The organism is Streptomyces sp. NPDC006551 (genome assembly GCF_040611675.1).
Lineage (GTDB): Bacteria > Actinomycetota > Actinomycetes > Streptomycetales > Streptomycetaceae > Streptomyces.
On record NZ_JBEXOT010000022.1, the window covers coordinates 55,522 to 108,259 of the forward strand.

A 52,738-nucleotide genomic window follows, 5' to 3' on the forward strand; every position below is an offset into this window, starting at 1 on the left:
CGTCCATGAGTTGGTGCCACCTTCTTCACAAGATCACCCGACTCGGCCCTCCCTGCTGCCGCGGTCCTCATGACCGGTAATGAGACATTCCCCCACAGACGGGCCGAGGGCAGGCTCGCGCCCCCTCGTCCCCTTGGAGGGTGATCGGGAGAGCGTGTGTTCCCTGCGCATTCGGTGTGCAGATCAGGCGACCATCGCAGGACGTCGCTTTTCTCCCCGGAGTTCCGAAGTTCCGGGGAATCGGCGAAAGAATCTCTCTGTCCGAAGAGAGAGAAAGGGCCGCACACCGTCGTTGTGCGGCCCCGGGGCGAAACGCTGCCTTCTTTCAGAGAGGATGCGGGTGCGACGGATATGTCCGTACGTCGTCGTTGTACTCACGGGCCCGCTCCCGCACCAGCTCCGGCAGGGTCCCCGACGCGAGGTCCGCCAGGGTCGTCCCTTCCAGGACATGGCGGAGGCTGGCGCGGACCGCGCGCCACACATCCGGCATGGGCGCCGCCGCGCCCTGGTACTCGAGACCCGTCAGTTTCAGGTCGCGCACGCTGACCAGGGGGCCGTCCATCGCGCGGATCACGTCCGCGAGGGTGATCTCCGCCGGCGGCCTGGCCAGCGCGTAGCCGCCCTCGGGCCCGCGCACGCTCCGTACCAGCCGTGCCTGACGCAACTCGCTGAGGACGACGAAGAGAAAGCGGACGGGGATGTCCTGGCGGCCGGCGATGTCCTCCGCCTTCAGAGGGTGCTCCGTCGAGCAGGCCAGCTCCGCCATGGCGCGGACCGCGTAGTCCGTTCTTGCTGAGATCCTCACCGACTCAATGTCTCACGTCTGGCGCGAAATCGATCCGGCACGGCCGCCGGCGCCGGGCGGAACGCCGGGCGGGCTTGTCACTGCACATTGTTCATCGACATAGTGAACTTCACGGTGGACACCCGACCGCCGTGAACCGCCCCGTGCGAGGCCCGCCTTGGAGCCGGAGGTATCCGTGGTGTCCGCTCAACCGCGATCAACCGTGGCAGTCGTCGGAGCAGGTGCGGCCGGGGCGCTCGTCGCCGTCCAGCTGTGCGAGACGGCGGCACGACGGCGCATCCCGCTCGACCTGGTCCTGATCGATCCGGCGCCGGAGGCGGGCCGCGGCACGGCCTATGCCACCGAGGTCCCCGAGCACCGGCTCAACGTCCCTGTCGGCGGGATGAGTTGCTACCCGGACGACCCCGGCCACTTCCAGCGCTGGCTCTGCCGCCACGGCGAACCGACCGTCACGGCCGGCGACTTCGCCTCCCGCTACCGCTACGGCTCGTACCTTGCCGACACCCTCGGACGCGCGGTCATCACGGCGCACGGCACGGTCGCCGTGCGCCGTCTGCGGGCGAGGGCGACACACTGCGCGGACACGGCCGAAGGGCGCCTCGAACTCCGCCTCTCCGACGGCGGTACGGTGACGGCCGACAGCGTGGTCCTGGCGACGGGACCCGCGGCCGGCACGGCCGGCTGGGCGCCGGCGGAGCTGCGCGGCTCCGACCGCTTCATCGGACGCCCCTGGGCACCGGGCGCGCTCGACGCGGTGGGGGAGGCCGACGACGTCCTCCTGGTCGGCACCGGCCTGACCGCCGTCGACCTCGCGCTCGTCCTCGACCGCCCCGGCCGCACCGTGCACGCCGTGTCGCGCGGCGGGCTGCTGCCCCGGCCGCACGCCGTCTCCCCGCTGCCGCCCGTACCGCCGCCCCCGGGGCTCACCGACCTTCCGCTCCACCGGATCCGCGCGGTCCTACGCCGCCATCTGGCCACCACACTCCGCGACCACGGCGACTGGCGGCCCGCCCTCGACGGGCTGCGCCCGCACATCGCCACTCTCTGGCAGGCCCTCGGCGACGACGATCGGGCCGAGTTCCTCGGCCGCGACGCCACCCGGTGGAACGTCCACCGGCACCGGATGGCGCCCACCACCGCCGAGACCGTCGACCGCGCCCGCGCCGCCCGCCGACTCCGCGTCCACACCGGCCGTATCGCGTCCGCCGAGCCGTGCGACGACGGCCGGCTCGCCGTGTCCCTGGCCGACGGCCGGGTGCTGACCGTGGCGTGGGTGGTGGACTGCACCGGCCCCGGACTGCGGCTCGACACGGCGGCCGACCCGCTGTGGGGCGGACTGCTCGCCGCCGGGCTCGCGGTGCCCGGACCGCTGGGCATCGGCGTCGCGACCGACGACGGCCGCCTCCTCGACGCGCAAGGGCACACCAGGCGGGCCCTGTTCACTCTGGGCGCGCCCCGCCGCGGTGAGCTGTGGGAGACCACCGCGATCCCGGAGATCCGGACACAGGCCAGGGACCTCGCCGAGGTACTCCTCGCCCCGCTCGCTCCCGCCCCGCGGGCGGCACGCCGCCGCCCCACCGACCAGTTCGGGTTACCGCTCTCCACCCATGCCGCCGCGGCCGCGTCCTTCCGCACCGGACTCGCCCGGGTGATCACCGTACGGGCCAAGGCCCCCGACGCGTTCGTACGCGCCACCGAACTCGACCCCGGCTTCGCCCTCGGTCACGCCGCCCTCGCCCTGCTCGGACACGAGTGCGGCGCGGAGGTCGACGCTGCCCGGCGCCTCGCCGACGCCCAGCGTGCCGTACGAGAACGCGGCGACGAGCGGGAACGCTCCTTCGTCGACGTCGTCACCCGCAGGATCCGGTCGCACCAGAGTGGCGGGACCGCGACGTCGGACCGGGGCCGGGGAGCGTCCGACGGCGACACAGCGCTCGTCGACCACCTCGACCGCTTTCCCGGCGACGCCCTCGCGCTCAGTGCCGCCGTCCCCACCATCGCCTTCTCCGGCGTCGGCGACCTCGACGGCACCCTGGCGCAGCGGCTGGTGGCGCACACCGCGCCCGCCTACGACGGCCACTGGTTCCACACCTCGCTCCTCGCCTTCCTCCGCCAGGAGGAGGGACACGTCGAGGAGGCGGGCGCCCTCGCCCGCGTGGCGCTGGCCGCCGAACCCGCCTCCGGCCACGCGGTGCACGCCCTCGCCCACGTCCACTACGAGTCCGGCGAGCACCGGACCGGCCGTGACTGGCTCGACGACTGGATCGGCGGCCAGGGACGCGGCGCCGTCCACCGGGCGCACTTCTCCTGGCACGTGGCTCTCCACGAACTCGCCCTCGACGACTCCGCCGCGGTGCGCCGCCGCTGGTTCGCGCAGCTCGCCCCGTGCCGGGTGAACGGCGTACGAGCCCTCGTCGACTCCGGATCGCTCCTGTGGCGGGCCCGGATGACCCGGAACTGGACGGGCCACATGCCCGTCGACGGCGTACTCGACGCGGTCGCCGTCGACCTGGTCGAACGCCCGGCGACGGCGTTCACGGCGCTGCACAGCGCCGTCGCCCTCACCGCGGCCGGAGACCTGCCCGCGCTCCGGCGCCTGCGCACCCACGCGGCCCAGGCCGACCCCGTACAGCGCGAGGTCGTCGAGCCGCTGTGCCGGGCGCTCGAGGCCGTACTGGAGGAGCGGTGGACGACGGCGGTGCGGGGGCTGCGCGCGCTGCTGCCCTCCCTGCGCCGCGTGGGCGGCAGCGCCGCGCAGCGCGAGGTCGTCGAGGAGACCCTGCTGTACGCCCTGATGGAGGCGGGTCACAGCGACGCCGCCCGCCATCTCCTCGAGGAACGCCTGGACCGCCGGTCCTCCCCGTTGGACCGCCGGCGCCTGGCCGACCTGCGGGGGTGAGCGGGCCGGCCCGAGGGGGCCGGTCGACAGGGGGCTGCCGGACGGCCGTCGCTCGACCACCCGGCTGCCCGGTCAGGCGGTCGACGCGGCGACCATCCGGTGCAGCAGATCCGCCGCGGCGTGGGCGAACGACGGCTCGTTGATGTGGGCGTCGATCTCGACCACGTCGACCGAGCTGCCCCGCAGGCCGTCCTTCAGCGCGTCGAAGAGGACTCCGTCCGTGACCGGATCGTGGTACGGCTGGCCCGGCGCACCCAGCGTCGACAGCCCGCGCAGCGGAAGGCACACCGCGGTGGGCCCCGTGGCCTCCCGCAGTTTCGCCGCGACGCGCCTGCCGAGTTCGGCGCACTCCCGCGACGTCGTACGGACGACACTGATGGACGGGTTGTGCACGCGTACGTCGCGGTCACGCACGCGCGCGGGGACGGTGTCGAGAGGGCCGAACTTCACCATGTCCAGCGCGCCGGGACTCACCACCTGGGGAACACCGCGGCGCCCGGCGGCGAGAAGCCGGTCCGGGCCCGCCGTCAGGATGCCTCCGCAGAGATCGTCGGCCAGCTCGCAGAGCGTCAGATCCAGAACACCCGCGAACAGACGCTGATCGGCGAGCGATTCGAGGGTGCGCCCACCCGTGCCGCTGGCGTGGAAGACCAGCACCTCATAGCCGCGCTCGGTCAGCCACCCACGGGCGGCGTCGACGCCGGGGGTGGTCACCCCCGCCATGCTCGCCGCTATCAGCGGCCGGGCAGCGTCGCCATCCCCGAAAGCCCCGCCGTCGCCGCCGTTCGAGCCGCGGCGGCCGAGGTCGGCAGGCCGCACCGCCCGGGCCCCGGAGGTGGCGGCGAAACCACGCGCCATGGCGGCGACCGCGTCGACGGCGTTCGCCAGGATCGGAGCCGACAGGCGGTTGACCCCGGCGATGTCGACCACGCTGTACATCATCGTGATGTCGGCGGAACCGATGTACGGGGAGACGTCGCCCGACGCCATCGAGGAGACCATCACCTTCGGCACCCCGAGCGGCAGCCCTCGCATCGCCCGAGTCGCGAGAGACGTACCGCCGCTGCCGCCGATGGCCAGCACTCCGTGCAGCCGGCCCTCCGCGTACAGCCGCAGCACGATCTCGGCGGCGCCCCGAGCCATCGTCGTCACGGCCGCGCCCCGGTCGCCGTCGGCGCGCAACCGCTCCAGATCCGCTCCCGCCGCCCGGGCCACATCGGCGCGCGGGACGTCCGCGTGGCTCCGCGGGGCGCCGATCACTCCGGCGTCCACCACCACGACCTCGACGCCCTGCTCCAGCAGCCGCTCGCGCAGCCAGCCGTACTCCAGCCCTTTGGTGTCCAGGGTTCCCACCAGCACAACGACCGCCATTCACCGTACTCTCCGGGGAACGTGGCGCGAACACAAGAGCGGGGCCGAGAACCGCCAGGACCGCGCCCTCCCGAGGCGCACGCGAACGCCGTACGAGCGGGTCCCGCCCCCTCGTACGGCGTTCGCGTTCCCGACGGGACGCGACCTAGGAGCCGAAGCCTCCGATGACCGCGCCCATGTCGTAGCTGTACAGCTCCCGCTTGCACGCGCCGCACTCGCTGGGAGCGTGCTCGCTCAGGGACCACAACTGCGGGGCGAGTCCGTCGCCGCGCCCGTGTGCCACGTACAGGTCCTCCGGCCCGAAGGAGGACCGCAGCACCTTCGGGTTCGGGACGAGCTGACTCGTACCGTCGACCGTGCCCGGGGTCGCCTGGAGCAGACGGCCGTTGTCGTAACCGTTGCTGCGGTGGAAGTACCACTTGCCCTGGTAGCGCGTGACGCCCTGGATCTTGTGCCACAACGCCTCGTCGCCGAACGTCGGGCCCGCCGGCAGACCGTACGCGAGATCCGCGCTCGCGACCGTACCGGCCGCGCCCTCGACCGCGGCGGTCAGCGCCGTCATCGGGTACGTGCCGACGCGACCGGGGCTGGTGCCGCCCTTGTTGGTGTTGCAGTACTCGCCGAGGATCAGGTGGTCGGTGCCGGTGCGGTCGAGGGAGATGTACGACGCCTTCGGGCGGGCGGTGGCGTGGCACTGGTGCTCCGACGTGTCCCCGGTGGGCTTCGGCGCGGTGAAGCGCAGCGTGGCCACCTGGGGCATGACGTACCGGTAGCCGTAGCCGTACCAGACGTTGTTCTGCCGGCCGATCCGCTTCTTGTCCAGGACGTCGCTGACCAGACCGTCCGGCGTCGGGTCGTTGACGGCCGCGTTGTCGTCGGGGTTGAGGTCCATGATCCTGCGGAGGTCGAAGACCCGCATGCCGTTGGCGGTGTCGGCGACGTAGAGGTAGTTGCCGTACCAGACCATCCCGCCGGCGTGGATGCCCTCCTGCGCCGCGCAGCTCGTCGTCACGGTGGTGGTGCACGTCCCCTCGCGCGCGTGGAGCGCGTCGAAGGAGATGCGGTCGTTCGAGTTCATGTACGGCCACACCAGCAGGACGTGGCGGTACTTCTCGGTGGCCTGGTTGAAGAAGCTGACCCGGACGCCCTTCTCGTTGCAGGCGTCGGACGCGGTCTCCTGGAGGCAGTTGTCGCGGTCCGAGGCCATGTCGCTACGGCCCGGGTTCAGCGCGTCGTAGGAGCCCACGGCGATGGGGTCGGCGGGGGAGGTGCCCCAGTCCTCGTTCTCCACGGCGTCGGAGACGCCGGTGATGGCCTGGGGGATCCACTCGGAGGAGGTCGCGTCGTCGGTCTCCCAGCAGACACGCCGGTGGGGGGTGAGGTCGGGGCCGTAGATACCGGCGGTGCCGCAGGCGGCGTCCCAGTCCGCCTCCCGGTTCGCCTGCTCCATCAGCTTGGTCAGGCCCTGCTCGGGCAGCGCCGCGTCCAGCTGGTTCACCAGACCGGTGAGGGAGGGACCCGCCTCCAGCTGGAAGTCCCCGGCTCGGCCGGGGAGCGCTGCCGCCTGCGTCTCCGCCGGAGCCTGCGTACCGGTCTCGGACGCGCCGGTCGACCCCGTACCCGCCACGTCCTCCTGCTCGGCGTCCGGTTCGTCGGCGAAGCCGTCGTCCGGCATCGTCTCCACGGGGTCGTCGGCCGAGACCGCCGACGTCGCCGTGCGCGGGGAGGCGACCGCGCCGGAGGGGACGATCCCCGAGAGCATCGCGCCGGCCAGTACCGCTCCGACGGCCAGGCGCGTGGGGCGCGACCGTAGTCTCATGTGAAAGCCTTTCGCTGGAGAACGAGCTGTACAGCGGGTAACTGACTGTTCATCAGTCACACAGGCCACTCACGCTAACAATCTGACGAGAGGTCATCGCAGGTGTGTGAGGACGGTCACCGCGAAACGTGCCCGCCCGGGGACGGGCCGGGGCCGGCCGCCAGGTGTCGGAGGCCGCCCTCTGTACCGGAGCGCCGTGCCATGGACCACCGTGGCCGGCTGGTTCGCCGTCGCGGACTCGTCCTGGTCCTGGTTGCCCCGGTCCCCCGGCCCGCCCGCGAGAGCCTCCCGCCGGCGCTTCCTCTATGTCATCGCGCGCACACGCGCGCGTGGATGGATCCTGGGAGGAGGAAGGGGCGCGCGGGCCGTCCTGCGCGGCCCGACGTCGCAAGGAGGCAGACCATGACACGGACCCTTGAGTGGACGGTCGGCCTGGAGCTGGTCGAGGAGGACGGCAGGACCAGGGCCGAGGCGCATCTGGACACCGGCACGTCGCATCTCACGGGCCACGGCAGCGCACGGTGCAACCCGGCCGACGTGGACGTACCGGCGATCGGCGACGAGCTCGCCGCGAGCCGGGCCATGAAGGATCTGGCCGGACAGCTGATGCGGGAGGCCAACCGCGAGATGGAGGCGGCGGGCGCGGGCACCGTCCCCCAGCACACCGGCCCCGGATACGGCTGGCCCGAGGCGGTCTCCTGACCTGACGGGATCGCCCGGGCACGCGTCGCCGGACCTGCCTTCCTGGACCGGCCCGGCGACCGGGCCCGGGCGCGCGTCAGGCGAGGCCGTCCACGGACCGGCCCGGCGACCGGGCCCGGGCGCGCGTCAGGCGAGGCCGTCCACGGACCGGCCCGGCGACCGGCGCAGACGTACGTCAGGCGAGGCCGTCCACGGACCGGCTCGACGACCGGACCCGTCGGCCACGCGCCGGCGGGTTCGGCCGTGATCCGGCTGCCATGGTGCGGCTGCTGTGACCGGCGGACCCTGTCGTCACGCCTCCGGGGCCGCCGCAGGTGGGCCCCCCGTCACACCTCCGGGGCCGCCGCGTCCTCGGCCGGTCGCGGACCGTAATCCCCCGCCTTCGCCCCGGTCCCGGACCCGGGCACGGCCCCTGATCCGGCCCCGGCCTCGGCCTCGTCGTCGTACGTGAGGCGGTCGGCGACCTCCACGACCCCGTCCACGTCCTCGCAGAGCCGCACGAAGACCGGCGCGAGGTTCTTGCTCGGCAGGGTGCCGCTGAGCGTCACCCTGCCCTCTTCGACGTCGATGTGGAGAGCGGCGGGGGAGAGCCGGAGGATGCGGGTGACCACGTCCTCGACGATCTCCTCCTGGATCGCCCGATCGCGCCTCAGGAACAGCTGCAGCAGATCGCTGCGGCTGAGGACCCCGATGAGCTGCCCGTCCGAGTCCACCACGGGCAGCCGCTTGACCCGGTGCCGTTCCATGACCCGGGCCGCCTCGACCGCCGTCCACGAGGGCCGCGCCACCACGACCGGGCTGGACATCATGGCCTCGGCGGTGCTGGGGCCGTCCTTCGCGGTGTGCCGCCGCAGCAGGTCCGCCTCGGACACGACACCGATCGGACGGTGCGCCTCGTCGACGACCGGGACCGCGGTGATGCCGTACTCGTCGAGCAGGCGCGCGATCTCCTTGAACGGAGTCCCGGGCTGCACCGCCACCGCGGTCGGCGTCATCAGATCGGCCACACTGCGGTGCCTCATGGTCGGTCCCGTCCCTTTCTCCGCTCCTGTGTCCATGATCCCTCACATGGACACAGGAGCCCGGGTACGGCCGGGCCGGACCCTTCCTAGTCGAACGGGTCGAGCGTGACGTACGCCTGCTGGGGGTTGCCGTCGTGCACCAGCGATTCGTGCGCGCCCACGTCGTCGAAGGCGAAGCCGTACGCCTTGCCGTCCACCATCTGGGCGTGGATCTTGCGGGAGTAGTGGTTGGTCACCACGTCCTTGTAGAACCCGGCCGACGAGGTGTCCGGCTGATTCGGGTTGGTGAGGAGGGTGGAGCGGTTGTAACCGGCGCACAGCGTACGGGAGATGGGGCCGCGGACCTGGTCGTTCGGGGCGTCGAGCATCTTGTAGCAGCCGAAGACGCTGTCGGAGTCGGGCTTCTGGAACGACGTGACGAGCGCCCCGGAGCCGTTGGTGAAGTTCATGACGTTGCCGGAGACCCGGCCGTAGTACTTCACCGACGGCTGGTTCGCGAAGGGGGTCACCGTCAGGGTGGACGTGGCGTACTTCGTCCAGACGCGGTTGATGTAGTCGTTCATGACGTTCGCGGGAAGCGCCCCCGCCTCGATGCCGTGTCCCGGTGCCAGCGCGCGCAGCACGGTGCCGTCGGCGCGGGTCTGGACGAGGTTCGCCCAGCCGCCGGGCTGGCCCCGCAGCGCGTCGAAGAAGCCCCGGTAGCCGCCCGGCTTGAGCCGGCCCGTGCTCGCGACGCTCCCGTCCGGGCGCTTGACGCCGACGGCGTACGGCGCGGAGACCATGTCGACCTGGGTGCTGTTGATCCACAGGCCAGAGTCGTTGAGCGTGTACTCGGACCAGTTGAACAGGATGTTCCGGTTGGGGTCGCTCGGATTCTGGACCGCCGGCTGGACGAGACCGCCCGTCGCGAGCTTGAAGACGAGCTTCTGGCCGTAACTGAAGTAGATCCGGCCCGAGAACTTCGGCAGCCGGATCGTCATGGACCGGCCGGCGGCCGGTCCCGTGATCGAGGCGTCGGGCGCGGGTACGGGTGTCGAGCCGCCGGCGGGCCACGGGTGGAAGGTGCCGTTCGCGTCGGCCCAGCCCTGTCGGCCGGTGGAGAGCTCGGTGCCGAGGTTGTAGACGTAGACCTGCTCGCCGCGGCCCGAGTTGTTCGTGAAGGTGAGCGGAATGGTGGTGGGGACGGCGGCGGCCTGGACGGTGGGGGAGGGGCCGGCCACGCCGACGGCGGTGCCGATCAGCGCGGCGACGGCGAGCGGGGCGAGCAGGCGCAACCTGCGTCGACGACGGGAGGGCATGGGGGGCTCCTCGGGGGTGGGGGGATCGTGGGGGTGGTGACGAGAGGCGCGAACTGCGCTTTGAGAGCGCTCTCAGAATGGTGAGAATGTTGTGAGCCTGTCAATGGTTGTGACGTCTCCGCGAGGTTCCGGGGCTACCGAGCCGCCCCTGTCCCGAGGAGACCCCTGGGGATCGGGGCGCAGGGGCGGCGCTTTGGTTTCGCGGAACCTAGCGGCGGACGTAGGGCCGGGTCATGATCTCCATGTTGTGGCCGTCGGGATCGTCGAAGTACGCGCCGCGACCGCCGAACAGACCGTTGATCTTGCCCGGTTCGGTGTGGCTCGGGTCGGCGTAGTAGGTGACGCCGACGGCCTCCAGGCGGGCGATCATGGTGTCGAACCGCGCTTCGGGCACGAGGAACGCGTAGTGCTGCGACTGGATCGGCTCGTCGGCCAGCTCGTAATAGTCGAGGGTCACGCCGTTGCCGAGGTCGACCGGCAGGAACGGTCCGAACGGAGCGCCGACCTCCAGCCCGAGGATGGCGGCGAGGAACTCGGCCGACAGCCGGCGGTCGCGGGCGTAGACGACGGTGTGGTTCAGCTGGACGGTCGTGACCGGCAGCTCGGACGCGTGCGGGGACTTCCGCTCATCAGACATGTGGGTGGTTTCTCCGGGTCTCGGATCTGCTGGGTCGGGGCGCCGCGAAGGCGGGCACCGGGGCGAAGACGCGGAGAAAGGGGGCGGGCCTCTGGCCCGCCTCGAGCTCATGCCGAGGCCGGGAGCCCCACTCGTGCATGGCCCATGGCCGACCCGGCAGTCACCTGATCGACCCTAGTGTCGGTCGCCGACCGGGGCAACGCGGTTTCCCGGCCGACCGCCGGATCTCACCCTCGGCGGGTCCGGTTTCCCCGCCGACGGGTCCGGCCGCGCGGCGGGGCGTGGCGTGACCGACGCACTTGGCGTGAACGACGTGCCCGGCGTGATCGGCGGGCCCCGTGAGCCCGGGCCGATGCGGGATCACTCCAGGTCGAGGATGTCGCGGAGTGCCGCGACCGCGTGGGCGCGGTGTTCGTGGAGCCATTGGAGGGCGGCGTCCGTGTCGCCGTGACGGATCGCCGAAATGACCGCCCGGTGCTCGCGCACGGCGCGCTCGCGGTGGGGGACCTCGGTGTAGTACAGCGAGCGGTACGCGTCGGTGGCGTCCCACAGGGTCGCGATCAGCCGGACCAGCCGGGGCATCCCGGACGCCTCGACGAGCGTGAAGTGGAAACGGCGGTTGGCCGCGGCCATCGCCGTCACGTCACCGGCGTCGGCGGCGCGTTCCACCTCACGCTGGATCCTCTCGAGCGCGGCGGTCAGCCCGTCCTCGGCCCGGGCCATGGCGAGACGGACGGCCTCGGTCTCCAGGAGGTCGCGGATGCGGTAGATCTCCTCCAGGTCGGCCAGCGACAGCTCGGCGACGAAGTAGCCCCGGTGGACGTGGTGCACCACGAGCCCCTCGGCCTCCAGGGTCTTCAGGGCCTCCCGCAGCGGCACCCGGCTCACGTCGAGCCGGGCCGCGAGCGCGTCCTGCCGGATCTGCCCGCCCGGCCTGAGCTCCCCACTGGTGATGGCGCGCCGCAGCTCCTCCAGGACGAACTGCTGGGCGGTCGGCGGCCGCCGCTTCTGTACCGCGCTGCTCATCGCCTGTGACCTTCCTTCGCATCGCTTACCGGCCGGACACGCGCTGCCGGTGCCGTACATCTTCCTATGGCGTACGAGGTGGCAGCCCCAGCTCACCGAGCAGGGCCTCCGTGTGCTCCCCGAGGCGCGGGGGAGGGCGGTGGTACACGGGCGGAGTGCCGTCGAGTGCGATCGGGTGGGCGACCTGACCGGGCCCGGCCAGGTCGGCGGGGATCCGGGGGTCGAGGCCGAGCCGGCCGGCGAGCTCGAAGGCGGCCGCCAGGTCGTTGATGGGCCCGCACGGCACCCCGGCCGCCGTCAGTTCCTCGAACCAGCCGTCGGCGGTCCGCCGGGAGAGCGGACCCGCGAGCGCCTCGGCCAGCTCCTCGCGGTGCGCGACCCGGGCGGTGTTGGTCGCGAACCGGGGGTCGTCGGCGAGGCCGGGGAGGGCGAGCCGTTCACAGAGCGTACGGAACTGCCGGTCGTTGCCCACCGCGAGCACCAGCGGCCGGTCCTTCGCCTCGAAGACCTCGTACGGGGCGATGCTCGGATGCCGGTTGCCCATGGCCCGCGGTACGACCCCGGCACCGAGATAGGCCGCCGACTGGTTGGTGAGCGCGGAGAGGAGGGAGGTGAGCAGGGAGACCTCGATCCGCTGTCCCTCGCCGGTACGTTCCCGGTGGCGCAGGGCCGCGAGGATGCCGATGCCCGCGTGCAGCCCGGTGATGACGTCGACGAGCGCGACGCCCGCCTTCGTACCCTGGCCGCCGGGTTCCCCGGTGACGCTCATCAGCCCGCCCATGGCCTGCACGAGGAGGTCGTAGCCCGGCAGCCGGGCGCCCTCGGCGGAGCCGAACCCGGTCACCGAGCAGTAGATGAGCCCCGGGTTGGAGGCCCGTACCTCCTCGTGGCCGAGGCCCAGCTTCTCCATGGTCCCGGGCCGGAAGTTCTCGACCAGGACGTCGGCGCGGTCGACGACGGCCCGGGCCGTCTCCCGGTCCGACGGGTCCGTCAGATCGAGGGCGATGGACCGCTTGTTGCGGTTCACTCCGAGGAAGTACGTCGCCTCCCCTTCGGCGAAGGGCGGGCCCCACGCCCGGGTGTCGTCGCCGGAGCCGGGCCGCTCAATCTTGATCACATCGGCACCGAGGTCGGCGAGGAGCATCGTCATGTACGGTCCGGCGAGCACCCGGCCGAAGTCGGCGACGACGATTCCGGACAGGGCGCCCCGGCTCGGCGTTCCCGGCGTCCCCGGTCGATCTGCGCGCATCCCGCTTCCCCTCCGCCGGCGATCGGATCCACGGCGAACGTACGCACCGCAGAACGGATATTCAATACTGGATCCAAAATCCGATCTCCGGCTAGGCTTCGTAACGCCGTGTTGCCGCAGCCGCTTGGAGGCCGTCCGTGAAGTCGCCCGCCGCGTCGAAGTCGTCACCCGTCCACCCCTTCGATCTGCTCGCCGTCGACGGCCTGCTGACCGACGAGGAGCGCGAGATCCGCCGGACCGTCCGGGCCATGGCGGACCGCGAACTGCGCCCGCACGTCGCCGACTGGTTCGAGCACGGCGCCATTCCGGCCCGCGAACTCGCCCGTGAACTCGGCGGCATCGGCGTGCTCGGCATGCACCTGGAGGGCTACGGCTGCGCGGGCACCAACGCCGTCGCGTACGGCCTCGCCTGCCTGGAGCTGGAGGCCGTCGACTCCGGTCTGCGCAGCCTGGTCTCCGTGCAGGGCTCGCTCGCCATGTACGCGATCTGGAAGTACGGCTCCGAGGAGCAGAAGCGGCGGTGGCTGCCCGGTATGGCGGCCGGCGAGTACATCGGCTGCTTCGGGCTCACCGAGCCGGACGCCGGATCGGACCCCGGAGCCATGCGCACCCACGCCAAGCGGGACGGCGGGGACTGGGTGCTCAACGGCACGAAGATGTGGATCACCAACGGATCGGTCGCCGACGTCGCCGTCGTCTGGGCCAGGACCGACGACGGCGTCCGAGGCTTCCTGGTGCCTGCCGGCACCCCGGGCTTCACCGCCCCGGAGATCAAGCAGAAGCTGTCCCTGCGGGCCAGCGTCACCAGCGAGCTGGTCCTGCAGGACGTACGGCTGCCGGCCGACGCGATGCTTCCGGCGGCCCGCGGTCTGTCCGGCCCGCTCGGCTGCCTCAACGAGGCCCGTTTCGGCATCGTCTTCGGCGCCCTCGGAGCGGCCCGCGACTGCCTGGAGACGGCGATCTCCTACGCCGGCGACCGCATCGTCTTCGAGCGGTCCCTGGCCTCCTACCAGCTCACCCAGCAGAAGCTCGCCGACATGGCCTTGGAGCTCGGCAAGGGCATGCTCCTCGCCCTCCACCTCGGCCGGCTCAAGGACGCCGGGCAGCTCACGCCCGAGCAGGTCAGCGTCGGCAAGCTGAACAACGTGCGCGAGGCGATCGCGATCGCCCGCGAGTGCCGCACGATTCTGGGAGCCAACGGCATCACCCTGGAGTACCCGGTGATGCGCCACGCCAACAACCTCGAGTCGGTGCTCACCTACGAGGGCACCAGCGAGGTGCACTCCCTGGTCGTCGGCAAGGCCCTCACGGGCGAGGCGGCCTTCCGCTGACACCGCCCGGCCCCGCTGGGGATCCCTTGCGGGGTGCCCGCCGATCCTGCCGGGTCCGCTGATCCGGCAGGATCGGCGAGACACCTGCTAGCCGGCCGTCACCTTGGCGAGGAACGCGTTCAGGTTGGTCATCATCCGGTCGATCCGCTCCTCCGGCGCGAGGGACTCCTCGTGGCGGCCCGCCCGCAGCTTGGGCTGGCGCTTGCCGCGGACGTACAGGGAACAGGCCAGGTCGGCACAGACGTAGATCCCGACCGTGTTCCCCTCACGTCCGCGGCTGCCGGCGAGCGGCGCCGCGAGCAGGGTGACACCGGAGGATGCGTGACCCGTCAGGCAGACCTGGCAGAGACTGGACTTGACCGCGCTGGTGCGGCTCGTGCCCGGCACCCGCAGCGTGATGCCGAGCGGCCCGTCCTCGCGTGGGACGACCAGATGGGCGCGCAGCGGCGCGCCGGGGTCGACCCAGCCGAGGAAGTCGAGGTCCTGCCAGGGGAGTTCGGCGAAGTCCAGCGGCAGTCGGAGCCGGCTTGCCTCACCCTTCGTACAGTTCACGAAGGACGAACGGATCTGTCGGTCGGTAAGAGGTTCCACTCGTTGGACCGTACACGCACTCCTCGGCCCGGGCATCCGATTTTCGCCCCGGGCATGGGGTGCGACGGGCAGGGCGCCGTTATGTTGAATCCATGGAACAGCGCATCAGTCTCGTCACCCTCGGCGTCGCCGACCTGGCCCGCGCCCGCGCCTTCTACGAGAGCCTCGGCTGGAGGGGCCAGGAGGTCGAGGAGACCGTCTTCTTCCAGGCGGGCGGCCTCGGCCTGGTCCTGTGGGGCCACGGCAAGCTCGCCGCGGACTGCGGTGTCGCCGCCACGCCCACCGATGGTTTCGGCGGCATCGCCCTGGCCCACAACGTCCGCTCGCCCGCCGAGGTCGACGCGCTCCTGTCGGCGGCGCACGAGGCGGGCGCCACCGTCACGCGCCCGGCCGCCCCTACCTCGTACGGCGGCTACGCCGGTGTCTTCCTCGACCCCGACGGCCACGCCTGGGAGATCGCCCACAACCCCGGCTTCCCCCTCGCGGCCGACGGCACCCTGACCTTGCCCGACTTCGGTACGCGGTAGGGAGCCTCCGGAGCGCGGGCCCGCGCCAAGCGAGCCTCCGGTCCGCGCTCGGGAGGCTCCCTCGCCTCCCGCCTAGGACTTGTCCGGTCGAGCAGGTTCCACATGCCGGCTCCGCGGGTCAGCCTGCCGACGAGCCCGGAGTGACCGGATTCCCTTCACCGCGATGACCGAGCCCATGACGGTCAAGCCGCAAAGCACGACCATGGTGTTGCCGAGCACGATGCCGGTGAGGAGTGCCACGCTGCCGGCGGCGTCGAGGAGGTCCAGCCGCGCCTCGGCCCGGAGCCCGGCGTCGGGTTGGCGCATCCGGCGCAGGATGGAGATGAGGGAGAGAAGCTGGAGAACAGCCAGAGCCAGGAGCACCCAGCGGACCGCGACAGGTATGTCCACGCCCGAAATGTAATGCCGCGGTGAATCGTCTCAAGTGGCGGGGAGGTGAACTGACACCCCACTCCAGTGAGCTTCTTCGAGTTGGCCACCGATCGGGTGATTGCGACTGAGCGCTTCAGCGTCGAGTGGGCGGCTGCAGCGTCCGGTGCCAGCAGCTTGGTGAGCCGGGACAAGGGGCCGCTCGAAGCTTGCCGGCCTGAACGCCAACCCGGCGGCAAGGCCGGTGAGCGACGATCAAGCTGTTGTCAGCCGCTGGTTCTAAGGTCGGCCCTATGACATCAGACCTGGTCCAGGACTCATGGACTCGCATCGACGCGTGGCTGCGCGAGCACGCGCCCCGCACGTTTGCCACGCTTCGGCCGCCTGCAGGCGGCGAGGAGATCGCAGCAGCGCAACAGGAACTGGGTGTCACCTTTCCTCCGGACCTGGTCGCTTCACTCCTCCGGCACAACGGGGCGCTGGAGGGACCTGAGGCTTTCCGCTTCAGCACGGGCGACCGGCTGCTCGGAGTGAGCGGAATCCTCGGGGGTACCGGGTTCATGCGCGGCATCGACCAGGGCCTCGACGGGGAGACCGAGGGCTACTGGCTTCACGATTACGTGAAGTTCGGTTCTTACGACGTGACGTCGGACGGCCTCCTGATGGATTGCCGTAGTGGGCGGGACTCCTTCGGTGTGATCGGACGGTTCTTCGACGAGACCGGCACCAGTTTCGGGGAGGCCGACTCGCTGGGTGAGTATCTGGCCGAATTGGCCGACCGGCTTGAGCGCGGCCATGACGCCGGTGTCGTCACGTTCAACGGCCGGCTGTTCTGGGAGGCGCGTCCGCCTGCCAGGCCGGAGTGCAGTGCCGACGAGCCCCTTCCCGGACCGGATGAGCATCTTCCAGAGCTGGACCTGTCCTACAGTCCCACCGACCTCCTCCACGTGAGCTACCTGGACGGGCATGAGGAACTCGGTGCGCTGATCGCAGTCCTGCCGTATGAGCAGGTGGTTGAGGCCGCGCGGAAGCAACTGCGCAGACTGGCGGTCGGAACAGGCCTGAACAACTACCCGGAGGTCAAGGCAGCCCTCGACGCGTGGGAGCGCGGTGCGGCCCCGCCACGGCCGGACCAGACCGATCCGCTCGCCCTGCGCCTCCGCGCGGTGCTCGCGCAGGCCGATGCCAGCCGAGACAACATTCGCAGGTGGGCCGCGGAGAAGATAGCCCTTGGGATCTGGGGGTCCCCCTACAGGTCCGTGTGCGAGAGCGCGGAGCTCCGGAGTCACTTCACTCTCGACTGGCGTGCGGATCTGCATGCGGACCTGGGCAATCAGCCCCTGCCACCGATACCTGACGACCGATTCTGGGGGGTGCTGCGCAACCCCGCCATCGACTCCAGTTGGTACGCGGCCCAGTACAGCCAAGATCAGGACTGACCCCAGGGGTTTCGGTTCCGCGTGAGCGCTTCATGTGGCGGTTATCGCCAGACGAAGCGCTCACTAAGGATCTTCAGCGCTGCCGCTCCAGCGTGAGGATGGCCTTGACGATTGACGTCATGCGGTTGGGGCTGCACCGGGACCTGCGGAAGATCCGCCAGGACTTCAGGCTCGCGACACCGCGTTCAACGGGCGCTCGTGCTGCGGCCAGCGCCCGGTCTTTTCGGTGGGAGTGAGTTCCTGGAGTGGCTTGCGTTTGATGCCGGTCGTCAGCCACGGTCCTGCGCCTTGGTAGGCGAGATCGGCCAGGATGGGAACGCCCTGGCGCTCGCAGATCCGGATGATCCGGTGGGTGCGGGCGGCGGTCAGGTCGTGTGTGCGGCCCGGCAGGGCGGGCGAGAGCCACAGCAGCCGGCCGCCCGGGTCGGTGACGACCTGCACGTTCACTCCGTGGCGCCGGTGTCTGTGGGAGTAGTCGGCCCGGCCGTCGCCGACCCGGTCGCACTCGGCGAGGGTTCCGTCGAGCAGGATGAAGTCGGGATCGTGCTCGCGCAGCGTCTTGAGTAGACCCGGTGCTCGTTCGGCGAGCAGGTCGACGACCGCGCGGGTGTAGGCGTGGGCGGTGGACTCGCTGATCCCGAACCCGGCGGCGATCTTCGCCAGAGTGGTGTGCTCTCGCAGGTACACCAGTGCCACCATCGCCCGCTGGGACGACGGAGCTTGCAGCGCCGGTCGCCCTCACGAGTGACAACCAGCATGGCGACCCACTCCACGAGCGCATGCGGCAGGTCAAGTGCGGCAGGATGGATGACCAACGAGGCCCCCCGAGCAACGTGATTGAGACGTCAGACATCTCGATCAACAGCTCGGGGCCTCGTTCGTTGCGCTTCACGACCATCACCCGATCGGTGGCCAACTCGAAGAAGCTCAGTCACAGCGTCTCGGTGACCAGGTCGGAGCGGAGGCCGATTCGGTCGACGGACAGCCCGTCCACGGCCCGCCCACGAGCTGCGAGTGCGCCTCCTTGCCCCGCGCGACTCCCCGTCTGCACGATGGTCGCCATGCAGGGAGAGACCGCTCGGCGCGTCATCGCTGATCAGGAATCCGTGGTCCGGGAGTACTTGTGGACCGAGTTACGTAGCGTGCCACGCGGGCGGATGAGCTCGCAGACACTGTGGCTGGGTGGCAGACCAGAGGGGCAGGAACGCTCCTCCGTCGCGCAAAAACACGGGCACTCCGAGATTTTGACGCCGCCTATGACTGGTTGAAAACCAGTAACGTGCTCCCAAGAGGTTTGCGATATCGGATCGAGGGCCGCGATCCGGGGAGCCGAGTGGCGGCAGATTTCATCACAGACCTGGATCTCGATGGTCCGTGCAGATCGGCACCCTGGCGAGGGGATCGACTGGACTACTACCGGGACTGTTGCATAAGGACGGGTGACGCTCGGGATTACTCGGGAGACTTTCTCGCTCACCTCAGGTTCTTGGCGGAAATGGCTCGGCAAGTGGTCAGATGTTCGGACCCCCTGTTTTCTCCACCCGACGAAGTGCATCCGCCTCGCTACGCACGCCTCGACGAAGGCGTGTCGGCCCGACTTGTCGCTGAGGACTCACCCGGCAGATCGCCGCAGGACGGACCCTGGACGAGTCCCTGGCGGCCGGAGCGTCCGGAGGGCCGACCATCGAGGCATGGTGCGAGGAGACCGAGAAGGCGCTCGCCGCGTTCACGGGCGGCGATGGTGCTCCGCCACCGGATTTCAGTGGTGGGACTTTCTACGGCAGTCGGTTCGCCGCCCAGATCGCCAACATCGACTCCACTGTCGCCGGCGTCGCACAACAGAGCGGCTCGGAAGTGGCAGACGCGCTGAAAGGGATCCAGCAAGCTGTCCTGAGCCAGGACGGCTTGGAAGACTCGCAGCGCCAAGATCTGCTCGACAACGTCGAATACCTGGCCACCGCCGCGAACACCCCTCCCGACCAACGAAATCGTGGGATCATCACGTCCGTCCTCCTCGCGCTGTCGACGGCGGCAGCCACGGGAGACCAATTGCAGCGGGCGCTGGATACATGGGGCGCCGTGCTGCGAAGTCTTCTCCCCTGAGAGAGGCCGGGTGCGGTCCCGCAGGCGGAGCATGCCGTAGAGCCGGCCCCCCGGCCGCACCCGGTCTGTGCGCCCACTACCGCAGGCAGGTGCGAAGACTCGGCGACGCGTGCCGTCGCCGGTGGACTACCAGGTGCTTGGACGGTGCGCGGCGGTCCGCTCGGTGACGTGCCGCGGCCTGTCGGACCGAGGATGGCCCGCGGTCCCTCGGTGTTAGCGTCGTGCCATGTCCAAGACCGAGATAGACCTGCTGACCGCCGAATTCTTCGATGCCTTCGACAACCGGGGCGGCAAGACTCCCGATGTGGATCGGATCCGCCGACTGGTCGTTCCGGGTGGCGTGATCGTCATGACCGGTCCGGACTTCACCGTGTACACCGTGGACGAGTTCATCGAGCCGCGTCGGCGGGTGTTGACCGAGGGGCGGCTGGTCGAGTTCTCCGAATGGGAGACCTCCGAACGGACTGAGATCGTGGGCGATATCGCGTCGCGGTTCGGCGAGTACCGCAAGTCCGGGATCTTGGACGGTGAGCCGTTCGAAGGGGGCGGGACCAAGACGATCCAGTTCGTCCGCACTCCCGAGGGCTGGCGGATCGCGGCGTTCGCCTGGTACGACCAGCCCTGACCGCAGGCGGTCGTCGCTCAGGCCACCCAGTCCGGCAGAGCGGGGTCCGAGAAGCGGGGCGGAGCGCCCTCCAGGGCGGCGGCCAGACGCTCGGCGGCCGTCTCGTACCGGTCCGCCGGCAGGGCGAAGGGGATCCGCAGCCGGTGCTCGTGAGTGCCCGGATCGACACCGAAACGGGCGCCGCCCTCCACCCGTACGCCATGGCGCAGCGCCCGTGCGGCGAGCGACGAGGCGATCGGGCGGCCGAGGTCGATCCAGAGGCAGAGACCTCCGGGCGGCTGGGTCCAGTGCCAGTCCGGGAGGTGGCGGGCGAGGGCCGTCGTCAGGGCATCGCGGCGGAGCCGCAACTCCTCGGCCCGTCGCGGCAGGATGGTGTCGAGTCGGTCGATCAGCTCGACGGCGACCAGCTGGTCGAGCACCGAGCCCGCCAGATCGGCGGTGACGCGGACCCGCGCCAGCTCGGTGACCACGCGGGACGTGGCGCGTATCCAGCCGACGCGCAGTCCGCCCCAGCAGCTCTTGCTCAACGAGCCGACGCTGATGATCTGGTCGGAGACGCCCGCCCTTGCCGACGCCACGAACGGCCGCGGGGCCGGCACGTCCAGGGCGATGTCCGTGAGCGTCTCGTCGACCACGAGCCAGGTACCGGTGGCATGCGCCGAGCGCGCCACCTCGCCGCGCTGCGCGTCCGGCATCAGCTGCCCGGTCGGATTGTGGAAGTCCGGTATCAGGTACGCCAGTCGGGGAGCCGTCTGTCGAAGCGCCGCGTCGACGAGCCCGCTGTCCCAGCCCGCCTCCATCACCGGGACGGGAGTGACGCGCAGCCGTCGGCCGCGCATCGCGTCCAGGGCGTTGGGGTACGAGGGGTTCTCGGCCAGCGCCCGGTCGCCGGGTCCGCCGAGCAGCGCCAGGGCGAGGGAGACCGCCTGCTGGGCGCCCGTCGTGACGAGAATCTGCTCCGGGAGCGTCGGCAGACCACGGCGCGTGTAGCGGTCGGCGATCGCCGAGCGGAGCTCCGGCAGACCGTACGGGTGATAACCCTGCGACCTCGCCAGGCGGGGGAGTTCGGCGGAAGCGGCCGCGAGCGCCTCGGTCAGTTCCTCGGTGGGCGCCTCCAGGGCGGCGAGGGCGAGGTCGACCGTGGCGTCGGCGTCGCCGAGGAACGCGGCCAGGCTGCTCGGGGCCTGGCCGTCCGGCAGCGCCGTCCAGGTGCCGGCGCCCCGCCGGCTGTGTGCGTAACCGCTCTCCCGCAGCAGGTCGTAGGCGCCGGTCACCGTCGTGCGGCTCACCGCGAGCACGGCCGCGAGCTCCCGCTCGGCGGGCAGCCGCAGGCGTAGCGCGACGCGCCCGTCGAGCAGCGCCTCGCGGACGGCGCGGGCCAGCTCGCGATAGCCGAACCTGCCCTCCGGCGGCCTGGTGAGCAGCGCCGCCAGTTGGCGGCCCGTCAGCGTGCGGTCCGCCGTGTGGACCACGGTGCGGGCAACTCGAGCCTCTGCCACGCCAATCACTCCTCATTGGCCCTGCTGTCCAGTCCAATAAGCCTACAGACTCCTCTCAGTGGCCTGGTGGCCATACCCGCATCAGCGGACAAGGAGACGAGACATGTCAGGACACTTCACCGACCGCGACGAGCGGACGTGGCAGCGGCGGGCCGAGGAGCGCGGGACGCGGCCGCTGCCGGTCGCCGCCTGGATCGCTCGGCTGCGCGGGGCGGCGCTCCGCAGCCGCGAGGCCGGTCGCCGGACGGCCCCGAGCCCCGCCGCCCGGCCCCGACCCCGGCCGCACGAAACGGTCCCAACAGCCGAAACGGTCCGGAGGGTCGGAACGGCGTGAGCGGCCCTCGCGCCCGTCCCTCCGGGCGCAGGGTCGTCGTCGGTGTGAGCGGCTCGCTCGCCTCACCGGCCGCCCTCCGTCACGCGGCTGTCCTGGCGCGGCGCGAGGACGCGGAGGTGCTCGCGGTGTTGGCCTGGGAGCCCCCGGAGGGGGAGGCCCTCTTCGCTTGCCGACCGGACAGGTCGTGGGCGCGGATGTGGGGCGAGGCGGCACGCACGCGCCTGGACCGGGCGGTCTTGGACGGCCTCGGGCCCCTCCTCTCCGGTGGTCCGCACCCTCCAGCGGTCGCGCGACGAGTCGTCAGAGAGTCCCCGGCGGCGGCTCTGTGCGCCATGGCGGATCGGCCCGACGATCTGCTCGTCCTCGGTGCCAGGCCCGCCCGCGGCCGGCTCGGTCGGCTGCGCCCGCGACCCGTGCTGCGCGCGGTCCTGGGCCGGGCGGGCCGCCCGGTACTCACCGTGCCGGGGCCCGCGCTGCTTCCCGGCGAGGCACGTGTCCTGCGCCGGAGCGCCGATGCGCACGCACCGTACGGCGTCCGTGGCGTCCGGATCTGAGCCGTTCGCGTGGACCCTGGGCCGCGGAGGCGTCCGGGTCTGAGCCGTTCGCGTGGACCCTGGGCCGCGGAGGCGTCCGGGTCTGAACCCCGTACGCGCGGACCCTGGGCCGCGATCGTCGCCGTGTCGTCGGTCCCATCAGCTCTTCGGTCCGCTCCCCGGTGCTCAGAAGACCGGCTCGGAAACCCGCTGGTGGTCCGGGCCGGGAAGGCGTGCGGCGGTCACGGCCCCGGAGCGGTGTCCGGTGGTGACTGTGGCGAGGCCGGCGGGGACTCGGTCCCGGGCTCGTCGGTCGGCGGGCTCTCCTGCGAGGCCGACCGGTCCAGCGACGACTGGTCGGTGACCTTGCTCTCCGACGCCGGCGACGTCGGCGTCTCGGGCGACTCGTGGGCGGGGGACGACGAGGTGGCGGAGTCCGAGGTGACCGGCGCGGGCGGGGACTCCGGGGACTTCGGGGGCTTCGACGGCGAACCGGTGACCAGGTCCGAGACGGAAGGGGACGGGGGTCTCGGCGGTGGAGAGGTCGGCCTGTCCTGCCGCCCGGTGTCTCCCGGCTCCCGGGCGAACCAGCCGTCGTCCTCGGGGTCGTAGACGACGAAGACGTTCACGACCGTCGCGGCGGGCGCGATGACGACCACCTGGGACGGCTGATAGCCCGGCCAGGCGGCCCCGGTCGTCCTCGGCGCCCTCTGGGCGACGGGCTCCTTCAGCGGGTTCCCGCACGCGCACCGGACCCGGGGCACCCCGCGCTCGTCGACGAGGACCGCCGTACCGGCCTGGAGGACCGCCTGGTACGAAGTGGAAGCGCCGCCCTTGAAGCCGTGGTTGGTGACCCGCGTGTCGACACGGAGCTGCAGCGGCGTCAGGGAGCGCAGATAGCCGGGGACTTCGTTGGCCGTGATGCCGAGGACCGAGGCGAAGGCCGCGTTCTTGGCGGGCTCTTCGGCCAGATAGCGGACCTGCTGCTCGACGTCGCAGCTCGCCACCCGCCGCGTACCGCCGTACAGGCCCGGGGCTGAACCGGCGATGCTGCGCGTGGCGGTGGCATCGGCCGGCCGTGACGGGCTGGGCAGCGGGGCGGGGGACTGCCCGGTGTCCGTGGCGCGGGCCGTCGACCGGGTGAACGGATCGGGGCCCGTGGCGGAGGCGTTCTGCAGGAACACCTCGCCGCCGCCGGTAGCCGTACCGCCGCCGCCGTCGCCGTTGCCGTCCGAACGGGTGAGGACGACGATCAGCGCGACGGCCGCGACCAGGACGGCGGTCGCCGACGCGATCTTGGGAACCGAACGCCACCACGGGCCGCCCGCACCTCCGCCTCCACCCGCGCCGGGCCTGCCACCGCCGGCACCGCCGCGGTCGTCACCCGCGCCACCGCCGGTCGGCCCGCCACCGGAACCACCGCCCGGACCGCCCGGACCTCCCGCACCGCCCCCGGAGCCGCCGTAGGGCGGCCCGGTGGGTGGCGGGGGGCCCGGCGGCCCGGGGCGGGCGCCCGGGCCGGAGAGAGGGCCCGAAGGCGGGCCTGTGGGGGGAACCGAGGGGCGGCCGGACGGCGGGTGGGAAGTCACGTTTTTCCCTTTCTTCCGTTCCGCGCCCATTGTGTGCGCGGAACGGGCGCCGCCCGCAAGCGGACATCCTCCACCGGTACTAGCGTGGGCCGGGTGAGCAGTCACCCCGCCCGAGCCTGGGCTGAGGCGCTGGCCGCGGTCCTGGCCGGGTTCCTCGCGATGGCCGTCACGGCCGCGCTCGGCCTCTGGGCCGCCGGAGCCGCCGACCTGCCCGGCGGATTCCTCTCCGTCGTCGCCGCGGTCGTCGTCATGGCCGTCGGCGGACAGGTCGACCTCTCCGGCGACGCCGGAGCTCTCGCCGGTACGGACGCCGAACTGACCGCCATGCCCCTCACCGTCACCCTGGTGGGCGCACTGGTCACCGGCTTCTGCTTCCTGCGTCCCCTGCGCCACCACGCGGTCGCCCGCCCCAGCGAACTGCCGGCCCGGGCCGGCCGCACTGTCCTGCTCTGGCTCGCCGCCCTCGCCGGGCTCTCCGCCCTCGCGCGGCACGACTTCCGCATCACGATCGGCGGCGGCGAGGAACAGGACACCCTGGGCGACCTCTTCGGTGAACTCCTCGAAGCGGCGAACCCCACCGTCGGGTTCCGTACCGACCTGGGCCCCACCCTCTTCTTCGGGCTCCTCTGGATCCTCGGCGTGCTCCTCGTCGCGCTGCTGGTCTCGCGGCGCACCCCGCTGCCGCCCCGGCTCGTCCGCTACCAGGAACCGGTCCGCCCGGCCGCCTTCGCGATGCTCCTCCTGCTCCTCGCGTACGTCCTGATCGGCCTGGTCGTCGGCGTGGTCGTCGCCACCACCAGGGGGCACCCGGCCGAGACCCTCGCCGTCCTCCTGCTCGGCCTGCCCAACGTCACCTGGCTCGCCCTCGGTGTCGGCATCGGAGGCTCCTGGGAAGGCAGGGCGGAGGGGCCGTTCGGGTTGCCCATGCCGCAGATCCTCGACTCGGTGCTGCGCGGACCGGACGGCGCCGACCTCTCCACGGTGGACCTCTCCTCGCTGGCCGCCCACGACGGGCGAGCCTGGTGGCTCCTGCCCATCGCCGCCGTCCTGCTGCTCGGTGCCGCCTTCGTCGCGGCTGTCCGCTCACCGGCCCGGATCCGCCTCTGGCAGCACGCCCTGCACGGAGGAATCGCCTTCGCGCTGACCATCCTCGTCGTCGCCCCGGTCACGCTCGTCGAGGCCCGATTCGGTCTCTCCATCCTCGGCATCGGCGACCTCGGGTCCCTCGGCGGCGAGGTCCTGCTGCGCCCGCACGTCTGGAAGACGGCCGGGCTCGCCCTGCTCTGGGGCCTCGTCGCCGGCTTCCTCGGCGCCCTGCTCGCCCGCCCGGTCCGGCGCCGCGGCGAGATCGACGCCGAGGACGCCGAGGACGCCAAGACCGGCCCCGGCACGGACGCGCCCCGCTGGAAGCGCTCCTAGAAGCACCCTCACCAGTCGCCGTGAGCCACAAGCCACAAGCCACAAGCCACAAGCCCACAAGCCACAAGCCACAAGACCGCTAGAAGCGCTCCCTGAACACCGGAAGCGCCCACTTCGGCGGCTCCGGTGGAGTCTCGGGCGGGCGCGGACCCCGCCCTTCCTCCTGGCGTACGGGCCCGGGACCGCCGGCCCGCTCCAGGGACGCCCGTAGCTCGGCCACGAACTCCAGGCACGTCCCGTACCGCTCCTCCGGCGTCTTCGCCAGCGCCTTCGCGAGCACCGCGTCGGCCTCCTCCGGAAGCCCGGGCCGCTCCGCGGACAGCGGCGGGGGCGGATCGTACTGATGGGCCCAGAGCAGCGCCATGTCGTCGTCCCTGCGGAACGGCGGCACGCCCGTCAGGGTCTCGAACACCACACACGCCAGGCTGTACACGTCGCACCGGCCGTCCACCGGCTTCCCCGAGATCTGCTCGGGTGCCACGTAGTCGAGCGTGCCCACGAACTGCCCGACCGTCGTCAGGCCGGTCAACGACAGCGACTTCTTCGTCAGACCGAAGTCGGTGAGGTACACATGCTCCGGATGGTCCCGGTCGGTCCCCTCCGCGACCAGGATGTTCCCCGGTTTCACATCGCGGTGCACCAGGTCGTGCGCGTGCGCCGCGTCCAGCGCCGAAGCCACCTGGACGGCGATCCGCCCCGCCTTCGCCGACGGCAGCGCGCCCTCGCGGTCCAGGAGCGCCCGCAGGTCCTGTCCGGCGACGTACCGCATCGCGATGTAGAGCACCCCCTCCGTCTCGCCCGCCTCGAAGACGGGCACGATGTGCGGATGGTCGATCGCGGCGGCCACCCGCGACTCGTGCGCGAACCTCTTGCGGAAGGTGTCGTTGCGGGCCAGCTCGGGCGCCAGAAGCTTCAGCGCCACCGTCCGGTCCAGTCTCACGTCGAGCGCCCGGTACACGACCGCCATCCCGCCGCGCCCGATCTCGCCCTGCACCACGTAGCCGGCGATCCGCTTGCCGACCAGCCCCGACTCGCGGCCGACGGGCAGGTCCGTGTCGCGGGCGGCCCCGGCCATCAGCCCTCGTCCTCACCCGGTATCGGGAACCGGTCCACCACCTGCGTCGGCGGCGGACCGGCGGGCTCCGACGCCCGTGGCCCGCCCTCCTGCTCGATCCGCGGCACCACCTGTGTCGGTTCGTGCCCGACGGCCGCGGGGCGCCCCTCCTCGGCAGGGACGGACGAGGCCAGCGACGGCGCGGCCGAGGCCGCGTACGTACCGAGAACGGTCCCGTCGCAGTACACCCACCGCTCGTGCTCGGCGTCGTACAGCCAGAGCGACTCGCCGTCGACCACCATCCCCACGCGTAGTCCGCGCGTACGGCGCCGGAACGCCTCGCCGTCGACGCGGCCGGCCGCGAGTTCCTCCGCCGCCCGCCGGTAGCGGCCGAGCGACTCCTCGACGCGGGCGATCAGCGGCCGGGGATCCGCCGTCCTGGCGAGCGGCCGGCGGGTCGCCGGGGGATCCACGGGTACGGAGACCAGCAGTCGGGCGTCGACCCAGGCGGACCAGCCGTTGGAGCACACGATCCGCCCCCAGTCGCCGAGCCGCTCCGCCAGCTCCACGGGCAGGAACGCGTCGAGCGGCTCCGTCGGCAGCCCCGGATCGGGCGCCTCCCAGGCGGGCAGCCCGTCGCGGGGCACGACATGCGTCGGCCGGAAGTCCGAGACGTACTCCGGTACCGGGGGAGTGACCGTGAAGCCCATGGGCCACCTGCCTTTCAGAAGCCTTTCAAGCTCAAGCCTTTCAAGCCTTTCCGAAGTCTTTGGCGAGGGCTACTTCCGCATGATCACCGGCTCGCGGCGGCGCAGCAGCCGCGCGACGACGAACCCCAGGACAAGGCAGAGCACCACCAGCATCCCCATGTCGAACAGCCACGCGCCCAGGGTGTGGTCGAGCAGCGGATCCGCCGTCTTCTCGCTCGGCGCGGTCCTTCCGATGTCGATCGTCGCGCCCATCGCGGCGAACGCCCACCGCGCCGGCACCAGCCACGCCAGTTGCTCCAGGACGGGCGATCCGTGCACGGTCAGCAGCGCCCCGCAGAACACCACCTGCACGATGGCGAGAAGGACGAGCAGCGGCATGGTCACCTCCTCCTTGCGCACCAGGGCGGAGACGAACAGACCGAGCATCATGGCGGTGAAGGAGAGCAGCGCCACCGCCAGCGTGAGCTCCACCAGCGGCGGGAACAGCACACCCTTGCCGTCCGGCACGTTCAGCGGGACACCGATCAGCGCGACCAGGGTCAGCACCACCGCCTGTACGACCGTGATCAGGCCCAGGACGACCACCTTCGACAGGAGATACGCGGAACGCGACAGGCCGACGGCTCTCTCCCGGCGGTAGATCGTGCGCTCCTTGACCAGCTCGCGCACCGCGTTGGCCGCCCCCGTCAGCACGCCGCCGACACAGAGGATGAGCAACACGTTCATCGTGGACTCGGGGTTGAGGCTGCCCTCGGACAGGGCCCGGGCCATCGCCCCCATCACGAACGGCAGGGCGACCATGATGGCCAGGAACGTACGGTCGGCGCTGAGCGCGGCCGCATAGCGGCGTATCAGGGTACGGAGTTGGGCGCCCCAGCTCTGCGCCTTCGGCGGAGGGCCGGGCTCGGGCCGCGTACCGGAGCGGGGCAGGGCGGGCCGGTCCATCGCGTCGGCGACGTACCGGCGGTGGAAGTGCGAGGAGCGGTACCGCCCCGCCCAGTCGCGGTCGCGTTCGTTCTCGAACGCCTCGAACGCCTCCGGCCACTGGGCGTAGCCGAAGAAGCCGAGGCTCTCGCCGGGCGGCCCGTAGTAGGCGACCCGGCCGCCGGGGGCCAGTACGAGCAGCCGGTCGCAGACGTCCAGGCTCAGCACGCTGTGCGTGACGACGATGACCGTACGGCCGTCGTCGGCGAGCCCGCGCAGCATGTGCATCACCGAGCGGTCCATGCCCGGGTCGAGGCCGGACGTCGGCTCGTCGAGGAAGAGGAGCGAGGGTTTGGTGAGCAGTTCGAGGGCCACGCTGACCCGTTTGCGCTGGCCGCCGGAGAGACTGTGGATGGGCTGGTCCGCCCGCTCGGCCAGACCGAGCTCCCCGATGACCTCCTCGACCCGCGCCCGGCGTTCGGCCCGCGCGGTGTCCTCGGGGAAGCGCAGTTCGGCGGCGTATCCGAGCGCCCGGCGGACGGTGAGCTGGAGGTGCAGGATGTCGTCCTGCGGGACGAGTCCGATGCGCTGGCGCAGCTCGGCGTAGTCGCGGTAGAGGTCCCGGCCGTCGTACAGGACCGTGCCGCGGTCGGCGGGCCGCTGACCGGTGAGCGCGCCGAGGAGGGTGGACTTGCCCGCGCCGGAGGGCCCCACCACGGCCAGCAGACACTTCTGCCCGACGGGAAAGGACACGCCGTCGAGGAGGCTCTTGCGCCCGTGGTCGACGGTGACGGCGAGATCCTGCACGTCGAGGGAGACCTCGCCGGTGTCGGTGAACTCGACGAGCTTGTCCCCGATGAGACAGAAGGCGGCGTGACCGATGCCGACGATGTCGTCCGGGGTCACCCGGGCGTCGACGACGGGAGCGCCGTTGAGGAACGTGCCGTTGTGACTGCCGACGTCATGGATCCAGAACGTGCCGTCCGGGTGGGCGCGCAGCTCGGCGTGGCGGCGGGAGACGACCAGGTCGTCGACGACGAGGTCGTTGTCGGGCGCGCGGCCGATCCGTACGGTCCGGGTCGGGAGCGGACGGATGGACGTCGGCTGCCGGAACGTTCCGGTGGCGGCGGGTCGGGAGACGGACGAGGGCCGGGGCGGTGTCCGCGGCGGCGCGGGCGCCGGCGGCTCGGGGGCCGGCACCGGCGGGGGTACGGGCGTGGGGTGCGGCGCGGGCACCGGCGGCCCGGAAGGCGGAGGCTCGACCTCGCGCCCGGGGGGCGGGGGCTCCGGCTCTCGTACGGGGGGCGGGGGGACGGCTTCGTGTACGGGCTCCGGCGGCTCGGGTTCGCGTACGGGGGGTGGAGGCTCTGGTTCTCGTACGGGGGGTGGGGGGACGGCTTCGTGTACGGGCTCCGGCGGCTCGGGTTCGCGTACCGGGCGTGAGGGCTCCGGCTCTCGTACCGGCGTCGGCGGTGCCGGTTCACGTACGGGCGCGGCGCCGGAGGAGAGGACGGCGCGGGGGCCGTCGCCGGGGTGGCCGAACCGGATGACCGTGCCGGGGCCGACCTCGCGCAGGTCGCGGACGCGGCGGCTGTCCGCGTACGTGCCGTTCGTACTGCCCTCGTCCTCCAGCGTCCAGTGGCCGCCCACCGCCCGCAGCACCGCGTGGTGCCACGACGCCCGGGCGTCCGCGAGCACGATGTCACTGGTGGGGTCGCGCCCGATGCGGTAGACCCGACTCGGACTCATCAATGTCGCGCCCCCGTCGATCTCGAGGACCAGCTCGGGTGCGGCGGCGGGCACGACGGGCCGCTCTCCCATGCGTGAATTTTATCCTCCGGAGGCGCTCCGTGCCTGGGAGAGGCGCCGGTATCGTGGGCGGGGCGATCGTGGACAAGGAGGGCCCGCCCGTGCCGAAGGGTGTCACCAAGCGTCGGCCCCGGACTCGGGCCGCCCTGCTGAAGGCGGCTCTGGAGACCTTCGCCGAGCACGGTTTCCACGCCACCACCATCGAGCAGATCTGCGAGCGCGCCGGCTACACCCGCGGCGCGTACTACTCGAACTTCGCGAGCAAGGAAGAGCTTTTCCTCGCCCTCTTCGACGAGCACAGCGAGCGGACCGTGCGCCGGCTGGCGGAGGCGGTCGACGCGCTCACCGCCGAGGAGTACACCCTGGAACGGGTGGCCGAACTCGCCTCACGCATCGAGCCCGACGAGCGGGACTGGTACCTGATCAGCACGGAGTTCACCCTGCACGCCATCCGCGATCCGCAGACGGCCTGGGTCCTCGCCCGCCACGACGCGCGGCTGCGGGCCGAGATCGCCCGCGGGCTGAAGGACGTGTTGCGCCGTGCGGGGCGCGAACTGACCGTGGACGCCGACCGGTTCGCACGCCTCCTGATCGCCCTGCGCGAGGGCGGACTCGCCCAGAGCTACGTCGAGCCCGGGGAGGTGCCGCCGGGCAGCCTCGAACGAGACTTCCTGGCCCCGCTGTTGGAGGCGTCGACGCGCAGCACGGAGCAGAACGACAAGCCTTGAGCGAGGGCAGGGTCGCCCTCTCGACAGGGTCGCTCGGGGAAGGCGGGAAGGCGGTCTTGTGAGAAGGCGGGCCTTGCGGGACGGGGAGGGAGCTGGTTACGGTCCTCAGCACCGCAGAAAGCGCTTACTCCGTCCTGCCCAGGAGCCTGCCTCGTGCCGACACCGGACGTTCTCGTCTACACCCGCACCGCGGGTTACCGCCATGACTCCATCCCGGCCGGCTCGGCCGCCCTCGCGGAACTGGCGCGGGCCGCGGGATTCGCCGCGCACACGACGGAGGACCCGTCGGTGTTCACTCCGGTGCGGTTGGAGCGGTGCGCGGCGGTGGTCTTCCTCTCGACGACCGGCTCGGTCCTGACACCGGAGGCCCGTACGGCCTTCGAGACGTACCTCCGAGGCGGCGGGGGCTTCCTCGCGATCCACGCGGCGGCCAACGCCGAACCGGACTGGCCCTTCTACGGCGACCTCCTCGGCACCCGCTTCGACGGCCACCCGGAGATCCAGCCGGGCGTCGTGTGCGCGGAGACCCACGACCATCCGGCCACGGCCGCGCTGCCCGCCCGGTGGGCGTGGACGGACGAGTGGTACAACTTCACATCGAACCCGCGAGGAGCGGGCGTACGCGTCCTGGCGACGGCGGACGAATCCACGTACCGCGGCGGCACACTGGGCGGGGACCATCCCCTGGTGTGGTGCCGGGAAGTGGGCCGCGGCCGCGTCTTCTTCACCGCGCTGGGCCACGCCGCCGAGGCGTACGAGGACGACACCTTCCGCGCCCACCTCTCCGGAGCGCTCACCTGGGCGACGGCCGCCCGGCACCCCTGACGGGACCGCCGCGGGCGCCACCGACATGACCCACCTCGGGCACGTGTCCACAGGACGCACCCCGGACACGTCTCGCAGATCCCATCCCGGACACGTCTCACAGATCCCACCTCGGACACGTCTCACAGGCCACGCCTCGGGCACCCCTCACCGGCCACGCCGCAGGCTGCCGGGGCGCGCCGTCGACCTCGTCACCCCCGCGCACCGCCCCCGATTGCGCCACCCGCCCGCACGCGGGAGGGTTCCCGTGGGGAGGACGGCAGGAGGAGACGACATGGGCATCGCCACCGTGAATCCCACGACGGGCGAAACACTGCGCACCTACGACACCCACGGGCACGAAGAGGTCGAACGCCGGGTCGCCGCCGCGCACGACACCTTCCGGCACTACCGCACCACCTCCTTCTCCGAGCGCGCCAGGCTGATGCGTCGCGCCGCCGATCTGCTCGACGAGGACGCCGAGGACGTCGCCCACACGATGACGACCGAGATGGGCAAGCCGATCGCCGCCGCCCGTGCCGAGGTCGCCAAATGCGCCAAGGCCATGCGCTGGTACGCCGATCACGCCGAGGGGCTCCTCGCCGACGAGCAGCCGGCCGAGGCCGACGTCCGGGACTCGGGCGCCGACTCCGCCCGCGTCCACTACCGACCGCTCGGCACGATCCTCGCCGTGATGCCCTGGAACTTCCCGCTCTGGCAGGTGATCCGGTTCGCCGCGCCCGCGCTGATGGCCGGCAACACCGGTCTCCTCAAGCATGCCTCCAACGTTCCCAGGACCGCGCTCTACCTCGGCGACCTCTTCCGTCGCGCCGGCTTCCCCGAGGGCTGCTTCCAGACCCTGCTCATCGGCTCCGGCGCCGTCGAGGCCGTCCTGCGGGACCACCGGATCGCCGCGGCCACGCTGACCGGCAGCGAGCCGGCGGGCCGCTCGGTCGCCGCGATCGCGGGAGACGAGGTCAAGAAGACCGTCCTGGAGCTCGGCGGCAGCGACCCGTACATCGTCATGCCCTCCGCCGACCTTCCGCGGGCCGTGAAGACCGCCGTCACCGCGCGCGTACAGAACAACGGCCAGTCCTGCATCGCCGCCAAACGGTTCATCGTCCACCAGGACGTCTACGACCATTTCGCCGAACGCTTCACCGCCGCCATGGAGGCCCTGGTCGTCGGCGACCCGCTCGACGAGTCCACGGACGTCGGCCCCCTCGCCACCGAGCAGGGCCGCGACGGCCTGGAGGAACTGGTCGACGACGCCGTACGGAAAGGGGCCACGGTCCTGTGCGGCGGGGGCCGCCCCGAGGACCGGCCGCGCGGCTGGTTCTACCGCCCCACCGTGCTCACCGGCATCACCCCGGAGATGCGCATCCACCAGGAAGAGGCCTTCGGTCCGGTCGCCACCCTCTATCCCGTGACCGACATCGAGGAGGCCGTCGCCGTCGCCAACGACTCGCCGTTCGGACTCAGTTCGAACGTCTGGACGCGCGACGACGAGGACATCGCGTTCTTCGTGCGCGACCTCCAGGCCGGCGGCGTCTTCGTCAACGGCATGACCGCCTCCCACCCGGCGCTCCCGTTCGGCGGCGTCAAGCGCTCCGGCTACGGCCGCGAGCTCTCCGGCCACGGCATCCGCGAGTTCTGCAACGCGACCACGGTCTGGCAGCGCGCCTGAACACCCTTGGCGGCTGGCTCAACGCTTCCGGCGCTGCGTCCGACACTGCTTCCGGTGCGCCCACCGCTCCGGTGCGCCCACCACTTCCGGCGGGGCGCCGTCGGCGAACCGGCCCCGTCACTCCCCTCGGGTCCAGGCCAGCAGCTCCTCCGCCGACCAGGTGTTGATCACCCGCTGCACCGGAACCCCGCACTCCTCCGCCCGTGCGCATCCGAAGATCTGCCACTCCAACTGCCCCGGCGCGTGGGCGTCCGTGTCCACGGCGAAGTGGACACCCGCCTCCACCGCCTGCCGCAGGAGCCTCCGGGGTGGATCGAGGCGCTCCGGGCGGCTGTTGATCTCCACCGCCGTCCGGGACTCGGCGCACGCGGCGAAGATCCGCTCCGCGTCGAACGTCGACTCCGGCCGCTGCCGCCCCCCGCTCACCAGCCGTCCCGTGCAGTGCCCCAGAATGTCCATGAGCGGATTGCGCACCGCCTTCTCCATTCTCCGGGTCATCGCCGGCGCGGCCATCCGCAGCTTCGAGTGCACCGAGCCGACCACCACGTCGAGCCGTTCGAGCAGTTCCGGTTCCTGGTCGAGCGAGCCGTCCTCCAGGATGTCGCACTCGATCCCGGTCAGCAGCCGGAACGGAGCCCACTCCTCGTTCAGCCGGGCCACCACGTCCAGTTGCTCCCGCAGCCGCTCGGGCGACAGACCCCGTGCCACGGTGAGCCGCGGCGAGTGATCGGTCAGCACGGCCCAGTCGTGGCCGAGCGCCGCCGCCGTACGCCCCATGTCCTCGATCGTGCTGCCGCCGTCCGACCAGTCGGAGTGCAGATGGCAGTCGCCGCGCAGCGCCGCCCGCAGCGCCTCACCGCCCCTGACCGGCGGCACGGAGATCTCCTCCTCCAGCCGCGCCAGATACGCGGGCACCTGCCCCGCCAGCGCCTCGCGCACCACCGCCGCCGTCTTCGGCCCGATGCCCTTGACCGACTCCAGCGTGCCGGCGGCCGCGCGGCTCGCCGGCTCGCCGTCCGCCATCGCCGCGACGGCCGCCGAGGCGGTGCGGAAGGCACGCACACGGTACGAGGGCGCCTGCGAGCGCTCCAGCAGAAAGGCGATCCGGTCCAGCGCCGCCACGGGATCCATCGTGAACCTCCTCTTCCCCGCTCGTCCCGCTCCCTCACGGCGGCGGGTCAGTCAGGCGACTTCGCCACCACCGCCGGTGCGGGCACCGGCCCGATCTCGCACCACACCGCCTTGCCCTCGCCGCGCGGCTCCACCCCCCACCTCGACGCCAGCGCGTCGAGCAGCAGCAGCCCGCGCCCCGAGGTCGCCGCCTCGCCCGGCGTACGCCGGCGGGGCCAGGCGCTCGAACGGTCCTGCACCGACAGACGCACCCGCCGCACCGGCTCGGGCAGCACCTCGAGCGTGAGCACCGCGCCTCCCTCCGTGTGCAGCAGCACGTTGACCAGCAGCTCACCGGTCAACAGCTCGGCGTCGTCGGCCAGTTCGTCCATGTTCCAGTCCCGCAGCGCCTGCCCCACCGCCGCTCGCGCGTCCGAGAGCCCCTGAGGGTCGGCCTGGTGGATGTACTGATGGATGCGCGGGGCCCGCGGAGTACCCGGGTCCGGGCTGCGCCGCAGCACCAGCAGTGCCACGTCGTCCCCCGAGCCCCATCGTTCCCACAGGCGCTCGGAGAGGTGGTCCGCGAGCGCCTCCGCCTGCGGCGGACCGCTCCGCATCGCTTCGCTGAGCGCCATGACGCCCGTCTCGATGTCGGAGCCCGGTTGTTCGACCAGACCGTCCGTGTACAGCACCAGCGTCTCCCCGGGTACGAGATCGAGCCGGGTCTCCGGGAACTCCTCGTCCCCGAACACGGTCGCCAGGCCGAGCGGCAGCCCACCGCGCAGCTTGGGATGTCCGACCCGGCCGTCCGTGTGCCGGATCAACGGGCCCAAGTGCCCGGCCCGCACGGCGCGTACGGTGCCGCCGGCCAGATCCACCTGGGCGTAGGTGCAGGTGGCGAAACGGTTGGTGTCGAGCTCGGCGAGGAAGCGGGAGGCGCGGGCCAGCACGGTCGAGGGGGCGTGGCCCTCACCCGCGTACGCCCGCAGCGCGATCCGCAACTGGCCCATGATGGCGGCCGCGTGGGTGTCGTGGCCCTGGACGTCGCCCACCACGATGCCCACCCGGCCGCGGGGCAGCGGGATGACGTCGTACCAGTCACCGCCGACCTGACGTCCGCTCCACGCCGCGTGGTAGCGGACGGCGATCTCGCCGCCGGTGATCGCCGGGATCCGCCGGGGCAGCATCGTCTCCTGCAGTCCGGTGGCGAGCTCCCGCTCCTCGTCGAAGAGGAGGGCGCGCTGGAGGGACTGGGCGACGATCGCGGCGAGGCCGAGCGCGAGATTGCGCTCGTCGGCGTTGAAGGAGGTACGACCCCGGTAGAACAGCGCCATGCCACCGAGCGAGCGGGCCTGGGCGATCAGGGGCAGATAGCAGGCGGCCTTGAACCTCAGCCGGTCGACGTACGGCGCGAGCTCGGGGAATTCCCGCCCGAGGGTGGGGAACGAGGACACGAACCGTGGTCGCCCGCTCAGCACGGTCTCGGCCAGCGGCAGTCCCCGGTCGAGACGGCGGGTACGGAAGTCGCTCAGGATCTCCAGGGACTCCCCGCTGAGGGCGATGATGTTGAGCGAGCCGTTCTCCACCAGCCCGAGCGCGAGGCCGTCCGCGCCGAGCCGGGCGAGCCCGCCGGGCCCGGTCAGGGCTGCCGTCACGTCGTCGACGGTCACCGCCCGCGACAGTGCGTGCGTGGTCCGCTCGACGATGCTGGTCTGCAGCTCACGGCGCTTCTCCAGCTCCAGGACGAAGGCGGAGTGGGTGACCTCGGCGGTGGTGTCCCGCACGATGCCGACGATCCGGTGCGCCAGACCGTCCGCCTGCCGCAGGATCCGCGCCTGCACGTGCGTCCACTGGGGGGTTCCGTCGGCCCGCTCGAGCCGGAAGTGGGCGGTGTACGAGGACTGGCCGCTGGTGATCGCATGGCGGATCACGGCTTCGAGGTCGCCTCGCTCCTCGGGGGCGAGCCGTTTGACGAGCGAGACGGGCCGCCCGTCGAACCGGTCCGGTTCCAGCCCGAAGACCAGCAGCCCGGCCTCGTCGACATCGATGGTGCCCGTGTCGAGATCCCAGTCGAAGCTGCCGGTGCGATTCATGGCGAGCCGCTCGGTGGGCCCGATCTCGCCACTGCGGGTGCGCCGGTCGTCGTCGGTCATCCTCCCCATTGTCGAACCCGGGTCCCCCCGACGCCATGGCGGCGACACGGCGCGCCGCGCGACTTTCGACGGGTGGGGGCGGGGGCCTTGCCGGCCGGAGGGGCAGGGGCCGGGGGCCCGTCCCGGGTGGGCCGGAGGTCCTGCGGTCCGCGCTGGCGCGGGTGGGCCGGCGGCTGCTGTGGTCCGCGCGGGGCGCTGGCGGGCCGGGGGTCCTGCGGTCCCGTTCGGGGCGCGGGTGGGCCGGGGGCTTGGTCGTTCGCTGACGGCGGGCCGCTCGGGCGGGCAGCGGTCATGGTCCGCCTACGGCGGGGCGCGCGGCGCAGGCCGGGCGGCGGCTCCTGCGGTCCGTTCGGGCGCGGGTGGGCAGGGGCTTGGTCGTTCGCCGTCGGAGGGGGCGGGCGACGCAGGCCGGGCGCCGACGGGCGGGCACGGCCGCAGCGTTCCGTCGACTGCGGAGCGGCGGCTCCCTCAGTTCGCGCGGGCGTGTGCGGGCAGCGGCCTCGACCTCCCGCTGACGGGGGCGGGGTCCCGCGGAGTCGGCGCCCCCTCCGCCGGAGACCGGAGTCGGCACCGCCTCGGGGGAGAATGGGCCGGTGATGCCGTCCTACCGCGTTCTCGGTCCCAGCCAGGCCCTCCGGGCTGACGGCGGCGAGGCCGTCCTCGGAGGGGCACGCCTCCGGTCCCTGTTGGCCGCCCTGGCCGCCGCGGGCGGCCGTGGCGTCGGGACGGGCGAGCTGATCGCCCAGATCTGGCCGGACACTCCGCCCCGGGACGGGACCGCGGCGCTGCAGGCCCTCGTCGGGCGGCTGCGCCGGACCCTGGGGCGGGAGGCCGTGGTGTCGACGCCCGGCGGCTACCGTCTCGCAGCCGACCCCGACGACGTGGACCTGTACCTGTTCGAGCGGCTGGCCGCCGACGGGGCCGACGCGCTCGGGGCAGGGGAGGCGGAGAAGGCGGCCCGGCTCCTCGACGAGGCGCTCGCCCTGTGGCGGGGGCCCGCGCTCGCCGACCTGCCGGGCCGGGACGACGACCCGCTGGTCGTCCGGACCGAGCAGCGGCACACGCAGGCGCGCCGCGACCGCCTCGCCGCCGACGTGGCCCTCGGCCGGGCCCGGGCCGCCCTCGCCCCGCTGGCCGCCCTCGCCGCCGAGCACCCGCTCGACGAAACCGTTCAGGCCCTGCGCATCCGGGCACTGCGCGCGGCAGGCCGAGCGGCCGAGGCGCTCCAGGCGTACGACGAGGTCCGCACGGTTCTCGCGGAACGTCTGGGCGCCGACCCGGGACCCGAACTGCGGGAACTCCACGCGCGGCTGCTCGCCGACGACGGCGCCCCCGGCTCGGATCTCACCGCTCGGCTGCCGCTCCTTCCCGCCCGGCTCACCTCCTTCATCGGCCGCGAGACGGAACTCGCCACACTGGGCGACGAGTTGTCGCACCGAAGGCTCGTCACCCTGCTCGGTCCCGGCGGCGTGGGGAAGACCCGGCTCGCCCTGGAGGCGGTCGCGGCCCAAGGACGGCCGGAGGAGGTACGGGTCGCCGAACTCGCCTCCGTACGCGAGGGGGCGGACGTACCCGAGGCCGTGCTGACCGCGCTCGGCGCGCGCGAGACGCAGATGTGGAACGGGGCGGCGGCCGTGGAGACGACGGCCCGCGACCCGCTCGGGCGGCTGGTCGAGCACTGCGCGGCCAGGCGGATACTCCTCCTGCTCGACAACTGCGAGCATGTCGTGGACGCGGTGGCGGGTCTGGTGGAGCGCCTGTTGGCGCGGTGCCCCGGCGTGACGGTGCTCGCGACGAGCCGCGAACCCCTCGGCGTACCGGGGGAGTCCATGCGCCCGGTCGAGCCGCTGACGCCGGACAGCGCCCTGCGGCTGCTGGCGGCGCGGGGCGCGGACGCCCGGCCGGGGTTCGATCCCGAGGACGATCCCGAGGCGTGCGCGGAGATCTGCCGACGTCTCGACGGTCTGCCGCTCGCGATCGAGCTTGCGGCGGCGAGGCTACGCCTGTTGACTCCTCGTCAGATCGTGGACCGGCTCGACGACCGTTTCCGTCTGCTCACGTCGGGCGCACGCACGGTCCTGCCGCGTCAGCAGACCCTCCGCGCCGTCGTCGACTGGTCCTGGGACCTCCTCGACGAGCGGGAACGGGCCGTTCTGCGCCGCCTGTCGGTCTTCACCGGCGGCTGCGACCTGGAGGCGGCGGAGGCGGTGTGCGCGAGCCCCGGCACGCGCGACGGCCGCGACGGCCGCGACGACCTCGGCGACCTCGGCGACCTCGGCGACCGCGACGACCGCGACGGCCGCGACGGCCTTGCCGGCCGTGACGACCTCGGCGACCTTGACGGCGTCGACCACCTCGACGTCCTCCCCGTGCTCGGTTCCCTCGTCGACAAGTCGCTCGTCGTCGCCGCGCCCGTCGACGGCGGCGCCATGCGCTACCACCTCTTGGAGACGGTCGCCGAGTACGCGGCCGAGCGGCTCGACGAGGCCGGTGACCGGGAGGCCACCGAACGACGCCACCTCGTCCATTACCGGGAGCTCGCCCGTCGCGGTGACGCGCTGCTCCGTGGGCCAGGACAACGGCACTGGCTCCGGTGCTTCGAGCGCGAGCACGACAACCTGACCACCGCCCTGCGGACCGCCGTCGCCCTGGGGGAGGAACAGGAGGCGCTCTGCGTCGTCCTGTCGATGAGCTGGTTCTGGCAGCTCCGTGTCCGTCAGTCCGACGCCCTCACCTGGTCCGTGGCTGCCGCCGCCCTCGGTCCCGACCCCTTTGCCACGCCGGTGCGCCGCGCCGTACCCCTCACCGAGCGTCCCACCGGCACCCCGCCGCCGTGGAACGAGGAGCAGCTGTGGGAGGCCCGTCGCGACTGCCGGCTCGTGGTCCTCGCGTGCGAGGGCACCACCGACCTGGAGCGTCCCCGGACCCGGGAACGGCTCCGCGCCATCGTCTCCGCCTACCGCCCTGGCATGCCGCAGAACTGCCGCCAGCCGGGCTCCATGTGGTTCTTCGCGCGGCTGATGACGGGCGAGTTCACCAGCCTGGGCGAGACGCTGGAGGCCGCCGTCGACGCCTGCCGAGTCCACGGCGGGGAATGGGAACTCGCCTTCACGTTCCTGATGCGGGCCAAGTGCCTCGGCGAGCGCCCCGACGACGCCGACCAGGCCCTCACGCTCTTCGAGGCCGTCCAGGACTCCTGGGGCGTCGCCGAGTCCCTCGCCGCCCGAGGCGAGGCGTACGAGCGGGCGGGCCGCCTCGCCGACGCGGCCGCCGACTACGAACGCGCCATGGCGGGCGCTGCCCGGCTCGGCGCCCGCACCCAGGTTCCCGTCTTCAAGGCCCGGCTCGCCGATGTACGGCTTCGGCTCGCCACCGACGAGGCCGCGCGGTCGGACGCCGAGAGCCTCCTCGTGTCCGCGGCCGAGGAGGCGGGGGAGTGCGGTACGGAGGCGGTGAGCACGGCCCGGCTCCTCCTGGCCCAGTACTACGGAAGCTCCGGGCGGACGGCGCTCGCCCGCGAACAGCTCCGGCTCGCCGAGCAGGAGTTCAGCGAGGTGACGCCCGACCTCTTCACCGGCACGGTGGGCGGGGTGCGCGGCTGGCTCGACTGCCTCGACGGTGCTTACGAGGAGGCGGCCGGACAGCTCGCCCGCGCCGTCGAGGCGCTGGAGAAGCTGGCGTATCTGGTGGCCCCGTATCTCGTGGTCAGCCAGTTCGCGACGGCCGCCTGGGCCAGGGCCGGTCTCGGCACGCCGGGCTCCGCGGAGGACGGGGCACGGCTCCTCGGGGCGTACGACGCCCTGAGTGCCACCGCCGGCGGCGTCGGCTTCCTGCCTCTCACGGCACGGACCGAGGCGTCCGTCAGGGACCGCGCGGAGCGCGCCCTGCGCGCGGTCCTCGACCCGCCGACCTACGCGCGGCGGTACGAGGAGGGCGGCCGCCTGTCTGTGAAGGAGGCCGCCGTCCTGGTCCGACGCCACGCCCCACCGGGCCCGGATGCGCGAGAGGGGTCCGGCCAGGACAATGGCCATTGCCGGAAGAACTAGGAGGCGGCATGAACGCTGAGTCCGAGAAGACATCTCCGGGGGAGAGCCCGACGCCCGACAGCCTTTTGCATGCCGGGTCGGAGGGTGAGTTCACGGCGGAGGACCTGGTCCTCGCCTCCGGTCGTGACGTGAGTCCGAAGAACCTGGCCTGGGCGGAACGCCGTATGGCGGAGAAGGGCCGCGCTTCCCTGGACGAGCTCCTTCCCTAGCCTCACCCCGCCTGAGCCGGGACGCTCCCCTCCCGCGGGCGGGCAGCCGGCTCAGGCGGGACGCGGCGGATCGATCTTGGCACGCACCGCGGCGCGGTGCGTTTCCTCGCGCGCGTCCGGCGATGTCGAGTCTTCGGTGCCCGACTCTTCAGGCGCTCTTCGGAGGGTTCAGCGGGTTCAGGTGGCGATCGGCGCTTACGGAGGGTTCAGCGGGCGATCGGAAGACCGCGGTCCTCCTTGACGCGCTTCATGATGATCTGCGAATTGACCTCGGTCACGCCCGCCAATGAGGTGAGGCGCTCGATCCACAGCTGCTCGTACGCGGCCAGATCGGCGACCGCGATGCGCAGCAGGCAGCCGGGGCTGCCGAACAGACGGTAGGCCTCGATGACGTCCGGGATGTCCTGGAGCGCCTCCTCGAACGCCTGGACGGTGTCACGGTCCCGCCGCACCTCGATCGAGACCAGGACCTCGAAGGCGCGGCCCACGGCCTCCGGTGCGATGACGGCGCGGTAGCCCTGGATCACCCCGTCCTGCTCCAGCTGACGGACCCGGCGCATGCACGCCGAGGCGCTCAGCCCGATCCGCTGGGCGAGCTCCAGATTGGTGAGCCGGCCATCGTCCTGGAGCTCACGCAAGATGCTTCGGTCGATTCGGTCCATCACGCAATCATGCACCGCGCGAGAGGGTCACTCGAGCGAACTTCGCAATCGTGTTGCGCGGCGACTGTCCTATTGTTTCGGCGGCGACGGACCGCCGAACAGCTGTACGTCTCCTGGACCACCGCACCACGACTCTCCCGAGGCAGACTCCCATGACGCGCGACGACCGGACCCGGCGGATCGTTCTCATCAGTACCGGCGGAACGATCGCCAGTCGCTGGCAAGGCACCGGTTACGCCGCCGACGCGCCCGGCGACGACGTCCTCGCCACCGCCGCGCTCCCCGAGGGCATCGCCGTCGAGGTCGTGGACCTGTTCAACGTCAACAGCTCCCGTATGACCACTCGCCGGCAGCTCACCCTGCTGCGCGCGGTCCACGAGACGCTGGCCGACCCGGGCGTCGACGGGATCGTGATCACCCACGGCACCGACACCCTGGAAGAGACCGCCTTCCTGCTCGACCTCCACCACGAGGACCCGCGCCCCGTCGTGCTGACCGGCGCGCAGCGGCCGCTCGGAACCGCCGACGGCGACGGCCCCGGCAACCTCTGCGACGCCCTGCAGGTCGCCGCGAGCGTGCGCGGGCTCGGCGTGCTCATCGCCTTCGACGGCCTCGTCCACGCCGCGCGCGGCACGGTGAAGACCCAGACCCTCGCCGTCGACGCCTTCTCGGACCCCTCCGAGCAGCCGCTCGGCAAGGTCGGCTTCAGCCAGGTCCACGTCCAGCGCCGGCCCGACCGGCCCGTCCCCCTGCCGCTGCCCATGGCCGCGTACGCGGCCGGGGACATGCCGGGGGAGCCGTACGTCACTCTGCCGCGCGTCGACATCGTCACCCACCACTCCGACGGCGACCCGCTGCTCCTGAACGCAGCCGTCGCCGCCGGCGCGCAGGGCATCGTCCTCGTCGCGACCGGTGCGGGGAACGCCACCCCGGAGATAGCCGCCGCCGTCGCCGACGCGGTCGCCCAGGGCGTCCTCGTCGCCGTGACGACCCGGGTCCCCGCGGGCCCCGTCGCCGAGATCTACACCGGGGGAGGAGCGGTCGACCTGGTCGCCGCCGGCGCGCTGCTCACCGGCACCCTCCGTGCGGGCCAGGCGCGCATCGCGCTCCTCGCTGCGATCCTCGCCGAGACGGACCCGGCGCGACGCGCCGAGGTGCTCCGCCCCCTCCTCGACGGCCCCGTGCGCCCGGAGCCCGCCCTGGCGGCCGGCGGGTCCCGCTTCTCCGCGGGCTGACACCTGTCGGCGCAGCGGCTCACGGCGCCCGGCGGGGCAGCGGCTCGCCGCACCTCGTCGGCGCCGCACGTCGCACCCGGCGGCGAGGCGACACGTCGCACCCGGCGGCGCAGCGGTTCGCCGCAGCCGCCGCTTCAGCCGCTCGCCGCACCTTGTCGGTGCAGCGACTCGCCGGCGCACGGCGCTCACGCCGTAGGTGCTCCGTCGGCGTAGCGGCACGCCGGGGCACCCAGCGCTCACGCCGCACGTACGCCGTCGGCGCGGCAGCATGTCGGTACCCCGGCGCTCGCGCCGCAGGTCCTCCGTCGGCGCGGCGGCACGCCGGAAAGGCCTGCCCTCGCGCCGTGCGCCTCCGCAGCACCCCCTCACTCCGTACCTCCTCCCTCAAGCCCCCACGCCCTCACGCCCTCACTCCGCACCCCCACCCCTCGCTCCCCCCACCCCTCGCTCCCCCCACGCCTCGCGGGGGCACGTCCTCACCCCGCCCCGTCGTTCTCCCCACCCTCCGCCCACGAGCAAAGGCCGCCGACGCCATGCACCCCGACCCGTCCCTGTCTCCGTCCCCATCCCCGTCCCTCTCCGCCGAGCAGGCCCCCACGCGCCGCGAGCACGACCTGCTCGGCGACCGCGAGGTGCCGGCCGACGCGTACTGGGGCATCCACACCCTGCGCGCCCTGGAGAACTTCTCGATCACGGGCACCCGCATCTCCGCCCACCCGGAGCTCATCGGCGCGCTCGCCGCCGTCAAGGAGGCCGCGGCCCTCGCCAACCAGGAACTCGGCCTGCTGCCGGCCGTCAAGGCCGACGCGATCGTCGCCGCCTGCCGGGAGATCCGTGCCGGCCGCCTCCGCGACCAGTTCGTGGTGGACGTGATCCAGGGCGGCGCCGGTACGTCGACGAACATGAACGCCAACGAGGTCGTCGCCAACCGTGCCCTGGAGCTGCTGGGACACGCCAAGGGCGACTACCACCGCCTCCACCCCAACGAGGACGTCAACCTCGGCCAGTCCACCAACGACGTCTACCCGACGGCGATCCGCGTCGCGACGATCCGGGCGGCCCGTGAACTCCTCGCGGCCATGGCCGTCCTCCAGGACGCCTTCGCCCAGAAGGCCATGGAGTTCCGCGACATCGTCAAGATGGGACGTACGCAGCTTCAGGACGCGGTGCCGATGACGCTCGGCCAGGAGTTCTCCACGTACGCCGTGATGCTGGACGAGGACCGCAACCGGCTCGCGGAGGCCGTCGAGCTGATCCACGAGATCAACCTCGGCGCCACCGCCATCGGCACCGGCCTCAACGCCGCGCCCGGCTACGCCGAGACCGCCCGCCGTCATCTCTCCGAGATCACCGGCCTGCCGCTGGTGACCTCCGCCAACCTGGTCGAGGCGACCCAGGACTGTGGCGCGTTCGTCCAACTCTCCGGCGTGCTCAAGCGGATCGCCGTCAAGCTCTCCAAGACCTGCAACGACCTGCGGCTGCTCTCCTCGGGCCCGCGAGCCGGCCTCAACGAGATCAACCTCCCCGCGGTGCAGGCCGGTTCGAGCATCATGCCCGGCAAGGTGAACCCGGTGATCCCTGAGGTCGTCAACCAGGTCGCCTTCGAGGTCATCGGCAGCGACATGACCATCACCATGGCGGCGGAAGGCGGTCAGCTCCAGCTCAACGCCTTCGAACCGGTCATCCTGCACGCCCTCTCCCGGAGCATCACCTCGCTCCGCGCGGCCTGCGTCACCCTCGCCGAACGCTGCGTCTCCGGGATCACCCCCAACGTCGACACACTGCGCGCCGCCGTGGAGAACTCCATCGGACTGGCCACCGCCCTCAGCCCGTACCTCGGCTACACCGCCGCCACCGCCATCGCCCGGGAGGCGCTCGCCACCGGCCGCGGCGTCGCCGAACTCACCCTGGAACAGGGACTGCTGCCGGCCGAGCGGATCGCTGAACTCCTCACGCCGGAGTACCTCACCGGCTCCCGCTGAGGCCTGTACGAAGGCAGTACGAGGGGCCGGGGGCTTCCCCATTTATGGAACACGTTCTACCGTGGCGGCCGTCGCGCGCACCGCACCAGGACGCCGCCACGGGAGGCCCCCATGCACCTCGAGTACACGCCCGCCCAGCACCGTCTGCGCGCGGAGCTGCGCGCGTACTTCGCCGAGCTGGTCCCGGACAACGTCTACGCCCGCTACGGGGAACCGGCCGCTCAGAAGCGGTTCTACCGGGAGACCGTGCGCCGGCTCGGGGCGGACGGATGGCTCGGGGTCGGCTGGCCCGTCGCGTACGGCGGGCGCGGCCTCGGCGCCATGGAGCAGTTCATCTTCTTCGACGAGGCCGCACAGGCCGGCGTGCCGTTGCCGCTGATGGCCCTGAACACCGTCGGCCCGACGATCATGCGGTACGGCACCGACGAACAGAAGGAGTACTTCCTCCCCCGGATCCTCTCCGGGGAGATCGACTTCGCCATCGGCTACAGCGAGCCCGACGCCGGCACCGACCTCGCCGCGCTCAAGACCCGCGCGGTGAGGGAGGGCGACGAGACCACCGGCCATTACACGGTGAACGGCCAGAAGATCTGGACGACCAACGGCGACACCGCCGACTGGGTCTGGCTCGCCGTGCGCACCGACCCGGAGGCCCCGCCGCACAAGGGCATCACCATGCTGCTCGTGCCGACGACCGACCCCGGCTACTCCTGCACCGTGATCAACACCCTTGCCTCGCACGACACCACCGCCAGCTACTACGAGAACGTCCGCGTCCCCGTCTCCCGGCGCGTCGGCGAGGAGAACAAGGGCTGGCGCCTGATCACCAACCAGCTCAACCACGAGCGCGTCACCCTCGCCGCCCACGGCACCATGGCGATCCGCGCCCTCCACGACGTCCAGCGCTGGGCGGCCGACACCAAACTCGCCGACGGCCGGCGGGTGATCGACCTCGGCTGGGTGCGCCGGAACCTCGCCCGTACACACACCCGGCTCGACGCGATGAAGCTCCTCAACTGGCAGATGGTGAACGCCGTCGAGCACGGCACCCTCACCCCCCAGGACGCCTCCGCGGTCAAGGTCTACGGCTCCGAGGCCCGCCGCGACGCCTACGCCTGGCTCATGGAGGTCGTCGGCTCGGCCGGCGCCCTCAAGGAGAGCTCGGCCGGCGCGGTCCTCCACGGCGAACTGGAACGCGGCTACCGCTCCGCCGTCATCTTCACCTTCGGCGGCGGCAACAACGAGATCCAGCGCGAGATCATCTCCTGGATCGGCCTGGGCATGCCTCGCGTCCGGCGCTAGGGAGTTGTCACGTTGAACCGTAGTGGGAGCAGACGCTCCCACGTCCCGTCGGCCGACCACAGCGGGTGGCGTTCATGGAGGCGTTCCATGCTCCGAATCGCTCGGGCAGGTCACGCCACTGCACCCCGGTCCGCACCCGGTGCAGGGTCCCGTCGTCGCGCTCAACGGGGGCGCCGGGCCCGGCTGTCCGTGCGGCGGACGGCCTTGCGTACGTATCCCACGGCGGCGGACCCGGTTGCGAGGGCCGCCGCGACCGGGCCGGTCCACCACCAGCCGTCCGTCATCCGTGCCAGCGTCAAGCCGACCACGGCGAAGGCACCCGTGGCCAGCACGGTGACGGCCAGGTGCGGCAGGGCCTCGTCCTGTGTGCGTGCCAGATCCGCGTCGACCCGCTGCGTCGCGCGCGCCCGCGCCTGCCGGCGCCGGACGTCCATAGCCAGCAGGGCCTCGGACACGGGAGGCGACTCTTCACGGCGAGGCTCGGCGTCGTGGCCGCGGCCGTCACGCGGACTGCCGCTCGGTGTCGAGGACATGCTCCACCTCATCCTGTTCGGCCGGTCACCCGGTCACGCGGTCGCCCACTCAGGGCGTGATCGGCACCCGGCCGGCGGCCAGCAGGGCGGCCAGTGCCTCGATCAACTGCCGGTGCTCGTCGACGAGCTGTCCCAGTTCGGGGGCGTCCACCGACAGCATCCCGAAGTGCCGGGTGCCGTCGACGACCGGAGCAGCGATCACCGCCGTGTAGCTGTTGGCGGAGGTCGGCCGCAGATGGCTGATCCTGCTCGCGATCCCGTCCACGACCCACACTTGGCCGACGTCCAGGATCTCCGTCCTGATATGAGTACCCCCGGTGCTGGCACTGGGAATCACCGTGCGCGGGGACGCGGCGTTCGGAGGGTAGAAGCCGGTGAGCCGGAAGTCCCCCGCGGGGTCCAGTTCGTAGTAGGCACTCCGTGCCCGTGCCGGGGACATGGGGCCCGTCAGTTGGTGGGGCACGCGGACCAGAGACCCGCGCCGGCCTGGCGGGCGGCGGTCTGTGCCTCGCTCATCGTCTTCCAGTGCTTGTCGTTCGGCTCGAACAGCACGGCCTTGGCGTGACCGCTGCGCACCAGGGACTCGTTGACGAAGACGCCGCTCTCGTTCCACACGTACAGGAGATGGCGGTCGTAACGGTCCTTGAGCTCGACGTCGCTCTCCGTCCGCAGCGTGCTGCCCGGCGGCAGCAGCTCGGTGGTCCGGGCCGTGGCCTGGCGGCTGTAGCAGGCGCCACGCTCGGGGGTGTCGACCTCGAGCAGGCGCACGTGGGCGACGGTACCGTCGGGGACGACCCTGCCGGTGCCGCGCACCTCGATCGTGTCGCCGTCGATGACGCGGATGACGATGGGCCCTGGCGGCGCGGCCTGGGCGGGGGTGACGGGTGTCAGAACACCGAGGCTCACCAGCGCGGTGACCGAGGCCAGGACGGCGGTCCGCCTGCGGGAGGAAGGCTGCACGGCGACCCCTCTCGACGGGGTTTTTCTGTGCCAGTACAGCACTGCGGCGGTGGTCACGCGACCGCGCTCAGGGCGCCCGCGAGGCGATGGTGACGCCGGCGAGGCCGTTGCACATCTCCGCGCGGCGCCGGCAGCGAGTCCCGAAGGGCCGGGCCGTCATCGGCTGGACCGCGGCGCGCGCGTTCCCGGTCGCCGACTGACGCCACCTCCGCATGCGATATCGACTGCGTGCCGGTCATCTCGGCGCAGAACCGCGTGAGTTGTGTGGATCGTGGCGGCACATGGGCCGCTTGTTCCGCCTGATTCCTGGGAACTGATGAACCGACAACCTTTCATATGTGGAAGGCGGGGGCGCACGCCAGGTCCTCGGTCGGCCACGAGAAACGGAGTTCGCAGGATGAAGAGAACGAGAACGGGGATGCGCCGGTTCGCCGCGTTAGCGAGCGCGGTGCTCACGATGTCGGGCATCGGACTCGTGGGCGCACCGCCCGCCGCCGCTGTCGACTACTACTACGAACTCCCCTATCCGGCCGGTGAGTCGTACCAGGTCACCCAGGGGCCGGAGGGCACGTACTCCCACACCGGGCCGTACAACGAGTACGCCTGGGACTTCGGACTCCCCGCCAACTATGAGGTCTCCGCCTCTCAGGCCGGCACCGTGCTCGTGTCGGACTGGTCGCAGTACTGGCAGAACGGCATCGAGGTGATCATCCGCCACTCGAACGGGCGGTGCACCCACTACGCGCACCTGAACCGGGCGATCTACAACACCGGCGACTGGGTGCCGCAGGGCCGAATCATCGGCTGGTCGGGGAGTACGGGATCGTCCACCGCTCCGCACCTCCACTTCCAGGTGATCGACTGCAACACCCGGGTGGGCATCGCCGCCACCCTGCAGGGCACGACGCCGCGCACCGGCTCGTGGCCCGTCAGCGTGAACTCCCGCGCCTGACCGAGGCCCCGGGCCGCGCCACGATCGGCGCGGCCCGGGGCCGCCACGAGAGCGGTGGGAACATGACTGTCTGAAAGCTCGGGCGTCGTCGCGGAGAGCCAACCGCATCATTGCGGCCGACAGCGCCTCGGCCGCGAGCCGAACAACCGGCACGAGCACCCCGAGCCATGGCCACGCGCTCTGAACAGGACGTAAAAGCACGTGCCTAGAGCCAATTCGCCCACCCGAAGGTGAAGAGGTAGGCCCTGCGCCATCCGTCCACGCTTCGGATGCCTCGAAGGAACATGACGGCGAACGCCGCAAGGAACAACGCTGCGAAGGCTCCAGCAACGAGGGCCGCAACGCCGGGAGTCGCGAAATAGCCCACGATCACACTGGCGACGACCACGGTACCCAGACCGAAGTGCGCGGCGGGCAGGTCGGCCCGGATCACATCCCGCGACGCCTTCCGCGTTGCCCTCAGGTCGGAGTCGTACCGCTCCCCCGCCGCTTCCGAACCGGCGGCGGGGCCTTCAGTCCACTGCTCCACCATCATCCCCCCGTCCTGTCTGATCGCAGCCTAGCGGCGTGAGAGAGGAGGCACCGAGCAGCCGGACGTCGGCGTCAAGGCCGGCTGGCGTCCTGGAAAGTTTAGTGCGGATACGTCCAACCCGGCACCGTCACCGCCGCTGCCCTGTTGATATGGCTCCGAACTCGACCGCGACAGTAGATCCACCGTCGGCCCTGCGTGTGCGATCAGGATGTTCCCGGGGCGGTGCGGTTGTCGGGGATGTCACGGGACGTGGTGGAGACGGCGACGGTGTTGGCCGTGACGATCACGGCGATGGCCGACCAGGAGGCGGTGTCGAGGTGCTGGCCCAGGACGGCCAGGCCGATCAGCGCGGCGAAGACGGGGTTGACGCTCATGAAGACGCCGAAGAAATGCGGCGGCACCCGGCGCAGCGCCAGGAGGTCGGAGACGAACGGTACGGCTGAGGAGAGCACCCCGGCTGCCAGCGCGCAGCCCAGCGCCGCCGGTGTGGGCGGCCGATGCCAGAGGACCCACGCGCCCACCCGGCAGATACAGGGCGCCGGAGACCAGCGCCGCGGCGGCCGAGCCTTCCAGGCCGGGCAGGCGGGCGCCGACGGTGCGGTTGCACAGGATGTAGCAGCCCCAGCAGACCGCTGCCAGCAGGGCCAGGCCGATGCCCAGGTAGTCGGTGGAGGGGGTGGGGCGTGCCAGTACCGCCACCGCTCCCGCCGCGGCCAGGGCGGCGACGAGGTCGATCCGGCGGCGGGAGCCGGCCAGGGCCACGGTCAGCGGGCCGAGGAATTCCAGCGTCACGGCCAGCCCGAGCCCGATCCGCTCGATCGCCGCGTACAGGGACAGGTTCATCGCGGCGAACACCAGCGCCAGCGCCAGCACCGGACGCCACCGGGCCGCCGTGAACTCTCGCAGCCGCGGCCGGCCGGCCGGCCCGAGTACGGCGGCGGCCACCCACTGGCGCACCGCCACCACACCGACGGGCCCGAGGGGGGAAGGCGAGCACCCCGAGACCGAACTGCGTCTGGTCCGCCACAACAGCCCCACCGGCGGCCTCGCCGAAGGGCGTTGCGACCTCGCCGTGGTCCGCGCCCCGCTGGACCTCACCTTCTGGTCCCACGCGCTGATCGGCCACGAGGCCCGGTATGTCGCTCTGGCCTCCGACGATCCCTGGGCACGTCGCCGCGGCATCCGCCTGGACGAGGTCTTCGGCCGCACCCTGGTGATCGACCGCCGCACCGGGAGCACCACCCTGGATCTGTGGCCCGAACATGATCGGCCCGCCGTCGAGTACACCCACGACATCGACGACTGGCTCGCCGCCATCGCCACCGGCCGCTGTATCGGCCTCACTCCGCAGGCGATCGCCGCCCAGTACCGCCGTGACGGCATCACCTACCGCCCCCTGCGCGACGCCGACCCCGCCCGTCTACCTCATCTGGCGCACCCACGACGCCCACCCGGCCACCCACACCGCCATCGCCCTCGCCCTCGCCACCGAGCTCTACCGATAGGGAGAAGAACCTCGGCACGCCCGCCGATGAATCGCGATCAGTTACTCGCTGTGGACGATCTGGATCAGGTTGCCGCAGGTGTCGTCGAAAACGGCGGTGGTCACCGGGCCCATCTCCAGCGGGTCCTGGGTGAAGCGCACCCCGAGCTCGCGCAGCCGGTCGAACTCCGCGTGCACGTCGTCCACGGCGAAGGACGCGGCCGGGATGCCGTCCTGGACCAGTGCCTCCTTGTACGGCTTCACCGCGGGATGGCCGTCGGGCTCCAGCAGCAGTTCGGTCCCGTCGGGGTCTTCCGGCGAGACCACGGTCAGCCACCGGTCCTCGCCGAGCGGAACCTCGGTCTTCTTCACGAAGCGCAGCACGTCGGTGTAGAAGCGCAGGGCCTTGTCCTGGTCATCGACGAAGACGCTGGACAGGTGGATCCTCATGGGTGCTCTCCCGGGTATCGGGCCTGAGCCACCGGGTCACGATGAGCTCAAGGGGTTCGGTGTTCAGATCGTGGAACTTGTAGCGGCCCTGGCGCCTCGAAAGGACCAGACCTGCGGATTCCAGCACGGCCAGGTGCTGGCTGATCGCCTGGCGGGACAGGCTCAGCCCGTGCTTGGTCACCAGCCGCGTGCATATCTCGAAAAGGGTCTGGCCGTCCCGTTCCACCAGCTCATCGAGGATTCGCCGGCGGGTGGGGTCGGCCAGCGCCTTGAAGACGTCCTCCGCCATGACCACCACGATAGGCAAGTGACGGCTTGCCTATCAAGTCGGGTGCGCACGCGCCGTTCGTGCCGCCACGCCGATCCGAGTCCCAGTCCGAGTCCGAGTCCGAGTCCGAGCCGACGTCCGCATGAGCGAGGGCGAGGCGTGGCGGCAGCGGCCCCTCGATCGATCCGCGCGGGGGTGTGTCACCTGCGGCAACCGGTCCGGAGCCGGCGAGGTGCCCGCGCATCCTGACTCCCTTACGGGTGCTGGCAGACTGACGGCCGATCCGATCGCGGAGCAATGACAGGGAGCGACCACATTGAGCGTCAGCGTCGAAGGACAGATAGACATCGCGGGGCCGGTGGGCAAGCTGCTCCACCGGCGCCCGCTGAAGAACGCCACGGTCATGCAGTCGTTCGGCGTGGAGCCGGTGACCGGTGAGATCTTCGTGATCCAGGTGGCGGAGGGCGGCCTGACCCTCGCCGGAGAGTCGGGGCCGGTCAGCTACGCCGACCGCGCGGCCCATGGCGACCTGTGCGTCACCCGCCTCACCCAGGCGGGGGCCATCACCGGACACATGTATCTGCGCGGCTTCGGTCACGGCGTCTCCATGGGCGTCGAGAACCGAGACGGTGTCACCCGCCTCTGGACCGAGACCGCGTCCAAGCCCACCCAGGACGGAAAGACCGGCTTCGGCACGGCGGTCACCCACTTCGAGTTCCGCTCCGGCACGGTCCTCGACCACGGCTCCTCACTCCACTCGACGCCGTACACCCCCGCGGCCGGCGCGACCGGTGTCACCTGCACCATCGACCCCACCACGAACCGGCTCATCGTCCGGTTCGGTTCCAACGGCATGCACTTCGAGTCGTACGACCTTGCCAAGGCGGCGGCCGGGGTGTGGGAGCCGATCGCGCGCATCGCCCAGCCCGACCCGAACGGAACCTTCCAGGGGTACGCCTCCCTCGGAGGGGTCGTCTACCTGCTCGCCGGACAGGCCATCGCCGAAGACAACCCGGCCAACCCCTTCCCCGGAAACACGTACCTCACGGCCGTCGACTGGGCGACCGGTGCCGTTCTCGACCAGCGGCTCGTCCTGGCCGGCCCCGGCCTGGTGTACCGCGAGCCCGAGGGCATGGCCGTCTCGATCCGTGACGGTGTACCGCACCTTCACTTCGGCTTCGCCTGCGAGAACCCCGCTCCCCGTACCTGCACCATCATGTCCCTGTCGGCGGCCCCTGAGATCGACGGCGTGAAGGTCCTCACCGACTGGCAGCCGCTCACCCTGGCCGCCGGTGTCACCGCCGACCAGAACGCCCCGAAGGGCCGGCTGATCAGCATCGCCGGTATTGAGACCCTCCAGCTCAGCGGGGGAGTGAAGGGCACCTTCGACATCGAACGGGTCATCGGCACGCTGCCCGACTCACTGACCCCCAGCATGGCCGCCTCCGCCTCCGTGCCCCGCAACAACCGCGCCGGTCGCTGTGTCGCCCGCGCCGAGGCGAGCCCGGACCGCCAGCTGCGGCTCTTCGGCGGGAGCGGCGACAACGTCATCACCTGGGCGCAGCTGGACAGCTTCAGTGCCGTCTGGCGCTGACACCACCACCCCTTCTTCTCCTTCCTGCCGCCCCTGTTCTCTTCCCCCTTTCTTCTCACGCTTCGTCAAGGAGTCGATCGACCATGTCCCAGAACCGCCGCAGCCTGCTCGGTGCCGCTCTCGCCCTGCCCGCCGCCCTGACCGTGGGGAGCCTGGTCACCGCCGCTCCGGCGGCGGCCGCCGCCGGGGGTGTCGAGGCCGGTGAGTGGGCCGACCTGATCCTGGAGCCCGGCATCACGCCGCAGACCGGTGCCACCCCGCAGGTCCGCGTCCTGACCCTGGCCGGCACGACCTACCTCCAGGCGCGCGGCGTGTTCAGCTGCAACCTGACCGCCGACGCCAAGGTCGCGACCCTTCCGGCCGG

At 72.0% G+C, this 52,738-nt stretch carries 43 protein-coding genes and 5 pseudogenes; 21 read left to right on the forward strand and 27 right to left on the reverse strand.

All coding sequences use genetic code 11. From position 1 onward, the window contains the following. Nucleotides 1–325: 325 nt before the first annotated feature. A complete protein-coding gene (locus ABZY12_RS20500; RefSeq protein WP_356892240.1) occupies nucleotides 326–805 on the reverse strand; it encodes an Rrf2 family transcriptional regulator in 480 nt (159 codons plus the stop codon). A 202-nt stretch (nucleotides 806–1,007) separates the two neighbouring features. Between ABZY12_RS20500 and ABZY12_RS20505 the strand changes: the two genes are divergently transcribed. Beyond that, the gene (locus ABZY12_RS20505) at nucleotides 1,008–3,704 is read left to right on the forward strand and encodes an FAD/NAD(P)-binding protein (RefSeq protein WP_356892242.1); all 2,697 of its coding nucleotides are present in this window, start codon (nucleotides 1,008–1,010) and stop codon (nucleotides 3,702–3,704) included. A gap of 72 nt (nucleotides 3,705–3,776) precedes the next feature. Here the strand turns inward: ABZY12_RS20505 and ABZY12_RS20510 are convergent, their stop codons facing one another. After that, nucleotides 3,777–5,075 (reverse strand): Tm-1-like ATP-binding domain-containing protein, encoded by a 1,299-nt coding sequence (locus ABZY12_RS20510; RefSeq protein ID WP_356892244.1) that lies wholly within the window; start codon nucleotides 5,073–5,075, stop codon nucleotides 3,777–3,779. Between the two features lie 145 nt (nucleotides 5,076–5,220). Further along, nucleotides 5,221–6,894 (reverse strand): hypothetical protein, encoded by a 1,674-nt coding sequence (locus ABZY12_RS20515; protein ID WP_356892246.1) that lies wholly within the window; start codon nucleotides 6,892–6,894, stop codon nucleotides 5,221–5,223. Between the two features lie 402 nt (nucleotides 6,895–7,296). Between ABZY12_RS20515 and ABZY12_RS20520 the strand changes: the two genes are divergently transcribed. Continuing rightward, nucleotides 7,297–7,596, forward strand: a complete 300-nt coding sequence (locus ABZY12_RS20520; RefSeq protein ID WP_356892248.1) for a DUF1876 domain-containing protein — start codon at nucleotides 7,297–7,299, stop codon at nucleotides 7,594–7,596. Between the two features lie 326 nt (nucleotides 7,597–7,922). Here ABZY12_RS20520 and ABZY12_RS20525 read toward each other — a convergent pair whose 3' ends face one another. From ABZY12_RS20525 to ABZY12_RS20545, 5 genes are all read right to left on the reverse strand, one after another. Beyond that, nucleotides 7,923–8,618: a CBS domain-containing protein gene (locus tag ABZY12_RS20525; protein ID WP_356892250.1), complete on the reverse strand. Its 696-nt coding sequence runs from the start codon at nucleotides 8,616–8,618 to the stop codon at nucleotides 7,923–7,925. Nucleotides 8,619–8,704: 86 nt separating this feature from the next. Further along, nucleotides 8,705–9,916 (reverse strand): glycoside hydrolase family 64 protein, encoded by a 1,212-nt coding sequence (locus ABZY12_RS20530; protein ID WP_356892252.1) that lies wholly within the window; start codon nucleotides 9,914–9,916, stop codon nucleotides 8,705–8,707. Between the two features lie 208 nt (nucleotides 9,917–10,124). Next, on the reverse strand, nucleotides 10,125–10,553 hold the full coding sequence (locus ABZY12_RS20535; protein WP_356892254.1) for a VOC family protein: 429 nt from the start codon (nucleotides 10,551–10,553) through the stop codon (nucleotides 10,125–10,127). A 360-nt stretch (nucleotides 10,554–10,913) separates the two neighbouring features. Then, nucleotides 10,914–11,579, reverse strand: coding sequence for a GntR family transcriptional regulator (locus ABZY12_RS20540; protein ID WP_356892256.1), 666 nt, complete (start codon nucleotides 11,577–11,579; stop codon nucleotides 10,914–10,916). Nucleotides 11,580–11,643: 64 nt separating this feature from the next. After that, the gene (locus tag ABZY12_RS20545; protein ID WP_356892258.1) at nucleotides 11,644–12,828 is read right to left on the reverse strand and encodes a CoA transferase; all 1,185 of its coding nucleotides are present in this window, start codon (nucleotides 12,826–12,828) and stop codon (nucleotides 11,644–11,646) included. Between the two features lie 137 nt (nucleotides 12,829–12,965). On the opposite strand from ABZY12_RS20545, the gene ABZY12_RS20550 reads away from it, so the two are divergent. Beyond that, on the forward strand, nucleotides 12,966–14,159 hold the full coding sequence (locus tag ABZY12_RS20550) for an acyl-CoA dehydrogenase family protein (RefSeq protein ID WP_356892260.1): 1,194 nt from the start codon (nucleotides 12,966–12,968) through the stop codon (nucleotides 14,157–14,159). A gap of 87 nt (nucleotides 14,160–14,246) precedes the next feature. Here ABZY12_RS20550 and ABZY12_RS20555 read toward each other — a convergent pair whose 3' ends face one another. Then, nucleotides 14,247–14,750, reverse strand: a complete 504-nt coding sequence (locus ABZY12_RS20555) for an FBP domain-containing protein (protein WP_356892262.1) — start codon at nucleotides 14,748–14,750, stop codon at nucleotides 14,247–14,249. A gap of 92 nt (nucleotides 14,751–14,842) precedes the next feature. Between ABZY12_RS20555 and ABZY12_RS20560 the strand changes: the two genes are divergently transcribed. Then, complete coding sequence (locus ABZY12_RS20560; RefSeq protein WP_356892264.1) at nucleotides 14,843–15,277, forward strand: VOC family protein; 435 nt, start codon at nucleotides 14,843–14,845, stop codon at nucleotides 15,275–15,277. A 72-nt stretch (nucleotides 15,278–15,349) separates the two neighbouring features. Here ABZY12_RS20560 and ABZY12_RS20565 read toward each other — a convergent pair whose 3' ends face one another. Next, nucleotides 15,350–15,667: a hypothetical protein gene (locus tag ABZY12_RS20565; protein ID WP_356892266.1), complete on the reverse strand. Its 318-nt coding sequence runs from the start codon at nucleotides 15,665–15,667 to the stop codon at nucleotides 15,350–15,352. 272 nt (nucleotides 15,668–15,939) lie between these two features. Here ABZY12_RS20565 and ABZY12_RS20570 point away from each other — a divergent pair, with 272 nt between their 5' ends. Continuing rightward, nucleotides 15,940–17,085, forward strand: a complete 1,146-nt coding sequence (locus tag ABZY12_RS20570; protein ID WP_356892268.1) for an SMI1/KNR4 family protein — start codon at nucleotides 15,940–15,942, stop codon at nucleotides 17,083–17,085. A gap of 73 nt (nucleotides 17,086–17,158) precedes the next feature. On the opposite strand, the pseudogene ABZY12_RS20575 reads toward ABZY12_RS20570, so the two are convergent. Next, nucleotides 17,159–17,900 (reverse strand): annotated as a pseudogene (locus tag ABZY12_RS20575) (transposase family protein). Nucleotides 17,901–18,939: 1,039 nt separating this feature from the next. Here ABZY12_RS20575 and ABZY12_RS20580 point away from each other — a divergent pair. Then, nucleotides 18,940–19,188 carry a hypothetical protein gene (locus ABZY12_RS20580; protein WP_356892270.1) on the forward strand — a complete coding sequence of 83 codons (249 nt, stop codon included), beginning with the start codon at nucleotides 18,940–18,942 and terminating at the stop codon, nucleotides 19,186–19,188. Between the two features lie 226 nt (nucleotides 19,189–19,414). Beyond that, entirely contained in the window at nucleotides 19,415–19,813 is a 399-nt protein-coding gene (locus ABZY12_RS20585) for a nuclear transport factor 2 family protein (RefSeq protein ID WP_356892272.1), read from the forward strand. Between the two features lie 17 nt (nucleotides 19,814–19,830). On the opposite strand, the gene ABZY12_RS20590 is transcribed toward ABZY12_RS20585, so the two are convergent. Then, nucleotides 19,831–21,312: a PLP-dependent aminotransferase family protein gene (locus tag ABZY12_RS20590; RefSeq protein WP_356892274.1), complete on the reverse strand. Its 1,482-nt coding sequence runs from the start codon at nucleotides 21,310–21,312 to the stop codon at nucleotides 19,831–19,833. A gap of 330 nt (nucleotides 21,313–21,642) precedes the next feature. Here ABZY12_RS20590 and ABZY12_RS20595 point away from each other — a divergent pair, with 330 nt between their 5' ends. Further along, the gene (locus ABZY12_RS20595) at nucleotides 21,643–22,200 is read left to right on the forward strand and encodes a universal stress protein (protein ID WP_356892276.1); all 558 of its coding nucleotides are present in this window, start codon (nucleotides 21,643–21,645) and stop codon (nucleotides 22,198–22,200) included. Between the two features lie 221 nt (nucleotides 22,201–22,421). On the opposite strand, the gene ABZY12_RS20600 is transcribed toward ABZY12_RS20595, so the two are convergent. Continuing rightward, a complete protein-coding gene (locus ABZY12_RS20600; RefSeq protein WP_356892278.1) occupies nucleotides 22,422–23,768 on the reverse strand; it encodes a DUF6777 domain-containing protein in 1,347 nt (448 codons plus the stop codon). 93 nt (nucleotides 23,769–23,861) lie between these two features. On the opposite strand from ABZY12_RS20600, the gene ABZY12_RS20605 reads away from it, so the two are divergent. Continuing rightward, nucleotides 23,862–25,187 carry a streptophobe family protein gene (locus ABZY12_RS20605; protein ID WP_356892280.1) on the forward strand — a complete coding sequence of 442 codons (1,326 nt, stop codon included), beginning with the start codon at nucleotides 23,862–23,864 and terminating at the stop codon, nucleotides 25,185–25,187. Between the two features lie 79 nt (nucleotides 25,188–25,266). Here ABZY12_RS20605 and ABZY12_RS20610 read toward each other — a convergent pair whose 3' ends face one another. The 3 genes from ABZY12_RS20610 to ABZY12_RS20620 form a co-directional block, all read right to left on the reverse strand. Continuing rightward, nucleotides 25,267–26,262: a serine/threonine-protein kinase gene (locus ABZY12_RS20610; protein WP_356892282.1), complete on the reverse strand. Its 996-nt coding sequence runs from the start codon at nucleotides 26,260–26,262 to the stop codon at nucleotides 25,267–25,269. Next, on the reverse strand, nucleotides 26,262–26,951 hold the full coding sequence (locus ABZY12_RS20615) for a hypothetical protein (protein WP_356892284.1): 690 nt from the start codon (nucleotides 26,949–26,951) through the stop codon (nucleotides 26,262–26,264). The genes ABZY12_RS20610 and ABZY12_RS20615 overlap by 1 nt, the downstream gene beginning before the upstream one ends. Nucleotides 26,952–27,020: 69 nt before the next feature. Beyond that, nucleotides 27,021–29,696, reverse strand: a complete 2,676-nt coding sequence (locus ABZY12_RS20620) for an FHA domain-containing protein (protein ID WP_356892286.1) — start codon at nucleotides 29,694–29,696, stop codon at nucleotides 27,021–27,023. Nucleotides 29,697–29,785: 89 nt separating this feature from the next. On the opposite strand from ABZY12_RS20620, the gene ABZY12_RS20625 reads away from it, so the two are divergent. The 3 genes from ABZY12_RS20625 (at nucleotide 29,786) to ABZY12_RS20635 (ending at nucleotide 32,903) form a co-directional block, all read left to right on the forward strand. Further along, the gene (locus ABZY12_RS20625) at nucleotides 29,786–30,412 is read left to right on the forward strand and encodes a TetR/AcrR family transcriptional regulator (protein ID WP_356892288.1); all 627 of its coding nucleotides are present in this window, start codon (nucleotides 29,786–29,788) and stop codon (nucleotides 30,410–30,412) included. A gap of 153 nt (nucleotides 30,413–30,565) precedes the next feature. Beyond that, on the forward strand, nucleotides 30,566–31,237 hold the full coding sequence (locus ABZY12_RS20630; protein WP_356892290.1) for a ThuA domain-containing protein: 672 nt from the start codon (nucleotides 30,566–30,568) through the stop codon (nucleotides 31,235–31,237). Between the two features lie 274 nt (nucleotides 31,238–31,511). Then, nucleotides 31,512–32,903: an NADP-dependent succinic semialdehyde dehydrogenase gene (locus ABZY12_RS20635; protein WP_356892292.1), complete on the forward strand. Its 1,392-nt coding sequence runs from the start codon at nucleotides 31,512–31,514 to the stop codon at nucleotides 32,901–32,903. A 117-nt stretch (nucleotides 32,904–33,020) separates the two neighbouring features. Here the strand turns inward: ABZY12_RS20635 and ABZY12_RS20640 are convergent, their stop codons facing one another. Both ABZY12_RS20640 and ABZY12_RS20645 read right to left on the reverse strand, forming a co-directional pair. Beyond that, nucleotides 33,021–34,034, reverse strand: a complete 1,014-nt coding sequence (locus ABZY12_RS20640; protein ID WP_356892294.1) for a PHP domain-containing protein — start codon at nucleotides 34,032–34,034, stop codon at nucleotides 33,021–33,023. Between the two features lie 47 nt (nucleotides 34,035–34,081). Further along, nucleotides 34,082–36,166: a SpoIIE family protein phosphatase gene (locus ABZY12_RS20645; RefSeq protein WP_356892296.1), complete on the reverse strand. Its 2,085-nt coding sequence runs from the start codon at nucleotides 36,164–36,166 to the stop codon at nucleotides 34,082–34,084. A gap of 596 nt (nucleotides 36,167–36,762) precedes the next feature. Between ABZY12_RS20645 and ABZY12_RS20650 the strand changes: the two genes are divergently transcribed. Then, complete coding sequence (locus ABZY12_RS20650) at nucleotides 36,763–40,212, forward strand: BTAD domain-containing putative transcriptional regulator (protein WP_356892298.1); 3,450 nt, start codon at nucleotides 36,763–36,765, stop codon at nucleotides 40,210–40,212. Nucleotides 40,213–40,220: 8 nt separating this feature from the next. Next, nucleotides 40,221–40,421: a hypothetical protein gene (locus ABZY12_RS20655; protein ID WP_356892300.1), complete on the forward strand. Its 201-nt coding sequence runs from the start codon at nucleotides 40,221–40,223 to the stop codon at nucleotides 40,419–40,421. A gap of 206 nt (nucleotides 40,422–40,627) precedes the next feature. On the opposite strand, the gene ABZY12_RS20660 is transcribed toward ABZY12_RS20655, so the two are convergent. Then, entirely contained in the window at nucleotides 40,628–41,083 is a 456-nt protein-coding gene (locus tag ABZY12_RS20660; protein ID WP_356892302.1) for an Lrp/AsnC family transcriptional regulator, read from the reverse strand. Between the two features lie 152 nt (nucleotides 41,084–41,235). Here ABZY12_RS20660 and ABZY12_RS20665 point away from each other — a divergent pair, with 152 nt between their 5' ends. The 3 genes from ABZY12_RS20665 (at nucleotide 41,236) to ABZY12_RS20675 (ending at nucleotide 45,602) form a co-directional block, all read left to right on the forward strand. Next, nucleotides 41,236–42,318: an asparaginase gene (locus ABZY12_RS20665; RefSeq protein WP_356892304.1), complete on the forward strand. Its 1,083-nt coding sequence runs from the start codon at nucleotides 41,236–41,238 to the stop codon at nucleotides 42,316–42,318. A 533-nt stretch (nucleotides 42,319–42,851) separates the two neighbouring features. After that, nucleotides 42,852–44,300 carry an aspartate ammonia-lyase gene (gene aspA, locus ABZY12_RS20670; RefSeq protein ID WP_356892306.1) on the forward strand — a complete coding sequence of 483 codons (1,449 nt, stop codon included), beginning with the start codon at nucleotides 42,852–42,854 and terminating at the stop codon, nucleotides 44,298–44,300. A 111-nt stretch (nucleotides 44,301–44,411) separates the two neighbouring features. Continuing rightward, nucleotides 44,412–45,602: an acyl-CoA dehydrogenase family protein gene (locus tag ABZY12_RS20675; RefSeq protein ID WP_356892308.1), complete on the forward strand. Its 1,191-nt coding sequence runs from the start codon at nucleotides 44,412–44,414 to the stop codon at nucleotides 45,600–45,602. Between the two features lie 26 nt (nucleotides 45,603–45,628). Here the strand turns inward: ABZY12_RS20675 and ABZY12_RS20680 are convergent. The 4 genes and pseudogenes from ABZY12_RS20680 to ABZY12_RS20695 form a co-directional block, all read right to left on the reverse strand. Continuing rightward, nucleotides 45,629–45,756: pseudogene (locus tag ABZY12_RS20680) on the reverse strand (transposase); the annotation flags it as partial. 7 nt (nucleotides 45,757–45,763) lie between these two features. Next, on the reverse strand, nucleotides 45,764–46,057 hold the full coding sequence (locus ABZY12_RS20685; protein ID WP_356892310.1) for a hypothetical protein: 294 nt from the start codon (nucleotides 46,055–46,057) through the stop codon (nucleotides 45,764–45,766). A 127-nt stretch (nucleotides 46,058–46,184) separates the two neighbouring features. After that, complete coding sequence (locus tag ABZY12_RS20690; protein ID WP_356892312.1) at nucleotides 46,185–46,574, reverse strand: GAF domain-containing protein; 390 nt, start codon at nucleotides 46,572–46,574, stop codon at nucleotides 46,185–46,187. Nucleotides 46,575–46,582: 8 nt separating this feature from the next. Beyond that, nucleotides 46,583–47,095: a thermonuclease family protein gene (locus ABZY12_RS20695; protein ID WP_356892314.1), complete on the reverse strand. Its 513-nt coding sequence runs from the start codon at nucleotides 47,093–47,095 to the stop codon at nucleotides 46,583–46,585. A gap of 397 nt (nucleotides 47,096–47,492) precedes the next feature. Here ABZY12_RS20695 and ABZY12_RS20700 point away from each other — a divergent pair, with 397 nt between their 5' ends. Then, entirely contained in the window at nucleotides 47,493–48,047 is a 555-nt protein-coding gene (locus ABZY12_RS20700; protein WP_356892316.1) for a M23 family metallopeptidase, read from the forward strand. Between the two features lie 205 nt (nucleotides 48,048–48,252). On the opposite strand, the gene ABZY12_RS20705 is transcribed toward ABZY12_RS20700, so the two are convergent. Both ABZY12_RS20705 and ABZY12_RS20710 read right to left on the reverse strand, forming a co-directional pair. Continuing rightward, the gene (locus tag ABZY12_RS20705; protein WP_356892318.1) at nucleotides 48,253–48,582 is read right to left on the reverse strand and encodes a hypothetical protein; all 330 of its coding nucleotides are present in this window, start codon (nucleotides 48,580–48,582) and stop codon (nucleotides 48,253–48,255) included. A gap of 200 nt (nucleotides 48,583–48,782) precedes the next feature. Continuing rightward, nucleotides 48,783–49,606 (reverse strand): annotated as a pseudogene (locus tag ABZY12_RS20710) (EamA family transporter). On the opposite strand from ABZY12_RS20710, the pseudogene ABZY12_RS20715 reads away from it, so the two are divergent. Then, nucleotides 49,574–50,084, forward strand: a pseudogene (locus tag ABZY12_RS20715) (LysR substrate-binding domain-containing protein); the annotation flags it as partial. The pseudogenes ABZY12_RS20710 and ABZY12_RS20715 overlap by 33 nt on opposite strands. A gap of 41 nt (nucleotides 50,085–50,125) precedes the next feature. Here the strand turns inward: ABZY12_RS20715 and ABZY12_RS20720 are convergent. Both ABZY12_RS20720 and ABZY12_RS20725 read right to left on the reverse strand, forming a co-directional pair. After that, nucleotides 50,126–50,512 carry a VOC family protein gene (locus ABZY12_RS20720; RefSeq protein WP_356892320.1) on the reverse strand — a complete coding sequence of 129 codons (387 nt, stop codon included), beginning with the start codon at nucleotides 50,510–50,512 and terminating at the stop codon, nucleotides 50,126–50,128. Continuing rightward, nucleotides 50,478–50,801 (reverse strand): metalloregulator ArsR/SmtB family transcription factor, encoded by a 324-nt coding sequence (locus ABZY12_RS20725; RefSeq protein ID WP_356892323.1) that lies wholly within the window; start codon nucleotides 50,799–50,801, stop codon nucleotides 50,478–50,480. The genes ABZY12_RS20720 and ABZY12_RS20725 overlap by 35 nt, the downstream gene beginning before the upstream one ends. A gap of 295 nt (nucleotides 50,802–51,096) precedes the next feature. On the opposite strand from ABZY12_RS20725, the gene ABZY12_RS20730 reads away from it, so the two are divergent. Then, nucleotides 51,097–52,374, forward strand: coding sequence for a hypothetical protein (locus ABZY12_RS20730; RefSeq protein ID WP_356892325.1), 1,278 nt, complete (start codon nucleotides 51,097–51,099; stop codon nucleotides 52,372–52,374). Between the two features lie 83 nt (nucleotides 52,375–52,457). Then, nucleotides 52,458–52,738, forward strand: a pseudogene (locus tag ABZY12_RS20735) (hypothetical protein); the annotation flags it as partial.

Excerpts from the sequence above, each read along its gene's own strand:
- ABZY12_RS20645 (WP_356892296.1), bottom strand. The coding sequence starts at position 36,166 with ATGACCGACGACGACCGGCGCACCCGCAGTGGCGAGATCGGGCCCACC.
- ABZY12_RS20675 (WP_356892308.1), top strand. The coding sequence starts at position 44,412 with ATGCACCTCGAGTACACGCCCGCCCAGCACCGTCTGCGCGCGGAGCTG.
- aspA (WP_356892306.1), top strand. The coding sequence starts at position 42,852 with ATGCACCCCGACCCGTCCCTGTCTCCGTCCCCATCCCCGTCCCTCTCC.
- ABZY12_RS20690 (WP_356892312.1), bottom strand. The coding sequence starts at position 46,574 with ATGTCCCCGGCACGGGCACGGAGTGCCTACTACGAACTGGACCCCGCG.
- ABZY12_RS20515 (WP_356892246.1), bottom strand. The coding sequence starts at position 6,894 with ATGAGACTACGGTCGCGCCCCACGCGCCTGGCCGTCGGAGCGGTACTG.
- ABZY12_RS20650 (WP_356892298.1), top strand. The coding sequence starts at position 36,763 with ATGCCGTCCTACCGCGTTCTCGGTCCCAGCCAGGCCCTCCGGGCTGAC.
- ABZY12_RS20620 (WP_356892286.1), bottom strand. The coding sequence starts at position 29,696 with ATGGGAGAGCGGCCCGTCGTGCCCGCCGCCGCACCCGAGCTGGTCCTC.
- ABZY12_RS20660 (WP_356892302.1), bottom strand. The coding sequence starts at position 41,083 with ATGGACCGAATCGACCGAAGCATCTTGCGTGAGCTCCAGGACGATGGC.
- ABZY12_RS20665 (WP_356892304.1), top strand. The coding sequence starts at position 41,236 with ATGACGCGCGACGACCGGACCCGGCGGATCGTTCTCATCAGTACCGGC.
- ABZY12_RS20610 (WP_356892282.1), bottom strand. The coding sequence starts at position 26,262 with ATGGCCGGGGCCGCCCGCGACACGGACCTGCCCGTCGGCCGCGAGTCG.
- ABZY12_RS20655 (WP_356892300.1), top strand. The coding sequence starts at position 40,221 with ATGAACGCTGAGTCCGAGAAGACATCTCCGGGGGAGAGCCCGACGCCC.
- ABZY12_RS20700 (WP_356892316.1), top strand. The coding sequence starts at position 47,493 with ATGAAGAGAACGAGAACGGGGATGCGCCGGTTCGCCGCGTTAGCGAGC.
- ABZY12_RS20525 (WP_356892250.1), bottom strand. The coding sequence starts at position 8,618 with ATGAGGCACCGCAGTGTGGCCGATCTGATGACGCCGACCGCGGTGGCG.
- ABZY12_RS20545 (WP_356892258.1), bottom strand. The coding sequence starts at position 12,828 with ATGCGCGCAGATCGACCGGGGACGCCGGGAACGCCGAGCCGGGGCGCC.
- ABZY12_RS20725 (WP_356892323.1), bottom strand. The coding sequence starts at position 50,801 with ATGGCGGAGGACGTCTTCAAGGCGCTGGCCGACCCCACCCGCCGGCGA.
- ABZY12_RS20615 (WP_356892284.1), bottom strand. The coding sequence starts at position 26,951 with ATGGGCTTCACGGTCACTCCCCCGGTACCGGAGTACGTCTCGGACTTC.
- ABZY12_RS20540 (WP_356892256.1), bottom strand. The coding sequence starts at position 11,579 with ATGAGCAGCGCGGTACAGAAGCGGCGGCCGCCGACCGCCCAGCAGTTC.
- ABZY12_RS20510 (WP_356892244.1), bottom strand. The coding sequence starts at position 5,075 with ATGGCGGTCGTTGTGCTGGTGGGAACCCTGGACACCAAAGGGCTGGAG.
- ABZY12_RS20640 (WP_356892294.1), bottom strand. The coding sequence starts at position 34,034 with ATGGATCCCGTGGCGGCGCTGGACCGGATCGCCTTTCTGCTGGAGCGC.
- ABZY12_RS20535 (WP_356892254.1), bottom strand. The coding sequence starts at position 10,553 with ATGTCTGATGAGCGGAAGTCCCCGCACGCGTCCGAGCTGCCGGTCACG.
- ABZY12_RS20560 (WP_356892264.1), top strand. The coding sequence starts at position 14,843 with ATGGAACAGCGCATCAGTCTCGTCACCCTCGGCGTCGCCGACCTGGCC.
- ABZY12_RS20530 (WP_356892252.1), bottom strand. The coding sequence starts at position 9,916 with ATGCCCTCCCGTCGTCGACGCAGGTTGCGCCTGCTCGCCCCGCTCGCC.
- ABZY12_RS20570 (WP_356892268.1), top strand. The coding sequence starts at position 15,940 with ATGACATCAGACCTGGTCCAGGACTCATGGACTCGCATCGACGCGTGG.
- ABZY12_RS20585 (WP_356892272.1), top strand. The coding sequence starts at position 19,415 with ATGTCCAAGACCGAGATAGACCTGCTGACCGCCGAATTCTTCGATGCC.
- ABZY12_RS20705 (WP_356892318.1), bottom strand. The coding sequence starts at position 48,582 with ATGATGGTGGAGCAGTGGACTGAAGGCCCCGCCGCCGGTTCGGAAGCG.
- ABZY12_RS20520 (WP_356892248.1), top strand. The coding sequence starts at position 7,297 with ATGACACGGACCCTTGAGTGGACGGTCGGCCTGGAGCTGGTCGAGGAG.
- ABZY12_RS20635 (WP_356892292.1), top strand. The coding sequence starts at position 31,512 with ATGGGCATCGCCACCGTGAATCCCACGACGGGCGAAACACTGCGCACC.
- ABZY12_RS20720 (WP_356892320.1), bottom strand. The coding sequence starts at position 50,512 with ATGAGGATCCACCTGTCCAGCGTCTTCGTCGATGACCAGGACAAGGCC.